Source organism: Sphingobium terrigena (genome assembly GCF_003591655.1).
In the GTDB taxonomy this organism is placed as follows: domain Bacteria; phylum Pseudomonadota; class Alphaproteobacteria; order Sphingomonadales; family Sphingomonadaceae; genus Sphingobium; species Sphingobium terrigena.
In genome coordinates, this window is record NZ_QVRA01000005.1 from 219,311 (window position 1) to 273,338 (window position 54,028).

64 protein-coding genes (2 of these 64 cut by a window edge) are annotated in these 54,028 nt (G+C 62.4%); 20 read left to right on the forward strand and 44 right to left on the reverse strand.

Going from position 1 to position 54,028, the window contains the following annotated elements; all coding sequences use genetic code 11:
* From rnd to D0Z70_RS07795, 4 genes are all read left to right on the forward strand, one after another.
* Window positions 1-772, forward strand: partial view of a ribonuclease D gene (gene rnd, locus D0Z70_RS07780; RefSeq protein WP_119745050.1) — the 3' portion only. Its footprint begins 395 nt before the window's first position; only the last 772 of its 1,167 coding nucleotides appear in the window; its start codon lies off the left edge, out of view; its stop codon occupies window positions 770-772.
* 165 nt (window positions 773-937) lie between these two features.
* Window positions 938-1,249 (forward strand): I78 family peptidase inhibitor, encoded by a 312-nt coding sequence (locus tag D0Z70_RS07785; protein ID WP_119745052.1) that lies wholly within the window; start codon window positions 938-940, stop codon window positions 1,247-1,249.
* A gap of 100 nt (window positions 1,250-1,349) precedes the next feature.
* On the forward strand, window positions 1,350-1,739 hold the full coding sequence (locus tag D0Z70_RS07790) for a nuclear transport factor 2 family protein (RefSeq protein ID WP_119745054.1): 390 nt from the start codon (window positions 1,350-1,352) through the stop codon (window positions 1,737-1,739).
* Window positions 1,740-2,063: 324 nt separating this feature from the next.
* The gene (locus D0Z70_RS07795; protein WP_119745056.1) at window positions 2,064-2,474 is read left to right on the forward strand and encodes an SMI1/KNR4 family protein; all 411 of its coding nucleotides are present in this window, start codon (window positions 2,064-2,066) and stop codon (window positions 2,472-2,474) included.
* 29 nt (window positions 2,475-2,503) lie between these two features.
* Here D0Z70_RS07795 and D0Z70_RS07800 read toward each other — a convergent pair whose 3' ends face one another.
* From D0Z70_RS07800 to D0Z70_RS07820, 5 genes are all read right to left on the reverse strand, one after another.
* The gene (locus D0Z70_RS07800; RefSeq protein ID WP_119745058.1) at window positions 2,504-2,776 is read right to left on the reverse strand and encodes a hypothetical protein; all 273 of its coding nucleotides are present in this window, start codon (window positions 2,774-2,776) and stop codon (window positions 2,504-2,506) included.
* A 64-nt stretch (window positions 2,777-2,840) separates the two neighbouring features.
* On the reverse strand, window positions 2,841-3,383 hold the full coding sequence (locus D0Z70_RS07805) for a pseudouridine synthase (RefSeq protein ID WP_119745060.1): 543 nt from the start codon (window positions 3,381-3,383) through the stop codon (window positions 2,841-2,843).
* A 3-nt stretch (window positions 3,384-3,386) separates the two neighbouring features.
* Window positions 3,387-4,523, reverse strand: coding sequence for a cupin domain-containing protein (locus D0Z70_RS07810; RefSeq protein WP_119745062.1), 1,137 nt, complete (start codon window positions 4,521-4,523; stop codon window positions 3,387-3,389).
* A 42-nt stretch (window positions 4,524-4,565) separates the two neighbouring features.
* Entirely contained in the window at window positions 4,566-5,249 is a 684-nt protein-coding gene (locus D0Z70_RS07815) for a hypothetical protein (protein WP_119745212.1), read from the reverse strand.
* Window positions 5,250-5,411: 162 nt separating this feature from the next.
* Window positions 5,412-5,798 carry a PH domain-containing protein gene (locus D0Z70_RS07820; RefSeq protein ID WP_119745064.1) on the reverse strand — a complete coding sequence of 129 codons (387 nt, stop codon included), beginning with the start codon at window positions 5,796-5,798 and terminating at the stop codon, window positions 5,412-5,414.
* Between the two features lie 145 nt (window positions 5,799-5,943).
* On the opposite strand from D0Z70_RS07820, the gene D0Z70_RS07825 reads away from it, so the two are divergent.
* The 3 genes from D0Z70_RS07825 (at window position 5,944) to D0Z70_RS07835 (ending at window position 8,112) form a co-directional block, all read left to right on the forward strand.
* Complete coding sequence (locus D0Z70_RS07825) at window positions 5,944-6,498, forward strand: nuclease (RefSeq protein WP_119745067.1); 555 nt, start codon at window positions 5,944-5,946, stop codon at window positions 6,496-6,498.
* Window positions 6,499-6,682: 184 nt separating this feature from the next.
* Window positions 6,683-7,717: a sensor histidine kinase gene (locus D0Z70_RS07830; protein ID WP_119745069.1), complete on the forward strand. Its 1,035-nt coding sequence runs from the start codon at window positions 6,683-6,685 to the stop codon at window positions 7,715-7,717.
* Window positions 7,718-7,719: 2 nt separating this feature from the next.
* Window positions 7,720-8,112 carry a response regulator gene (locus tag D0Z70_RS07835; RefSeq protein WP_119745071.1) on the forward strand — a complete coding sequence of 131 codons (393 nt, stop codon included), beginning with the start codon at window positions 7,720-7,722 and terminating at the stop codon, window positions 8,110-8,112.
* Here the strand turns inward: D0Z70_RS07835 and D0Z70_RS07840 are convergent.
* Window positions 8,103-8,633 (reverse strand): hypothetical protein, encoded by a 531-nt coding sequence (locus D0Z70_RS07840; protein WP_239018853.1) that lies wholly within the window; start codon window positions 8,631-8,633, stop codon window positions 8,103-8,105. The genes D0Z70_RS07835 and D0Z70_RS07840 overlap by 10 nt on opposite strands.
* 67 nt (window positions 8,634-8,700) lie before the next feature.
* Between D0Z70_RS07840 and D0Z70_RS07845 the strand changes: the two genes are divergently transcribed.
* Together D0Z70_RS07845 and D0Z70_RS07850 are read left to right on the forward strand one after the other, a co-directional pair.
* A complete protein-coding gene (locus tag D0Z70_RS07845) occupies window positions 8,701-11,910 on the forward strand; it encodes a type ISP restriction/modification enzyme (protein WP_119745073.1) in 3,210 nt (1,069 codons plus the stop codon).
* Entirely contained in the window at window positions 11,903-12,193 is a 291-nt protein-coding gene (locus tag D0Z70_RS07850; RefSeq protein ID WP_119745075.1) for a hypothetical protein, read from the forward strand. Before D0Z70_RS07845 ends, D0Z70_RS07850 begins: the two co-directional genes overlap by 8 nt.
* Window position 12,194: 1 nt before the next feature.
* Here D0Z70_RS07850 and lepA read toward each other — a convergent pair whose 3' ends face one another.
* Window positions 12,195-14,003, reverse strand: coding sequence for a translation elongation factor 4 (gene lepA / locus D0Z70_RS07855; RefSeq protein WP_119745077.1), 1,809 nt, complete (start codon window positions 14,001-14,003; stop codon window positions 12,195-12,197).
* Between the two features lie 183 nt (window positions 14,004-14,186).
* Between lepA and D0Z70_RS07860 the strand changes: the two genes are divergently transcribed.
* Window positions 14,187-14,957 carry a CsgG/HfaB family protein gene (locus tag D0Z70_RS07860; RefSeq protein ID WP_182913891.1) on the forward strand — a complete coding sequence of 257 codons (771 nt, stop codon included), beginning with the start codon at window positions 14,187-14,189 and terminating at the stop codon, window positions 14,955-14,957.
* 42 nt (window positions 14,958-14,999) lie between these two features.
* Here the strand turns inward: D0Z70_RS07860 and D0Z70_RS07865 are convergent, their stop codons facing one another.
* The 29 genes from D0Z70_RS07865 to rpsL all read right to left on the reverse strand — a co-directional run bounded on the left by D0Z70_RS07865 (window position 15,000) and on the right by rpsL (window position 33,665).
* Window positions 15,000-16,031, reverse strand: a complete 1,032-nt coding sequence (locus tag D0Z70_RS07865; protein ID WP_119745081.1) for an acyltransferase family protein — start codon at window positions 16,029-16,031, stop codon at window positions 15,000-15,002.
* Between the two features lie 110 nt (window positions 16,032-16,141).
* Entirely contained in the window at window positions 16,142-16,675 is a 534-nt protein-coding gene (locus tag D0Z70_RS07870; protein ID WP_119745216.1) for an ATPase, read from the reverse strand.
* 37 nt (window positions 16,676-16,712) lie between these two features.
* Entirely contained in the window at window positions 16,713-17,369 is a 657-nt protein-coding gene (locus tag D0Z70_RS07875; RefSeq protein ID WP_119745218.1) for an adenylate kinase, read from the reverse strand.
* A 46-nt stretch (window positions 17,370-17,415) separates the two neighbouring features.
* Complete coding sequence (gene secY / locus D0Z70_RS07880; RefSeq protein WP_119745083.1) at window positions 17,416-18,780, reverse strand: preprotein translocase subunit SecY; 1,365 nt, start codon at window positions 18,778-18,780, stop codon at window positions 17,416-17,418.
* Between the two features lie 193 nt (window positions 18,781-18,973).
* Entirely contained in the window at window positions 18,974-19,507 is a 534-nt protein-coding gene (gene rplO, locus D0Z70_RS07885; RefSeq protein WP_119745085.1) for a 50S ribosomal protein L15, read from the reverse strand.
* Window positions 19,508-19,643: 136 nt separating this feature from the next.
* Window positions 19,644-19,823: a 50S ribosomal protein L30 gene (gene rpmD / locus D0Z70_RS07890; protein ID WP_119745086.1), complete on the reverse strand. Its 180-nt coding sequence runs from the start codon at window positions 19,821-19,823 to the stop codon at window positions 19,644-19,646.
* Window positions 19,824-19,828: 5 nt separating this feature from the next.
* Entirely contained in the window at window positions 19,829-20,557 is a 729-nt protein-coding gene (gene rpsE, locus D0Z70_RS07895; RefSeq protein WP_119745087.1) for a 30S ribosomal protein S5, read from the reverse strand.
* Between the two features lie 2 nt (window positions 20,558-20,559).
* Window positions 20,560-20,913 carry a 50S ribosomal protein L18 gene (gene rplR, locus D0Z70_RS07900; RefSeq protein ID WP_119745088.1) on the reverse strand — a complete coding sequence of 118 codons (354 nt, stop codon included), beginning with the start codon at window positions 20,911-20,913 and terminating at the stop codon, window positions 20,560-20,562.
* A 1-nt stretch (window position 20,914) separates the two neighbouring features.
* Window positions 20,915-21,448: a 50S ribosomal protein L6 gene (rplF, locus tag D0Z70_RS07905; protein WP_119745089.1), complete on the reverse strand. Its 534-nt coding sequence runs from the start codon at window positions 21,446-21,448 to the stop codon at window positions 20,915-20,917.
* A complete protein-coding gene (gene rpsH / locus D0Z70_RS07910; RefSeq protein WP_006960330.1) occupies window positions 21,448-21,843 on the reverse strand; it encodes a 30S ribosomal protein S8 in 396 nt (131 codons plus the stop codon). The genes rplF and rpsH overlap by 1 nt, the downstream gene beginning before the upstream one ends.
* Before the next feature lie 12 nt (window positions 21,844-21,855).
* On the reverse strand, window positions 21,856-22,161 hold the full coding sequence (gene rpsN, locus D0Z70_RS07915) for a 30S ribosomal protein S14 (RefSeq protein ID WP_119745090.1): 306 nt from the start codon (window positions 22,159-22,161) through the stop codon (window positions 21,856-21,858).
* A 50-nt stretch (window positions 22,162-22,211) separates the two neighbouring features.
* Entirely contained in the window at window positions 22,212-22,787 is a 576-nt protein-coding gene (gene rplE, locus D0Z70_RS07920; RefSeq protein ID WP_119745091.1) for a 50S ribosomal protein L5, read from the reverse strand.
* Complete coding sequence (gene rplX / locus D0Z70_RS07925) at window positions 22,787-23,098, reverse strand: 50S ribosomal protein L24 (protein WP_119745092.1); 312 nt, start codon at window positions 23,096-23,098, stop codon at window positions 22,787-22,789. The genes rplE and rplX overlap by 1 nt, the downstream gene beginning before the upstream one ends.
* Window positions 23,098-23,466 (reverse strand): 50S ribosomal protein L14, encoded by a 369-nt coding sequence (gene rplN / locus D0Z70_RS07930; protein ID WP_006960322.1) that lies wholly within the window; start codon window positions 23,464-23,466, stop codon window positions 23,098-23,100. Before rplN ends, rplX begins: the two co-directional genes overlap by 1 nt.
* 164 nt (window positions 23,467-23,630) lie before the next feature.
* A complete protein-coding gene (rpsQ, locus tag D0Z70_RS07935; protein ID WP_006960320.1) occupies window positions 23,631-23,894 on the reverse strand; it encodes a 30S ribosomal protein S17 in 264 nt (87 codons plus the stop codon).
* A 12-nt stretch (window positions 23,895-23,906) separates the two neighbouring features.
* Window positions 23,907-24,110, reverse strand: coding sequence for a 50S ribosomal protein L29 (gene rpmC, locus D0Z70_RS07940; RefSeq protein ID WP_056691689.1), 204 nt, complete (start codon window positions 24,108-24,110; stop codon window positions 23,907-23,909).
* Window positions 24,111-24,114: 4 nt separating this feature from the next.
* Complete coding sequence (gene rplP, locus D0Z70_RS07945; RefSeq protein ID WP_006960313.1) at window positions 24,115-24,546, reverse strand: 50S ribosomal protein L16; 432 nt, start codon at window positions 24,544-24,546, stop codon at window positions 24,115-24,117.
* A 21-nt stretch (window positions 24,547-24,567) separates the two neighbouring features.
* A complete protein-coding gene (gene rpsC, locus D0Z70_RS07950; protein WP_006960312.1) occupies window positions 24,568-25,263 on the reverse strand; it encodes a 30S ribosomal protein S3 in 696 nt (231 codons plus the stop codon).
* 4 nt (window positions 25,264-25,267) lie between these two features.
* Window positions 25,268-25,654, reverse strand: a complete 387-nt coding sequence (gene rplV / locus D0Z70_RS07955) for a 50S ribosomal protein L22 (protein WP_006960310.1) — start codon at window positions 25,652-25,654, stop codon at window positions 25,268-25,270.
* A complete protein-coding gene (gene rpsS, locus D0Z70_RS07960; RefSeq protein ID WP_017184033.1) occupies window positions 25,654-25,929 on the reverse strand; it encodes a 30S ribosomal protein S19 in 276 nt (91 codons plus the stop codon). The genes rplV and rpsS overlap by 1 nt, the downstream gene beginning before the upstream one ends.
* A gap of 5 nt (window positions 25,930-25,934) precedes the next feature.
* A complete protein-coding gene (rplB, locus tag D0Z70_RS07965; protein WP_119745094.1) occupies window positions 25,935-26,771 on the reverse strand; it encodes a 50S ribosomal protein L2 in 837 nt (278 codons plus the stop codon).
* A 10-nt stretch (window positions 26,772-26,781) separates the two neighbouring features.
* Window positions 26,782-27,096 carry a 50S ribosomal protein L23 gene (locus D0Z70_RS07970; protein ID WP_006960305.1) on the reverse strand — a complete coding sequence of 105 codons (315 nt, stop codon included), beginning with the start codon at window positions 27,094-27,096 and terminating at the stop codon, window positions 26,782-26,784.
* Window positions 27,089-27,712 carry a 50S ribosomal protein L4 gene (gene rplD / locus D0Z70_RS07975; protein ID WP_119745096.1) on the reverse strand — a complete coding sequence of 208 codons (624 nt, stop codon included), beginning with the start codon at window positions 27,710-27,712 and terminating at the stop codon, window positions 27,089-27,091. The genes D0Z70_RS07970 and rplD overlap by 8 nt, the downstream gene beginning before the upstream one ends.
* A gap of 3 nt (window positions 27,713-27,715) precedes the next feature.
* Window positions 27,716-28,468: a 50S ribosomal protein L3 gene (gene rplC, locus D0Z70_RS07980; RefSeq protein WP_119745098.1), complete on the reverse strand. Its 753-nt coding sequence runs from the start codon at window positions 28,466-28,468 to the stop codon at window positions 27,716-27,718.
* A gap of 333 nt (window positions 28,469-28,801) precedes the next feature.
* A complete protein-coding gene (rpsJ, locus tag D0Z70_RS07985; RefSeq protein ID WP_006960299.1) occupies window positions 28,802-29,110 on the reverse strand; it encodes a 30S ribosomal protein S10 in 309 nt (102 codons plus the stop codon).
* A gap of 139 nt (window positions 29,111-29,249) precedes the next feature.
* Complete coding sequence (gene tuf / locus D0Z70_RS07990) at window positions 29,250-30,440, reverse strand: elongation factor Tu (protein WP_119745100.1); 1,191 nt, start codon at window positions 30,438-30,440, stop codon at window positions 29,250-29,252.
* 131 nt (window positions 30,441-30,571) lie between these two features.
* The gene (gene fusA / locus D0Z70_RS07995) at window positions 30,572-32,644 is read right to left on the reverse strand and encodes an elongation factor G (protein WP_119745102.1); all 2,073 of its coding nucleotides are present in this window, start codon (window positions 32,642-32,644) and stop codon (window positions 30,572-30,574) included.
* A gap of 160 nt (window positions 32,645-32,804) precedes the next feature.
* A complete protein-coding gene (rpsG, locus tag D0Z70_RS08000; protein WP_006960293.1) occupies window positions 32,805-33,275 on the reverse strand; it encodes a 30S ribosomal protein S7 in 471 nt (156 codons plus the stop codon).
* 18 nt (window positions 33,276-33,293) lie between these two features.
* The gene (gene rpsL / locus D0Z70_RS08005) at window positions 33,294-33,665 is read right to left on the reverse strand and encodes a 30S ribosomal protein S12 (RefSeq protein WP_026002556.1); all 372 of its coding nucleotides are present in this window, start codon (window positions 33,663-33,665) and stop codon (window positions 33,294-33,296) included.
* Window positions 33,666-34,032: 367 nt separating this feature from the next.
* On the opposite strand from rpsL, the gene D0Z70_RS08010 reads away from it, so the two are divergent.
* From D0Z70_RS08010 to D0Z70_RS08020, 3 genes are all read left to right on the forward strand, one after another.
* Window positions 34,033-36,321: a putative bifunctional diguanylate cyclase/phosphodiesterase gene (locus D0Z70_RS08010; RefSeq protein ID WP_119745104.1), complete on the forward strand. Its 2,289-nt coding sequence runs from the start codon at window positions 34,033-34,035 to the stop codon at window positions 36,319-36,321.
* Window positions 36,322-36,582: 261 nt separating this feature from the next.
* Window positions 36,583-37,668, forward strand: coding sequence for a M23 family metallopeptidase (locus D0Z70_RS08015; RefSeq protein WP_119745106.1), 1,086 nt, complete (start codon window positions 36,583-36,585; stop codon window positions 37,666-37,668).
* A complete protein-coding gene (locus tag D0Z70_RS08020) occupies window positions 37,649-38,029 on the forward strand; it encodes a bactofilin family protein (RefSeq protein WP_119745108.1) in 381 nt (126 codons plus the stop codon). Before D0Z70_RS08015 ends, D0Z70_RS08020 begins: the two co-directional genes overlap by 20 nt.
* A 215-nt stretch (window positions 38,030-38,244) precedes the next feature.
* Here D0Z70_RS08020 and D0Z70_RS08025 read toward each other — a convergent pair whose 3' ends face one another.
* The 4 genes from D0Z70_RS08025 to D0Z70_RS08040 all read right to left on the reverse strand — a co-directional run bounded on the left by D0Z70_RS08025 (window position 38,245) and on the right by D0Z70_RS08040 (window position 42,054).
* Window positions 38,245-38,613 (reverse strand): YkvA family protein, encoded by a 369-nt coding sequence (locus tag D0Z70_RS08025; protein ID WP_119745110.1) that lies wholly within the window; start codon window positions 38,611-38,613, stop codon window positions 38,245-38,247.
* A 7-nt stretch (window positions 38,614-38,620) separates the two neighbouring features.
* Window positions 38,621-40,129: a YifB family Mg chelatase-like AAA ATPase gene (locus D0Z70_RS08030; RefSeq protein WP_119745112.1), complete on the reverse strand. Its 1,509-nt coding sequence runs from the start codon at window positions 40,127-40,129 to the stop codon at window positions 38,621-38,623.
* A gap of 102 nt (window positions 40,130-40,231) precedes the next feature.
* On the reverse strand, window positions 40,232-40,936 hold the full coding sequence (locus D0Z70_RS08035) for an RlmE family RNA methyltransferase (protein WP_119745114.1): 705 nt from the start codon (window positions 40,934-40,936) through the stop codon (window positions 40,232-40,234).
* Window positions 40,933-42,054, reverse strand: a complete 1,122-nt coding sequence (locus tag D0Z70_RS08040; RefSeq protein WP_119745116.1) for a Ppx/GppA phosphatase family protein — start codon at window positions 42,052-42,054, stop codon at window positions 40,933-40,935. The genes D0Z70_RS08035 and D0Z70_RS08040 overlap by 4 nt, the downstream gene beginning before the upstream one ends.
* Window positions 42,055-42,392: 338 nt before the next feature.
* Between D0Z70_RS08040 and D0Z70_RS08045 the strand changes: the two genes are divergently transcribed.
* The 3 genes from D0Z70_RS08045 (at window position 42,393) to D0Z70_RS08055 (ending at window position 47,985) form a co-directional block, all read left to right on the forward strand.
* A complete protein-coding gene (locus tag D0Z70_RS08045) occupies window positions 42,393-45,887 on the forward strand; it encodes an autotransporter domain-containing protein (RefSeq protein ID WP_119745118.1) in 3,495 nt (1,164 codons plus the stop codon).
* A gap of 183 nt (window positions 45,888-46,070) precedes the next feature.
* Window positions 46,071-46,937: a prolipoprotein diacylglyceryl transferase gene (gene lgt / locus D0Z70_RS08050; RefSeq protein WP_119745120.1), complete on the forward strand. Its 867-nt coding sequence runs from the start codon at window positions 46,071-46,073 to the stop codon at window positions 46,935-46,937.
* Complete coding sequence (locus D0Z70_RS08055; protein ID WP_119745122.1) at window positions 46,927-47,985, forward strand: class I SAM-dependent methyltransferase; 1,059 nt, start codon at window positions 46,927-46,929, stop codon at window positions 47,983-47,985. The genes lgt and D0Z70_RS08055 overlap by 11 nt, the downstream gene beginning before the upstream one ends.
* A 13-nt stretch (window positions 47,986-47,998) precedes the next feature.
* On the opposite strand, the gene gmk is transcribed toward D0Z70_RS08055, so the two are convergent.
* Entirely contained in the window at window positions 47,999-48,664 is a 666-nt protein-coding gene (gene gmk, locus D0Z70_RS08060) for a guanylate kinase (RefSeq protein ID WP_119745124.1), read from the reverse strand.
* Window positions 48,665-48,730: 66 nt separating this feature from the next.
* Here gmk and D0Z70_RS08065 point away from each other — a divergent pair, with 66 nt between their 5' ends.
* Window positions 48,731-49,285, forward strand: a complete 555-nt coding sequence (locus tag D0Z70_RS08065; RefSeq protein ID WP_182913893.1) for a DUF2585 domain-containing protein — start codon at window positions 48,731-48,733, stop codon at window positions 49,283-49,285.
* Here the strand turns inward: D0Z70_RS08065 and D0Z70_RS08070 are convergent.
* Both D0Z70_RS08070 and fumC read right to left on the reverse strand, forming a co-directional pair.
* Window positions 49,282-49,626 carry a hypothetical protein gene (locus tag D0Z70_RS08070; protein ID WP_119745129.1) on the reverse strand — a complete coding sequence of 115 codons (345 nt, stop codon included), beginning with the start codon at window positions 49,624-49,626 and terminating at the stop codon, window positions 49,282-49,284. The genes D0Z70_RS08065 and D0Z70_RS08070 overlap by 4 nt on opposite strands.
* Window positions 49,627-49,675: 49 nt before the next feature.
* Window positions 49,676-51,061, reverse strand: a complete 1,386-nt coding sequence (fumC, locus tag D0Z70_RS08075; protein WP_119745131.1) for a class II fumarate hydratase — start codon at window positions 51,059-51,061, stop codon at window positions 49,676-49,678.
* A gap of 409 nt (window positions 51,062-51,470) precedes the next feature.
* On the opposite strand from fumC, the gene D0Z70_RS08080 reads away from it, so the two are divergent.
* From D0Z70_RS08080 to D0Z70_RS08090, 3 genes are all read left to right on the forward strand, one after another.
* On the forward strand, window positions 51,471-51,812 hold the full coding sequence (locus D0Z70_RS08080; RefSeq protein ID WP_119745220.1) for a type II toxin-antitoxin system TacA family antitoxin: 342 nt from the start codon (window positions 51,471-51,473) through the stop codon (window positions 51,810-51,812).
* Between the two features lie 65 nt (window positions 51,813-51,877).
* On the forward strand, window positions 51,878-52,330 hold the full coding sequence (locus D0Z70_RS08085) for a GNAT family N-acetyltransferase (RefSeq protein ID WP_239018854.1): 453 nt from the start codon (window positions 51,878-51,880) through the stop codon (window positions 52,328-52,330).
* Window positions 52,331-52,347: 17 nt separating this feature from the next.
* Entirely contained in the window at window positions 52,348-53,328 is a 981-nt protein-coding gene (locus tag D0Z70_RS08090) for a hypothetical protein (RefSeq protein WP_119745135.1), read from the forward strand.
* Between the two features lie 399 nt (window positions 53,329-53,727).
* Here the strand turns inward: D0Z70_RS08090 and D0Z70_RS08095 are convergent, their stop codons facing one another.
* Window positions 53,728-54,028 carry the 3' portion of an SspB family protein gene (locus D0Z70_RS08095; protein ID WP_119745137.1) on the reverse strand. It continues 176 nt past the right edge of the window, so only the last 301 of its 477 coding nucleotides appear in the window; the start codon falls outside the window, past its right edge; the stop codon is at window positions 53,728-53,730.

Here is a 54,028-nt window from a genome sequence, read left to right on the forward strand (position 1 = left end):
GCTGGACAAGGGCGCGCGCTTTACCGACTGGGCGCGCCGTCCGCTCGACAAGCGCCAGATCGACTATGCGATCGGCGACGTCACCTACCTTATCCAGATTTTCCCCAAGATGCTGGAAGAATTGCGCAAGACCGGGCGCGGCGACTGGCTGGACCAGGAAATGGAGCGGATCAGCGATCCGAGCCATTATGAGACGCTGCCCGAAGATGCGTGGAAGCGCGTCCGCATCGCCAGCAAGAAGGCCGATGTGCTGGGTCGCCTGAAAGCGCTGGCGGCGTGGCGCGAGATTGAGGCGCAGGAGAAAAATCTGCCGCGCGGCCGCATCGTCAAGGATGAGACGCTGGCCGACATTGCCAGCCACCCGCCGCGCACGCAGGAGGATCTGGGCAAGGTGCGCGGCCTGTCCGCAACCTGGCGCACCAATGACATCGGCGCCCGGCTGATGGCGGCGCTCGGCAAGCAGCAGCCGCTCGGCAAGGATGAAATGCCCGACCGCGAGCCGCGCCGTCCGGGGCTGGGCAAGGATGGCGCGCTGGTCGCGGACCTGCTCAAGCTGCTGCTCAAGATCCGGTCGCGCGACATCAATGTCGCATCGCGTTTGCTGGCGCGGAGCGATGACATCGAAGCGCTGGCGGCGGGGGTGCGGAGCGACCTCTCGATCCTGGAAGGCTGGCGTTACGAACAATATGGCCGTGATGCGGTCGATCTGGTTGAGGGGCGACTTGCCTTCGCGGTCAAGGGCGGGCGGCTGAAGATGACGCGGACGGAGTAAACAAAACCCGTTCGTCCTGAGTAGCCATTGAGCGAAGTCGAAATGGCGTATCGAAGGATGCGTATGCGCGCCATGCTTCGATACGGGCCTTCGGCTTCGCTCAGTCCCTACTCAGCACGAACGGTGTTTGGATAAGGCAACCTATCTATGCGACAGTTCCCAGCCATGTTTCTCGGATCAGCTTTACTTCTGTCGGCATGTCAGACCGCCGATATCGAACGTCGCGCAGAAGCACCCGCTATGCCCGGAAATTGCGACCCGAACGGCCTCGTGCATTTTGTTGGAGACGTTGCAGTCGAACGCTTCATCGGGCAAAAGGCGAGCGCGGAAAGCGGCGCGGCGCTGCTGGCCGCATCGGGTGCCAGGACGCTGCGCTGGGGCGGCCCCGGCATGGCGATGACGATGGACTTCCGCCCCGACCGGCTGACCGTCAGCTATGACGAGGCGATGCTGATCACATCCGCGCGCTGCGGATAAGCCCACCCGTGTTCCCGCGCAGGCGGGAACCCAGTCCCACGCGCCGAACTGGGCTACCGCCTGCGCGGGAGCACAAAGCGATGACATCGAAAGCCCCGCCATGACCGCGACCGCCGACCTCGCCATCCGCATGGCCCGCGCGACCTTCAACCGCGCACTGGCCGACGCGAACCTCAGCGCGATCGGTCCGCTGCTCGCCCCCGATGCCGTGCTGGTCGCCGGCACCGACAGCGCGCTCATCACCGGGCGCAAGGCCCAACTCCTCGCCTGGAAACGCGAATTCGCGGCCAAGGAGCGCCTCATCTACACCCGCACGCCCGACACGATCCTTGTGTCGCCGGTAGAACCCATCGCCATGGAACAGGGCCACTGGCAGGGCGTGGCGAGCGGCAGCGGTGCAACGCTGGCGTCCGGCACCTACAGCGCGAAATGGCGCGAGATCAGCGGCGCATGGATGATCGAGGCGGAGATTTTCCTGACGCTGGCGTGATGAAACAGGGCACACAAGTTGCCGCTTAGAGCGTGATGACTTTATCTTGATCCGTTCGTTTCGAGCGAAGTCGAGAAACGTGGCGAGCAGGTTTCTCGACTTCGCTCGAAACGAACGGATGTTGGGATTTCGACCTCAAGTCATCAGATTCTAAAGCGCCGCCACGCACTCAACCCACCCCGTCATTCCCGCGCAGGCGGGAACCCATGCCTCGCCATACGACTCGATTGCGGGATGCAAAATGGGTGGGAAGGCGACTGTCCGGTTTAGGTTGCGCATGATCGGCATGCAGACAATTATGCGAGGTCATAAAGGGGGGCTGCGATGCTTGAAGGGCGAGATTGGTATGCTGTGAGTGGAGCGACAGCAGAGGCCTTGACACAGCTACGAATGGTCGCTCCGGAAAGCCTGCCGGCACGGTATCTCAATCTGCTTGCCTTTAGCGATGGCGGAGAGGGGCCTTTGGCAGTTCAGCCTTACAACCTCTGCTTGGACTCAGCGATGACCGTAGCGGAGACAATCAACAGCGAGAATAACGGCCAAGCTGATCTGCAAGGCTTCCTCATCTTCGGTAGCAATGGCGGCGGAGAATATCTGGCGTTCGACACCCGTGAGGAAGCGCCTTGGCCTGTCGTTGTTATCGATATGGTAGCGGGCGGGAATAGCGCCTCGGTTATTGCACCTGACTTTGATGCATTTTATGACCGGATAGGGTTCGAGGCAGAGGTGGCTTAAACGTCCACTTTTGGTCGACACCTGCGGAGTTATGCTGAGCGCACAAAGTTGCTCAGGATCAGCCGGTTTTCCACCATCCCACTCCAACACCATACTCCGGAAAGGCCTGCGACAGCCGTCAGGTCATCTTTTCCTGCGGCGGCGGTGTAGGCGATCAAGAGAGCATCGTCTCCCATCGGCCTCTCGCGCGCCACAACCTCACTCCACGCAATGAGCGCTTGTTGCTCGTCGGGAGCATGAACCTGTGAAAGATATGTTCCGCCATCAAACTCGCACATGATCGTGAAAAGCTGATTGGCCATGACATCAGGTTAGCGTCCGCTTCTGGCCAAAGCAATTGGCGCGATCAATGGCAATTCTGATCGTTCACCCCACCTCGCGCCAATCCCCCTGCGCTACCCCCTCCAGCGTCCATTCGCCGATCGCCCAGCGCACCAGCCTGAGCGTGGGATGCCCCACCGCCGCCGTCATGCGGCGCACCTGCCGGTTCTTGCCCTCACGGATGGTCAGGCTGATCCAGCAGTCGGCCACGGTCTTGCGGAAGCGCACCGGCGGGTCGCGGGGCCAGAGCGCCGGGTCGTCGATCCGTTCGACCTCGGCGGGCAAGGTCCGTCCGTCCTTCAGCGTCACCCCGCGCCGCAGCGCATCGAGCGCCGCCTCGTCCGGTTCGCCCTCCACCTGCGCCAGATAGGTTTTGGGCATTTTGAAGCGGGGGTCGGCGATCCGCGCCTGCAAGCGCCCGTCGTCGGTCAGCAGCAGCAGCCCTTCGCTATCCGTGTCCAGCCGCCCGGCGGGATAGACGCCCGGCACATCGACAAAATCCTTGAGCGTCTGCCGCTCCGGGCCATTGTCTTCGGGGGTGAACTGGCACAGGACGTTGAAGGGTTTATTGAACAATATCAGCGTCATGGCCTAAAATTCTTCCTCAAATGCCAGGCTGCCCTGATGGACCAGCGCGGTGAGCAACGTCAGCCCGGCATCGGACGGGTCGACCGTCACATGATCCTGCGCGCAGATCATCTCGGCCAACGCCGCCATGTCGCCCGCACAATCGAAACATTCGCCATCGACGAACAGCAGCAGCCCCTCGCCCTGCCGCACGAAGGAAAAGCGGCTCGCGGGATTGCGGCACAGCGCCGCGCCCTGCGCCAGCATCGCCGCGACATCGCCCGCTTCCATCGGCTCTTCGGGTCGCCAGTCGGTGTCGGGATATTTGGGGCTGCTGCTATACTGGCCGAACCAGCGGGCAAAGGCGTCGCGGTCAGCCAGCGCCGCTGTCACCAGCCCGTGCAGCCGGTCGATCGCGGCGGGGGCAATTTCGCCCGGATTGGCCTGCCGCGCCAGATCGGGGTCGGCATAGCGATCCTCGTCCGGCATGGCGTCCACCAGCACCTCGGACCAATGTTCGACCAGCTCGGCGCGCGACGGCGCGCGGAAGCCGACCGAATAGGTCATGCAATCATCGCCCACCGCGACGCCATGATGCGCCACGCGCGGCGGCACATAGAGGATGTCGCCCGGCTCCAATATCCATTCCTGAACGGCCACGAAATCGGCAAGCAGGCGCAGATCGTCATGCGGCAAAAGCGGCGTGGCGGAATCGCACAGGCCACCCACCTGCCAGCGGCGGCGGCCCAGCCCCTGCACCAGAAACACGTCATATTGGTCGAAATGCGCGCCCACCCCGCCGCCATCGGTGGCGTAGCTGACCATGACATCGTCGATCCGCCAGTTGGGGACGAAACGGAACGGGTCGATCAGCGCCGCGACCTGCGGCACATGATGATCCACCGCCTGCACCAGCAAAGTCCAGGGCCGACCGCCCAGCTGGCCAAAGCGGGTTTCGGGCAGCGGCCCGCTCTCCATCGCCAGCCGATCGTCGCCCAGCGTGATCAGCCGCGATTCGACGCCCTCCTCGCACGCCAGCCCCGCCAGCTCGTCCGGCTCCAGCGGATTGCGCCACTCTCCCCACGGGTTGCGGATCAAAAGCGGCTTCTTCTGCCAATAGTCGCGCAGGAACAGGGTGGGATCGAAATGGGAAAGCTGCATCACCAGCCCTTGCCCCTATCCGCCCCCGCTGTCAAAAAAACCCTACATCTCCAGCCCGATCAGCGTCCCGCTGCTGATGCGGTCGACATAGCGTTTGCCGTCAATCTCCAGCCAGTCGGGCGTCACTTCCAGCCGCCGTCCGCGGATGGTGGTGCGCAGATGTTCCACCGCGATCCGGTTGCGCGCGACGATGCGCAGCACCGCAAGGCCATCGCCCCGCGACGCCATCATCGAATAGCGGTCGCCGCGCAGCAGGAAGTGCCAGCTGCCATCGGTGGGCAACCATTCATTGCCGTCGATCACCTGCACCGGCTCGCCATCGGGCGCGCCCAGCCGCACGCTGATCCGCGTCGCGCCATTGGTGCGGCGGGGCGGGGCGAAGATCAGGATCGGCTCGCCCTCCAGCGTGATCGGGATCGGCGTGTCGCGCAGCAGCCGCGATCCGCCGACGATCAGGTGCGGCAACTCGGCGGAAAAGGGCAGCCGGTCGCGCGCGAAATGGCGCTGGCGCACTACGGGATTGGCGTGGAAACTCTGCACCTGCGTCGCGGTCAGCCGCCCTTCCTCGACCAGTCCGTGACAGGTCGGGCACAGCAGGGTCGCGCCATTGCTGTCGGGCAAGCCCAGATAGCGATAGATGGTCACGCCGCACCGCACACAGGCAAAGCCACAGGCCTGCCTTATGTCCGCGCGCTGCTCGGCCGTCAGTTCCGTCAATGACGGCATCACTCGCAAGCCCATGCAGACGACCCCTTGTCCGCGCCGCACCACATGATGCGGCCCGGCGTTGCTGTTTCTGGCGTCCTCTGCGTCTGGGAACTCTGCCGGTCCCTCAATCTGCTATCGTTGAAATATATGCGCCAAAGTCAAGGGGTAGCGTGCAGCACCCTATCTCTGCGGCAACAGGTCCAGGTTGCGCGCGGCGGCAATGGCGCGGATGCGGCCGGGTCGCGGCATATTCTTGATCGCGATTTCGGCGACATCGCCCGCGCTGAACAGCTCGACATGGCCAACGTCAAAGATACGCTGGCCCAGGCTTTGCGTAATCCGCACGCTGCGAATGCTCGACAGCGCGACCTGCGTCCGCTGCTTGGCCAGCAGCCCTCGCTCCATCAGCACCTCGCGCTCGCTCAGCGCCAGCCGCTCCCCCTTGTGCATCACCCACCACACCGCAATGGCCAGGATGCCGACCACCGACACCAGCAGCAGCGTGAACAGTACGGGATGCGCCCGGAACATCGCGGGATGCTCATCATATAACCAGCCCTCGCTCATGCCGCCTCCTGCGTCGGGAACGCGCCGGTTTGACCATGCCCCCGCGCCATCGTCAAGCCGACGATCCCGCAATCCGCGCCGGGTTGGTTAACGAAATATTCGTGAAAGATCGGCTAAACATACACAGAATAGTGGAAAACCGATCATGGCACGTAACCTCTACGACCTGGGCGATCGCACACCCGACCCGTCGGGCGCCTGGCTGCATGACAAGCAGGAAAGCCGCACCCGCATCGTGCCGGTGGGCATCATCCTGGTCGCGCTGCTGATCGCGGGCGGTGCCATATTGCTGTTCCAGGATATATTGCCCGCCCCCGGCGGCACCAAGGTCGTTGGGCCGATGACCATTTCCGAACGGTTCGAGACCTGCGACGACCTGACCGGCGAAGCCTGCATCCTGTCGGCGGGCAGCTATGCCTATAAGGGGAAACGCTATCGCGTGGCCGACATCAGCATCCCCAGCCAGAGCGACGCGAAATGCCCGGCCGAAGCAGAACTGGCGCAGCAGGGCCGCACCGCGCTGGCCGCGATGATGAACGGCGGCGCGTTCGACGCCCGGCCCGATCCGATAGATCCCGACCCGTCGGCCAGACTGCTGGTGCGCGATGGCGTGTCGCTGGGCCAGTTGATGATCCTCAAGGGCCATGCCCAGCCCTGGTCGCCCAAGCCGATCAACTGGTGCGCGGGCGAGGACGTCTGACGGCTGTATTTCCGCCTCTGTCAGACCGCCAAAGCTAGCGCACCGAATTGATGCACCTAAAAGGCTGCGCCGTGCTAAACATCCGGGGCAAAGCCACGGATGCTGGCTTTATGCCTACAGCATGGCATTATATCCAGGATACGGCTTTCGCCCCGCGAGCCTCTGGTTTCCGAAGGCTTCGGCCATGGAATTTTTTACGGCTTCTCCGCCAGACTCAACGCACAGCCTGGGATTGGCTATCGTCCGATCCTCCAGCACGCCGCTCCTGCTGCTCGATGATCAACTGGTCGTCCTGGCGGCCAGCGATACATTCTGCATGGCGTTCGGGCTGCGGACCGACACGGTCGTGGGCATGGAGATTGCGACGCTTGGCGGGGGCGAGTGGGACATATTGCAGTTGCGATCGCTCCTGATCGCGACCCTGTCCGGCAACGCAGCGATCGACGCCTATGAACTGCTGTTGCATCGTCGCTCCGGCGACCTCAATCTCATCCTCAATGCAACGCTGCTCAACTATTCGGGCAGTGAGACGCGCCTGCTGCTGTCGGTCACGGACGTCACCGCCATCCGCCTGGCGGAGCGGCAAAAGGATGATCTTGTCCGCGAAAAAATGGTGCTGCTTCAGGAGTTGCAACATCGCGTCGCCAACAGCCTTCAGATCATCGCCAGCGTGCTGATGCAAAGCGCGCGCCGGGTCCAGTCGGACGAGGCGCGCACCCATCTCAACAATGCCCATCATCGCGTCATGTCGATCGCCACGCTGCAACGGCAATTGGCGACAACATCGGTCGGTGACGTGGCGCTGCGCCCCTATTTTACCGATTTGTGCAACAGTATCGGTGCTTCGATGATCGCCGATCCCCGTCGTCTGGCGATCACCCCGACGATTGACGAATCGACCACCACGGCAGACGTGTCGGTCAGCCTGGGCCTGATCGTGACCGAGCTGGTGATCAACGCGCTCAAACACGCCTTCCCGCGCAAGGTGCATAAGGGACTGATCACCGTGGGCTATGCGTCGAATGGGGAGGGATGGCAGCTGACTGTGGGCGACAATGGCGTTGGTATGCCCGCCAAGGACGCGGAGCCGGGCCTGGGCACGGGGATTGTCGAAGCCCTGTCCAAGCAGTTGCGGGCGACGGTGACCATCAGCGATGCCCGTCCCGGCACTTTGGTGTCGATCGTGCATCGCGCACAGCGCAGCACCGGGGACGCTTGACCATGACGACCGCGCCAACCGCGCCGCTATTACTCTATGTGGAGGATGAGATCCTCATTCAGGACATGCTCGTGTCCGCCCTTGAAGAAGCCGGCTTTGAGCTGCTGGTGGCGGATAACGGCATGCAGGCGCTGGACGTACTGGCCGCGCAAGCCGGCCGACTGGACGGCATCATCACCGACATCAATCTGGGCGACGGGCCGGAAGGCTGGCACGTTGCCCGGAAAGCGCGCGAATTGCTCAACATGCTGCCTATCGTCTATGTCAGCGCCGCCAGTGATCATGAATGGTTTTCAAAGGGCGTTCCCAACAGCATCATGATCGCCAAGCCCTTCGTCCCCGCGCAGGTCGTGGTGGCGATTTCGTCGCTGCTGACGGTTTCAGGTCAGGGCTGATAAGGGCGACTCACCCCCCTGCTCCGCACCGCCGCCAGCACATCGCCCGCCAGCCGCGCATAGTCGGCGCAGGCGGTCTGCATCGCCGCGCCGCCGTCACCGTCGCGCAAGCCGCCATAGCAATGCCGGTTTTGCGACGCGCGCATCATGCGCAGCCGCCCGCGCTCAACGCCTGCCAGCCCCAATTGCTTGCCTGCCCGACGCCAGGCTTCCGCCGCGCTGAAAATCCGCCGCCCCGGATGGACGCCGGGGTCAGCGCCAGCCCCCGCGCCCAGCCGGTCGATCCGCTGCGCCTCGACAATCATGTCGGTCAGGAACAGGTCCAGTTCGCGCAGGCCATTGCCGATCAGCCTGGCGGGCATCGCCCCCCGCCGCCGTGCCGCTGCATCGGAGCACAGGCCCCAAGACATGCCATTGGCGAGAAACGCCGCCGCCCGCTCGATCCGGTCCAGTTGGCCGGTCAGGGCGGCGTGAGGATCGGTCAGTTCTCGTCTCCGATACGCAGCGCGACTTCCCTTCATTTGGAAAGCTCATGCATATCTTGCCAATCAACGGCCAGCAAGGCACTGCTTTCCTGCTGGGGGACATATGACCGTAGAACATTTACAAAGCTATGCTCGGACCATTCGGCAACGCCTCCTGGCAAATCCGGCGACGCCCGAAACCGGCCTTGCGCCAGCGTTCCAGACGTTGCTCGACGCGCTGCTGCCGCTGTTGCCGGCCGTACCTGCCCTGACCGTATCGCCGGAATATCGTAATCCCGGCGTCGGACGGCCCGACATTGCCCTGATCCGTCCCGGCCAGCCTCCCAGAGCGTTCATTGAACTCAAGGCACAGAGTAAATCCGCCAATCCGGAACGGTGGCGCGATGCCCATGACAAACGGCAATATGAGCGGCTGAAGGAACTGACGGCCTGGGCGACGTCCAATTTCGCTGAGTTTCGCCTCTTTGCGCGGGCAGCCCTGCTGGGCGAGGCCATTATCGTGCCCAAACGCGCGCTCGATCCTGCAACGCCGGACGCAACGGCCGACCGGCTGATTGCCGATCATGACAGCGCCCCGTTCCTGGCCCTTCTGGCGCAACTCGCCCGTGCCGATGCACCCGCCGCCCGCAACGCCGAACATCTGGCCGAACTGCTTGCCCATTCGGCGCGACTGGTGCGCGCGACGGTGGAGGAGCGGCTGAGCGAACTTCATGCGCAGCCGAACCATCCGCTGATGATGGTCCGCAACACCTTTCGCAACGTGCTTTACGCCCATCCCGAAGTCGGCGGCTATTCGTCCAGCGATTTCGATACGCTCTTCTCCTCCGCCTTTGCCCAGACGCTGGCCTTTGGCCTGTTGCTGGTGCGCGAGGCAACGAATGGCGAGGTCGGACAGGACGCCTGGACCCATATGCCCGATGAGCATCCGCTGATGCGCGCCGCGCTGCGGGTGCTGAGCGAGGCGGAAGTCAGGCAGGAATTTGACATTGCGTTCGACATCATGTGCGACACGGTCAACAGTTTCGGGTTGGAGATATTGGCGCTACGGCCCGACGGGCGCGACCCGATTCTCTATTTCTATGAAGATTTCCTCCAGACCTTCGATCCTGTCGCGCGCGACCGTTATGGCGTCTATTATACGCCGATCGAGGTTGTCCGATACATGACCGGCGCGCTTGACCGGGCGCTGCGCGACAATTTGGGGACGCAAGGACTGATCGATCCCGCCGTCCATATTCTCGATCCCGCCACTGGCACCGGCACATTCCTGCTGGGCGTGGCGGAACGGGTGCGCAATCAGGCGATGGCGCGCAACGGTGGTGTAGAGGCATCGATGGTGCTGCGCGACCTGGCCGATCGCATGTACGGGTTTGAACTGCTGGTCGGTCCCTATGCCGTGGCCCATTATCGCCTGCACCATGCCCTGCGCGTCCGCCCGGCCGATGAGGGGGAGGATGCGCCGCAGCCGGTACATCTGCCGCGGCTGGGCATCTATCTGGCCGACACGCTGGCCGAACCCAATGCCGTTACGCCGATCGGCAATCTGGGTATTCAGGGCATCCCGATCGATGAGGAGCGCGCCGCCGCCAACCGGATCAAGGCGCAGCAGCCGATATTGGCGATCATCGGCAACCCGCCCTATAAAAGGCTGGAGGAAGGCGAAAATGCCACGCTGGTCGGCCGCTGGATGGATGATCTGTGGGACGATCTGAAAGCCCCCGTCCGCGATACGGGCAATGGCGGGCAACTCAATACCTTTCCCGAATTTTCCGTCGCCTTCTGGCGATGGGCGATGTGGAAATTGTTTGAAGCGGAAAATGCGCCCCGACGCGGCATCATCGCCTTCATCACCAACCGCAAATTCCTGACCGGATGGCCCTATGCCGGGTTGCGCCAGATGATGCGCCAGCGTTTCGACCGGATCGAGGTGATCGACCTGCGCGGGGATGTGCGCGCCGGGCCGCGCGGCGATGTGGCCGATGACCAGGGTGTGTTCAACATCATGGTGGGCACCTGCATAACCCTGGCGATCGCGGACGGTAGCAAGGCCGAGGGCGCGTTGGCCGATATCAGCTATACCGACAGTTGGGCACAGGGCATGTTCAACCGGCGCGCCAAGCTGGACTGGCTGACGGCGGGATCGGACCGGGGTAGTCTGGACGATGGCGTAGCGATCGACCGACCGGGGCTGGACGACTGGCGACCCGCACCGTTCGAAAATGGCGAATGGCTGTCGGTTCGGGAGGCGTTTGCATTTTCGCTTAGCGGTCTCCAGACAAAGCGGGATCATTTCGTCTATAGCCCTGATCGGGCGACACTGATCGAGCGCATAAGGCATTTCAAGACATTGGGAGAGGTCGCCGCGCGCAAATTGTTCCATGATTCGCGTGACCGGAAATGGAACAGCGCCAGCGCCATTCCGCTGGATGAGGCGCATGTTCGGCGTGTTTCCTACCGGCCTTTGGATCATCGATTTCTCTACAATCATCGCGCTTATGGGGATTTTCTCCGCCCCGCCCTGCAAGAAGCATGGGGCGACGAAAATGTCGGACTATACACTATGCCATTCGGGATCGGGGCCGGGCCTTCGGTCTGGTGTCATGGCTCATTGCCTGACTATCATGCATTTAGTGGCCGAGGCGGCTACGCCTTCCCGCTCCACGACCGGCGGGCCGGGCCGGATGCGTCCAACCTCAACCCGATATTGGTCGCTGCGCTGAGCACCGCCTATGGCGCAGCGCAACGCCCGCAGGATGTGTTCGACGCGATATTATGCCTGTTGTCGGCCAACAGCTATACGCGCCGCTTTGCCGAGGATCTGGAGGACGCCTTTCCCCACATTCCCTTTCCCGCCGACCCGGCTGTCTTTGCCAATGCCGTCGCCATTGGCCGCGAGATTCGCGCGTTGGAGGCATTCCAACGGGCTCCGGCGGACGCTTTCTGCCCGCGCGGTTTCTGCCATCTGGCCAGCGAACCCCATGGCGACGTCATCGCGCCAACATGGCGCGAGGGCGAGATCATATTGGGGAGCAACGGCACCGGTCGCCTGACGGGGATAGCCGAATCTGTGTGGCGCTTCACCGTCAGCGGCTATCCGGTTCTGCGCCGCTGGGTCGAGGGGCGAAAGGGCAGCCCCGCGACATTGGCCGTCGTGCGCGAGCTGCGCGACGTGGCGGCGCGGATCGCCGAACTTATCCACTGGTTTGACGCAGCCGACCTTGTCTTGAACGCGACACTGGAGGATATGTTGACCCGTGAGGAATTGGGGTTCGCGGTAGCGGCACCACCAGCAACGGAAGAAGAAGATGTCTGATCTGTTTGGCGATGGCCAGTTCAGCCTGTTCGGCGAGACTGGCGACCGGATGTCCAATCCGCAGCAGGCCAGCATGGTGCCCGACCCCGATCAGGTGCGCCAGCGCCTCCATGCCCTGCTGGACACAGCCCGTAACGCCCGGACCATGCCCTGGACGGAAAAAAAGGCCCGCGTCTGGCAGATCGTCTTTCCCAACATGGCCAACTGGCTGCCCGAAGCCGAAGCGGATCAACTGCGCTTTGAATTTTCGCGGGAAATCGAACGGCTCAAGAAAGCGGCCTAAGCTACCCCTCATCCCCCATCCGCAGCGCGGCAATAAACGCTTCCTGCGGAATCTGGACGGACCCATACTCCCGCATCCGCTTCTTGCCTTCCTTCTGCTTGTCGAGCAGCTTTTTCTTGCGGCTGATGTCGCCGCCATAGCATTTGGCGGTCACGTCCTTGCGCATCGCCGCGATGGTTTCGCGGGCGATCACCTTGCCGCCGATCGCGGCCTGGATCGGGATTTTGAACAAATGGCGGGGGATCAGGTCTTTCAGCCGCTCGCACATGCCGCGTCCGCGCGATTCGGCGGTGCCGCGATGGACGATCATGCTCAGCGCATCGACCGGCTCTGAATTGACCATGATGCTCATCTTGACGAGGTCGCCCTCGCGATAACCGATCTGGTGATAGTCGAAGCTGGCATAGCCCCGGCTGATGCTCTTCAAACGGTCGTAGAAATCGAACACGACTTCGTTGAGCGGCAGTTCATAGGTCACCTGCGCGCGGCCGCCGACATAGGTCAGGTTCTTCTGGATGCCGCGCCGGTCCTGGCAGAGTTTCAGGATGGAGCCGAGATATTCGTCAGGGCAATAGATGATCGCCTCGATCCACGGCTCCTCAATCTCGTCAATCTTGGTCGGATCGGGCATGTCGGCGGGGTTGTGCAGCTCGATCTCGCCCGCGCCATAGGTGAGCTGGATCTTGTACACCACCGACGGCGCGGTGGTGATGAGGTCGAGGTCATATTCGCGCGTCAGCCGCTCCTGGATGATCTCCAGATGGAGGAGACCCAGGAACCCGCAGCGGAAGCCGAAGCCCAGCGCCGCGCTGCTCTCCATCTCGAAACTGAAGCTGGCGTCGTTCAGGCGCAGCTTGCTGATGGAGTCGCGCAGCTTGTCGAAATCATTGGCGTCGACCGGGAACAGGCCGCAAAACACCACCGGCTGGACTTCCTTGAAGCCCGGCAGCGGTTTCAGCGCGCCATTCTTCACCGTGGTGATGGTGTCGCCAACGCGGGTTTCGGTGATGTCCTTGATCTGCGCGGTGATGAAGCCGATCTCGCCGGCGGCCAGTTCGGGCAGCGCCTCGATCTTGGGGCGCATACAGCCCACCCGGTCGATCAGATGTTCGGTGCCGCCGATCATGAATTTGATCGCCTGACCCTTTTTGATCACGCCATTGACGACACGGACCAGGATGACGACGCCCAGATAAGGGTCGTACCAGCTGTCCACCAGCATCGCCTCCAGCGGGGCGTTGCGGTCGCCCTTGGGCGGCGGGATTTTCTTGACGATGGCTTCGAGTATCTCGTCGATGCCGATGCCCGATTTGGCGCTGGCCAGCACCGCTTCGGATGCGTCGAGACCGATGACATCCTCGATTTCCTTGCGCACCTTTTCCGGTTCCGCGGCGGGCAGGTCGATCTTGTTGAGGACCGGCACGATCTCATGATCATGCTCGATCGACTGGTAAACATTGGCCAGCGTCTGCGCTTCCACGCCTTGCGCCGCGTCCACGACCAGCAGCGCACCTTCGCACGCGGCAAGGCTGCGGCTGACCTCATAGGCGAAGTCGACATGCCCCGGCGTGTCCATCAGGTTCAGCTCATAGGTCTGGCCATCCTTGGCGACATAGTCCAGGCGCACCGTCTGCGCCTTGATCGTGATCCCGCGCTCCTTTTCAATGTCCATATTATCAAGGACTTGGGCGCTCATCTCGCGGTCGGTCAGGCCGCCGGTCCGCTGGATCAGCCGGTCCGCCAGCGTGGACTTGCCATGGTCGATATGGGCGATGATCGAAAAGTTACGGATGTGGCTAAGCTCAGTCATTGCGCGCCGATAGCAGGTGTCATCGGCCCTGTCAGCAGGATCGCGAAAGCCCCGTCCGATAAGATGACAATGGCCGTCACGCTGGCCCGCTCCGCTTGGAAGCGTAACAGCGCTATGATATGGTCAGGCAAAATAGCGGGGCGCGCACAAATTCAGATCAAGCAACAAACGGGGTTCTTGAAAATGCGTGTATTTAAGAGGGTGACAGCAGCGGCGCTCTGTCTGGCGCTGGCCGCGCCGCAAGCCATGGCCGCCGACAAGGGATCGTCCGGTCGTCAGGCCCAGACGAAAAAGCAGATGGAAATTCCCCGCTGCACCAAGCGCCTGGGCACCGTCGCGATCGTCGAGCCGGACAATCAGTGGTGGCGTGAGCTGAATCTGGGCAGCCCCGAAGCGATCATCAAGCTGTTCGTCCAGCAATCGGGCTGTTTCGGCATCGTCAATCGCGGCCGATCTATGGCCAGTCGCAATCTGGAACGCGCGATGGCGGATTCGGGCGAATTGCAGGACGGCAGCAATCTGGGCAAGGGTCAGGTCAAGGCGGCGGACTACTTCATCCAGCCTGACATTGTGACCACCAACAAGAATAGCGGCGGCAATGCCTTTGGCGGGATGCTGGGCGGGATGCTCGGCGGCCGGATCGGCGGCGCGCTGCTCGGCGGCATCTCGATCAAGAAGAGCGAGGCCAATGTCATGCTGTCGGTGGTCAACGCCCGCACGACCGAAGAGGAAGTGATGGCGGAAGGCTATTTCCGCAAATCTGACCTGAGCTTTGGCGGCGGTGGCGGCCTTGGCTGGATGGGCGGTCTGGCGGCTGTTGGCGGCGGCGGTTACCAGAATACCGACATCGGTCAGGTGATCGTGCTTGCTTATCTGGACGCCTATACCAAGATGGTGACGCAGATGGGCGGCCTGCCTGAAAATGCGGCGGCGGCAGCGCCCGTCGCCAAGTAAAGTCAGCAAGGGCGCGGCCGATCCACTCGGCTGCGCCCTTTGTCATGCCGGGACGATGGCGATCGCTGCCCGTTCCCGCCGACGCTTCCACCAGCCCAATATCGCTTCCCCCGCTGGCCGTTCAACCACGCGGTTGATCGCTGTCCCCAAGAGCAGCGCGACGGCGAAGGCGGCAAAGAAGCCGATCCAGGGGCTATAGCCTGCCCTGGCCACCTCCAGCATGACAATGAAGCCGACATGCTGGTGGATGAGGTAGAAGGAATAGCTGATCCCGCCCAGCCAGACGAGCGGGCGCAGGCGCAGGACATGCAATCGCCCCGCAATCAGCGCCGCGAAGGCCGCGATCAGGACGCAGGCGACGATGGTGACGTCCCATGTCTCGATCGTCGCGACCGATGCCAGCGCCAGCAGCATATAGGGTAGCTGTTGCCCCCAGCTCCGCCGCCCGGCCCAGACGCGATAGGACAGCATCCCGATGACAAAGAAGGGCAGATAGCGCAGCACCAGCAGCATGATGATGCGTTCGGGCATGTCGGGCCAGGCGAAATAAAGCCAGCGCACCACCAGCCATAGCGCCAGCACTGGCTCCAGGCGCTTGAGGCCCGCGAACCGCCACAGCGCGATCATGCAGACATAGAAGCCAATCTCCACCGTCAATGTCCAATAGGCACCATCCACTTCGGGCATGAAGGCAAAGCCCTGCAACATGGTGAAGTTGGCGAGGATCGCGACCGGACCGATCAGCAATTGGGTCGCGTGGGCGAGATACTCGATCCCCAGCGTCGTCAACATCGCTACCAGATAGGCGGGATAGAGGCGGGCGAAGCGGTTGACGATGAAGTCCGCGACTGATCGTATCCGATCCAGCGTGAAGAAGATCGCAAAGCCCGAAATGGTGAAGAACAGCAGCACCCGGTAATTGCCGCCGGGGAAGCTGAAAGGGACATGGCTCGCCTGCGGAAACAGCTCGTGGAAGCGGGTCGAATAATGGAAGATCAGCACGCACAGTGCCCCGATGCCGCGCAAGGCGTCCAGCTCGGTCAGGCGAGTGGGGCGAGAAGGCGATCTGGTCATGCGGCGGCATAGCAACAAGGCAGCAATAAATCTGTTAACATCGTGGTTAACTATCGCGTCTTAACCCTCTTTTGTTGCTGATTGCTTGCCGGATCGCATCAGCCGGAGAGTCAGTGCGCCTCCGCGGCGCGTTTCAGGCCTTGCAACTGTTCGTTCAGCACCTGATCGACGATGGGCGCCATCGCGGCCGGGCCAGCGCGCAGATAGCCCCCCACCACATAGGTCATGATGACCTGAACCCCCTTGCCCGATGGCTGGATCGTAAAATCGAGCGTGCCAACGACGCCTTCGCTCTGAAGCGGTCCCAGTGCCGCCGACAGGCGCAACTGTTTGCCCGGCACGGCATAGATGACCCGGCCATGTTCAATACTGCCAGGCTTGCCGGACGGATCGGGGAGCGTTTCGCAAAAACAGCCGCCAGCGCGTGGGTCCAGCGTCATATTGGCCGAATCGCCGCTATAGGTGTGACTGTCATTCCACCAGCGACCGGGAACGCCAAGCAACGCATAGACTGCGCCAGCGTCCGCCGCGATCTCGACGCTGCTTTGCGTCGCAAAGCCAATCTCGCTGGTCGCCGTCACAGCAGAATGGGCTGGTGCAGCCATCGCCGCACCAGCCCATGCCAAAAGTCCAATCCTGCGCATCATGCCCTCCCCCTTTGCGTGCGGAGGGCAGTCTAGCTCAGGCGGCGTCGCCGTCCAAGATAGCGGCGATCGCGACGCTCACATCGTCCATGTCCGCCATGCCATCGACGCGCGACACGATGCCGCGCGCTTCGTAAATCGGCAGGATTGGCGCGGTCTTGGCGCGATATTCGGCCATGCGGGTGCGCACCGTTTCCTCATTATCGTCGGGACGACGCTTGAATTCGGTGCCGCCGCACTTGTCGCAGACGCCTTCGGCCTTGGGCGTCTTGAACGTGTCGTGATAGCCTTCGCCGCAGCTGGCGCAGGTGAAGCGGCCAGTGATGCGTTCGACCAGTGCGTCTTCATTGACTTCCAGTTCGACGACATGGTCGAGCGAACGGCTGCGCTGCTCCAATATGGCGTCGAGCGAATGAGCCTGCGCCTGCGTCCGCGGATAGCCGTCGAAAATGACCCCGGTGTCGGGGCTGAGCGCATCGAGCGCCTCGCCGATGATGCCGGATACGACTTCGTCCGGCACCAGCGCGCCGGCTTCCATCAAGGCCTTGGCCTGTAGTCCAACGGGCGTGCCCGCCTTCACCGCAGCGCGCAGCATGTCGCCAGTCGACAGCTGGACCATGCCCCGGCTTTCGACCAGACGGCTGGCCTGCGTCCCCTTGCCAGCGCCCGGAGGGCCAAGCAATATGATGTTCATCGCGCGCATTCTCCCCTGTTGTGCGCCCTTGGCCATTATGCGCCGATCAGCGCATACGGCCTTTCAGCTTCGCCTTCTTGATCAGATCCCCATATTGATGGGCGAGCAGATGGCTTTGAATCTGGGTCACCGTATCGACCGTAACATTGACAACGATCAACAAGCTAGTCCCACCAAGGTAGAATGGAATTCCCGCCCGTGCGATGGCGAATTCCGGCACCAGACAGATGAACGCCAGATAGGCCGCGCCAATCACCGTGATGCGCGTCAGCACATAATCCAGGTAATTTTCGGTATTCTTGCCCGGACGGATGCCGGGGATGAAGCCGCCATTGCGCTTGAGATTGTCAGCCGTCTCTTCCGGGTTGAACACCACGGCGGTGTAGAAGAAGCAGAAGAATATGATGCCCAGGCCATAAAGACCCATATAGACCGGGCTGCCGTGCGACAGATACTGGTTCAGCGTCAGCACGAAATCGCCCAGCCTGCTCTCACCGGCCACGGTCTGACCCGCAAATTGCGAGATGGTGAGCGGCATCAGCAGCAGCGAACTGGCGAAGATCGGCGGGATCACGCCTGCGGTGTTGACCTTGAGCGGCAAATGGCTGCGGTCCGCCTGCATCAGGCCCTGGCGCGTCTGGCGCTTGGGATATTGGATCAGGACGCGGCGCTGGGCGCGCTCCATGAAGCAGATCAGAAGGACCAGGCCGACCGCCATCACCATGATCAGGAAGATCAGCAGGCCCGAAATCGTGCCTTCGCTGCCCGACTTGAACAGGTTGCTGAGCGTTACCGGCAACTGGGCAACGATGCCCGCCATGATGATGAGCGACACGCCATTGCCGATGCCCCGCGAGGTGATCTGTTCACCCAGCCACATCAGGAACATGGTGCCGCCGATCAGCGAGACCACGGCGGTCAGGCGGAACAACATGCCCGGTTCGATGACGGCGGCCACGCCCGATTGCGCGCCAAAGCCTTCAAGCCCGACGGCAATGAAATAGCCCTGAACCGCGGTCAGGCCGACCGTGCCATAGCGCGTATATTGGTTGAGCTTCTTGCGCCCGCTTTCGCCTTCCTTCTTGATCGCCGCCAGCTTGGGCGACAGCGACGCGCCCAGCTGCACCACGATCGAGGCGGTGATATAGGGCATGACGCCGAGCGCGATCAGGCTCATGCGCGACAGGCTGCCACCGGAGAAGGTGTTGAAGATGTCGAGGATGCCGCCCTGCGTCTGGCTGTAAAGCTGCGACAGGGCCGTCGGATCGACGCCGGGCAGCGGCACGAAGCTGAGGAAACGGAACACGATCAGCGCGCCCAGCGTAAACCACAGGCGCTTCTTGAGGTCGGTCGCCTGGCTGAATTTCGCGAGGCTGAGATTGGATGCGAGCTGGTCGGCTCTCGATGCCATGGTGGCTGCCCTTCAAATCATGCGTGCCGGAGCGCCATGGCCCCGGAGCGGAATCGCTCATCCCTTAGCGGGACGGGTTAGCCGTGTCGAATGGGGAGTTGCCGCGCAAGCGACAAATAGCCCCCCAGATACGCACAGCCCCGCCGACCCATATCGGGCAGCGGGGCCATACATGCAAGTCTGGGACGGCGGTTTAGGCCTTCCGGGCAGCCTTGGCAGCGGCGAGCGCGGTGCCCTTCTTGGCCTTCGCCTTGTCGGCTGCGGCGACCACTTCGATCACCTCGACCTTGCCACCGGCCTTTTCGACCGCTTCCAGCGCGCCCTTCGACGCACCGGAGACCAGGAAGCTGACCTTGGCGGTCAGCTCACCCTTGGCGAGCAGACGGACGCCGTCCTTGCCACCACGGGCAAGCGAAGCAGCCTTGAGCGCGGCATGGTCGATGGTCGCGTTGGCGTCCAGCTTGCCGGCGTCGATCGCCTTCTGCACCGCGCCCAGGTTCACAATCGCAAAATCGCTGGCGAAAATGTTGTTGAAGCCGCGCTTCGGGATGCGCATGTGGAGCGGCATCTGGCCACCCTCGAACCCGTTGATGGCGACGCCCGAACGCGCCTTGGCGCCCTTCTGGCCGCGACCGGCGGTCTTGCCCTTGCCCGAACCGATGCCGCGTCCAACGCGCATACGGCCCTTGCGGGCGCCATCATTGTCACGGATGTCATTGAGTTTCATATCGTGCACTCGCTTTCGCTATGTTCGCGCTATCCCCAGGTGGGGAACCAAAGAGGCCGGGCCGATAGCCCAGCTGTAGAAAAAACGAAAGAGGGGTTTCCCCCTCTCCCGCTTCATTTCGTCGGATCGAAGGACTTTAGCCTTCGACCACTTGCACCATGTGGGGCAGCTTACGGATGGCACCGCGGACTTCCGCCGTGTCTTCCAGTTCCACCACGCGGTTCATCTTGCCCAGGCCCAGGCCGATCAGAATCTTCTTCTGGTCGGCAGGACGGCGGATCGGTGAACCGATCTGCTTGATCTTGATCTTGGCCATATCGCTTACTCCGCAATCGCTTCGGCGTCGGCAGCGGCCAACTCGACCGAGGCACCACCGCGACGAAGCAGGTCAGCAACCTTCTTGCCACGACGCTGCGCCACCGACTTGGGGCTGGTCTGCTCGCCCAGCGCCGCAAAGGTCGCCCGGATCATGTTATAGGGGTTCGACGTGCCGTTGGACTTGGTCACGACGTCCGCAACGCCCAGGCTTTCGAACACGGCGCGCATCGGACCACCGGCGATGATACCCGTACCGGCAGGCGCCGAACGGACCGTCACCTTGCCCGCACCGAAATGGCCAAGGCCATCATGATGCAGCGTGCGGCCTTCCTTAAGCGGAACGCGAACCATTGCCTTCTTGGCAGCGGCGGTCGCCTTGCTGATCGCTTCAGGCACTTCGCGCGCCTTGCCATGGCCGAAGCCCGCACGACCCTTGCCGTCGCCAACGACGACCAGAGCGGCGAAACCGAAGCGCTTGCCGCCTTTGACGGTCTTGCTGACGCGGTTGATGTGAACCAGCTTCTCGATCAGTTCTTCGCCCTGATCTTCGTCGCGGTTGCCGCCACGACGATCGTCACGACGGCCACGGCCGCCACGATCGCCGCCGCCACGGTTACGATCGCCGCCGCCACGGTTGCCACGGGCACCGCGGCCAGGACCGCGACCTTCGGCCGGTGCAGCGTCTGCACCGTCGACGGGCGCAGCGACTTCAATGGTGTTTTCGTCAGCCATGCTCAGAACTCCAGCCCGGCTTCACGGGCCGCATCGGCCAGCGCCTTGACGCGGCCATGGAAAAGGAAACCGCCGCGGTCGAACACGACGCGGGTGACGCCGGCCTTGGTCGCGGCTTCCGCCACGCGCTTGCCAACGTCGGCAGCCGCATCAGCGGTTGCGCCGGTCTTGCCGCGCACGTCCTTGTCCAGGGTCGAGGCGGCGGCGACGGTCGTGCCGGCCGCGTCATCAATGACCTGGGCGTAGATGTGACGGCCCGAACGGTGAACGCTCAGACGCGGGCGATTGCCCGACACGGCCTTGAGGGCGGTGCGAACGCGGCGACGACGCCGCTCGAAGAGGGAAAGCTTTGCCATCTTACTTCTTCTTCCCTTCCTTGCGGAAGATGAATTCGCCGTCGTACTTGATGCCCTTGCCCTTATAGGGTTCGGGCTTACGCCAGCGACGGATCTCGGCCGCAACCTGTCCGACCTTCTGCTTGTCGATACCGATGATCTCGACCGTGGTGTTATCCGGGGTCTTGATCTCGATCCCTTCGGGGATCGCGTAATCGACGTCGTGGCTGTAGCCCAGCTGCAACTTCAGGTTCTTGCCCTGCGAGTTGGCGCGGTAGCCGACGCCGGTGATCAGCAGCTTCTTGGTGAAGCCTTCGGTCACGCCGGTGATCAGGTTCTGGACGAGCGTACGCTGCATACCCCAAAAGGCGCGCGCCGCTTTGGTCTTGTTGGCTGGCTGCACCGAAATGCCGTCATTTTCCAACGTGTAGCTGATCTCGTCGCGCAGCGGCATGGCGAGGGTGCCCTTGGGGCCCTTCACCGAGAGCTGCCCGCCCTCGATGGTCGCGGTCACCCCATTGGGGATCGCGACCGGTTTTTTACCGATGCGGCTCATTAGAACACCTCCGCCAGCACTTCGCCGCCGACATTCTGTTCGCGCGCTTCCGCGTCGGACAGAACACCCTTGGGCGTCGAGACAATGGTGATGCCCAGGCCATTGCGGACTACCGGCAGTTCCTTGGAACCCGAATAGACGCGGCGGCCAGGCTTGGACACGCGAGCGACATGCTTGATGGCCGGCTGGCCTTCAAAATATTTCAGCTCGATGCGCAGGCCGGGGTGGGCGCCAAGCGCTTCCTCGGAATAACCGCGGATATAGCCTTCGCGCTGAAGCACGTCGAGAACGCGGGCGCGCAGCTTGGACGCGGGGGACATAACGCTGTCCTTCTTCGCCTGCTGCCCGTTGCGGATGCGGGTGAGCATATCACCCAGGGGATCGGTCAATGCCATGAGATGATATCCTTACCAGCTCGACTTGGTGACGCCGGGGATCAGGCCCTTGTTGGCCAGATCACGCAGCTGAATACGGCAGAGCCGGAATTTGCGGTAATAAGCGCGCGGGCGACCGGTCAGCTCGCAGCGATTGCGCACGCGAGTGGGGTTACCATTGCGGGGAATTTCCGCCATCTTCAGACGGGCGATCAAACGATCACCGTCGTCAGCATTGGTATCATTTGCGATCGTCTTGAGCTTCGCATAACGGCCGGCATATTTCTTCACCAGCTTCTTGCGACGTTCATTCTTGTTGATCGAACTCAGTTTCGCCATGACTTAAGTTCTCTTCCTTAGCTAATGCGTTGGGAGAGAAGCGGGGCCGATTAAGCCGCCTGCTTCTCTTCTTCCTGCGGGAAGGGGAAACCGAACAGGCGCAGCAGCTCGCGCGCCTCGTCGTCCGTCTTCGCGGTGGTGGTCACGATGATGTCCATGCCGCGCACCTTGTCGACGCGGTCATAGCTGATCTCCGGGAAGATGATCTGTTCCTTGATGCCGAAGGCATAGTTGCCACGGCCGTCAAAGCTCTTGGGGTTCAGACCACGGAAGTCGCGCACGCGGGGGAGCGCGATGTTGATCAGGCGATCCAGAAATTCATACATGCGCTCGCGGCGCAGCGTGACCTTGGCACCGATCGGCATCCCCTCACGCAGCTTGAACTGCGCGATCGACTTCTTCGCCTTGGTGATGACCGGCTTCTGACCAGCGATCAGTTCCATTTCCTCGGCGGCCTGGGTGACCTTCTTCTTGTCCTGGGTCGCTTCGCCCACGCCCATGTTGAGCGTGATCTTTTCGATCCGGGGGATTTCCATGACGTTCTTGTAACCGAACTTGTCGGTCATCGCCTTGATGATCTCGGCGTCATAGAGCGCCTTGGAGCGCGGGATATACATGTCGGCCATTACAGCACCTCACCGGACTTGACGGCGACGCGAACCTTCTTGCCGTCGCGCTCCTCGAAACGAACGCGGGTCGGCTTGCCGTCCTTGTCGGCGACCGCCACGTTCGAGATGTGGAGCGGCGCAGGCTTGCGCTCGATGCCGCCCTGCGGGTTCGACTGGTCGGGCTTGCGATGCTTCACATGCACGTTGATGCCTTCGACAAGAACCTTGTCGTCCTTGGGCATCACCTGCAGGACAGCGCCGGTGCGGCCCTTGTCCTTGCCAGCCAGGACGACAATCTTGTCGCCCTTCTTGATCTTAGCAGCGCTCATTACAGCACCTCAGGGGCTAGGCTGATGATCTTCATGTGCTTCTTGGCACGCAGTTCACGAACCACGGGGCCAAAGATACGGGTGCCGATCGGCTCCTCGTTCTTGTTGATCAGCACAGCGGCGTTACCGTCGAAACGGATCACCGAACCATCGGCCCGACGAATGTCCTTGGCGGTACGCACGATGACGGCGCGGTGAACGTCGCCCTTCTTGACCTTGCCGCGCGGAGCCGCTTCCTTGACGGAGACGACGATGATGTCGCCAACGCCGGCGAAGCGCCGCTTCGACCCGCCCAGCACCTTGATGCACTGGACGCGCTTGGCGCCGCTGTTGTCCGCGACGTCAAGATTGGATTGCATCTGGATCATGGATCCGGTTCCTTCTTATTTGGCCTACCGGAAAAATTCCGGCGGTTCCGAATTTCGTGCCTGGACCCTTGGAGTCATACGCGAAGCGCGGGCCTGTAACCCCTTCTGAACGAAAAGGCCAGCCCCGCGTCGCAATTAGACTCAAAGAGTCGGTGACCTATCCCTCAGGCCGCCGTTTCCGGCGACTTGTGGGTGTCCACGCGCTCGATGACCTTCCAGGTCTTGAGCTTGGAAATCGGGGCGGTTTCCTCGATGCGGACCGTCTCGCCTTCCTTGTAGACATTGCCCTCGTCATGGGCATGATATTTCTTCGAACGACGAATGATCTTGCCGTAGAGCGCGTGCTTTACCTTGCGCTCCACGCGAACGACCACCGTCTTGTCGGTCTTGTCGGAAACCACAGTTCCCGTCAGCACGCGCTTGGGCATCGTGTGGTTCCTTTACTTGGCAGCGGAGCTGTTACGCTCCGTCTGCAGGGTCTTGATCTGCGCGATCGACCGGCGGACTTCCTTGACCCGGCTGGGCTTTTCCAGCTGGTTGGTGGCCGCCTGGAAACGCAGGTTGAACTGCTCGCGCTTCAGGTTGTTCAGCTCGGTCGACAGCTCGTCGTCCGTCTTGGTCTTGAGGTCAGCAACATTCGCCATGACCTTAGCCCTCCAGATGCGAGGTGTCGCCGAGGCGGGCGACAACCTTCGTCTTGATCGGCAGCTTCATCGCGGCACGCGAGAAAGCCTCAGCTGCGAGCGGACCGGGCACGCCGTCCAGCTCGAACAGGATGCGGCCGGGGGCGACGCGGGCCGCCCAATATTCGACCGAACCCTTGCCCTTGCCCTGACGGACTTCGGCCGGCTTCTTCGTCACCGGAACGTCGGGGAACACGCGGATCCACAGACGGCCCTGGCGGCGGATGTGGCGCGTGATCGCGCGGCGGGCCGCTTCGATCTGGCGCGCGGTGATCCGTTCCGGCTCCATGGCCTTCAGGCCGTAGGCGCCGAAGTTCAGCGCAGTGCCGCCCTTCGCATCGCCCTTGATCCGGCCCTTGAAGGTCTTGCGGAACTTCATTTTCTTCGGTTGCAGCATGACGCTATACCCTATTCAAAATCAGCGCGCCGGACGCACGCCGGAGGTCTGAGCCTCCAGCATGAGCCGGTCGGTCGCGAACGGATCATGGCCGAGAATCTCGCCCTTGAAGATCCACACCTTGATCCCGCACACGCCATAGGCGGTATGCGCGGTGGCTTCGGCATAGTCGACGTTCGCACGCAGCGTGTGCAGCGGAACGCGGCCTTCGCGATACCATTCGACGCGCGCGATTTCCGCGCCGCCCAGACGGCCGCCACAGGTGATCTTGATGCCTTCGGCACCCAGACGCAGCGCGGACTGAACCGCACGCTTCATCGCCCGGCGGAATGCCACGCGGCGTTCCAGCTGGTCGGCAATGCCCTGCGCGACGAGACGGCTGTCGACTTCCGGCTTGCGGATTTCGACGATGTTCAGCGACACATCAGACGAGGTCAGCGCACCCAGCTTCTTGCGAAGCTTTTCAATGTCTGCACCCTTCTTGCCGATGATGACACCCGGACGGGCGGCATAGATCGACACGCGGCACAGTTTGGCGGGACGCTCGATCACGACCTTGGAGATCGCGGCCTGCGGCATGTTCTTGAAGATGAACTGGCGGATCTTGAGATCTTCCAGCAGGAGACGACCATAGTCGGCACCTTCGGCGAACCAGCGGCTGTCCCAGGTACGGTTGATCTGGAGACGCAGACCGATCGGATTGCTCTTGTGACCCATGTGCTTACGCCTCCGCTTCTTCGCCAGCTTCACGCACGACGATACGCACGCGGCTGTAAGGCTTGAGGATCCGGGTCGACTTGCCGCGGCCACGGGCATGGAAGCGCTTGAGCGTGAACGCCTTGCCTACCGATGCTTCCGCGACGACCAGCGCGTCGACGTCCAGATTGTGATTGTTTTCGGCGTTGGCGATGGCCGAAGCCAGCACCTTGCGCACGTCGACCGCCATCGCCTTCTTGGAGAAGGCGAGGATGTTCAGCGCGTCCTCGACCTTGCGGCCGCGGATGAGCGTGGCGACCAGGTTCAGCTTCTGGGCCGAACCACGGATCTGCGTGCCAACGGCCAGCGCTTCATTGTCGGCGACGCGACGCGGAGCTTTTTCCTTGCTCATTAGCGCTTGCCCTTCTTGTCGGCAGCGTGGCCGGGGAAGAAGCGGGTCGGAGCGAATTCGCCCAGCTTGTGACCCACCATTTCCTCGTTCACGGAGACCGGAACATGCTTGCGGCCGTTATAGACGTTGAACGTCAGACCAACGAACTGCGGCAGGATGGTGGAACGACGCGACCAGGTCTTGATCGGCGCACGGCCACCCGCGTCCTGCGCGGCTTCCGCCTTCTTCAGAAGGCTGAGGTCCACGAACGGACCTTTCCAGACGGAACGAGCCATCTCGCTTACCTCTTCTTCTTCGCGTGGCGGCTACGGATAATCATCTTATCCGTCGCCTTGTTGTGGCGGGTGCGGGCACCCTTGGTCGGCTTGCCCCAGGGCGTGACCGGATGACGGCCGCCAGAGGTCCGGCCTTCACCACCACCATGCGGGTGATCGACCGGGTTCTTGGCAACACCGCGGGTCAGAGGACGAATGCCCTTCCAACGGTTGCGGCCTGCCTTGGCGAGGTTGGTATTGCCATTGTCCGGGTTGCTGACGGCACCGATGGTGCCCATGCAATCGGAACGAATGTAGCGCTGTTCACCCGACGACAGGCGAACCATGACCATGCCGCGGTCACGACCGACCAGCTGGGCATAGGTGCCTGCCGAACGGCAGAGCTGACCGCCCTTGCCTGGCTTCATTTCGATGTTGTGGATGATCGTGCCGACCGGCATCTGACCCAGTTCCATCGCGTTGCCCGGCTTCACGTCGGTCTTTTTCGCCGCGATGACCTTGTCACCAGGCGCCAGACGCTGCGGCGCCAGGATATAGGCCTGGGTGCCGTCGGGATAGTTGACCAGCGCGATGAAGGCGGTGCGGTTGGGGTCATATTCCAGACGCTCGACCGTACCTTCGACATCCCACAAGCGACGCTTGAAATCGATGATACGATAGCGCTGCTTGTGACCGCCGCCGATACCGCGCGAGGTCACATGACCCTTGTTGTTGCGGCCACCGGTCTTGCGCTTGCCTTCGGTCAGCGCCTTGACGGGCTTCCCTTTGTGCAGGCTCGACTTGTCGACCAGGATCAGGCCGCGCTGGGCGGGGCTGGTCGGGTTATAGTGCTTGAGTGCCATGGTCCGCGCCTCAGATACCGGTGGTGACGTCGATGGACTGGCCTTCGGCCAGCGTCACGATCGCCTTCTTGACGTCCGAACGCTTGTAGGGCTTGCCCTTCCAGCGCTTGGTCTTGCCCTTCTGCACCAGCGTGTTGACCGCTTTGACGGTCACGCCGAACAGTGCTTCGACAGCGGCCTTGATTTCCGGCTTGGTCGCGGTGTTGGCAACCTTGAAAACCACGGCGTTGTTTTCGCTCAGGAGCGTCGACTTCTCGGTGATGTGCGGCGCGACGACGACGTCATAATGACGGTTGTCGACGGTTCCGGCTTGCTTTTTAGCCATTGAAACGGGCCTCCAGCTTTTCGACCGCAGCGCGTGTGAGCACCAGCGAGTCGGCTTTCAATATGTCGTAGACATTGGCGCCGACGGCAGGGAGCAGGTCCACGCCGATGATGTTGGCCGATGCCTTGGCAAAGCTGATGTTCACAGCGTCACCGTCGATGAACAGCACTTTGGTGAGGTTCAGCTTGGCGAGGCTGGCGACCAGCGCCTTGGTCTTGCCTTCGGCAACATCCAGGCTGTCGATGATCGTCAGCGTTCCGGCCTTGACCTTCGACGACAGCGCCATCTTCAGACCCAGCGCGCGAACCTTCTTGTTCAGCGAGGGGTTGAAGTCACGGACACGGGCACCGTGGGCCTTACCACCGCCGATGAACACCGGCGCGCGGCGATCGCCGTGACGGGCGGTGCCGCCACCTTTTTGGCGGCCGAACTTCTTGCCGGTGCGGGCAACATCGCTACGCTCACGGGTGCCGCGGGCAGTGCCGCGACGCTTTTCGAGCTGCCAGGTGACGACGCGATGCAGGATGTCGGCGCGGGGCTCGATACCGAACACGGCATCGTTCAGCTCCAGATCGCCAGCTTCTGCTGCGTCGAGGGTCTGTACCTTGACCTTCATGGTTTAGCCCTCCTGGCCTTCGGTGACGTCGGTCGCCACGGCGTCTTCAGCCGGGGTGTTCGCAGCGTCATTGCTGTTGTCAGCCTTTTTAAGGCTGGCGGGATAGGGTGCATCCGCCGGACGAGCGACCTTGACCGCGTCCTTGACGGTGAGCCAGGTGCCCTTGGCGCCCGGAACGCTGCCCTTGACGAAAATCAGGCCACGCTCGACGTCGGTGCGCACGATTTCCAGATTCTGCTGGGTGCGTTCACGATCGCCCATGTGACCGGCCATCTTCTTGTTCTTGAAGACGCGACCCGGATCCTGGCGGTTACCTGTCGAACCATGGGCACGATGGCTGATCGACACACCGTGGGTGGCGCGCATACCGCCGAAGCCCCAACGCTTCATAGCGCCGGCAAAGCCCTTACCCTGGGTGTGACCCGCCACGTCGACCAGCTGGCCGGCGATGAAATGGTCAGCGGCGATTTCTGCGCCGACGTCGAGAAGTGCATCCTCGGCGACACGGAATTCGACCAGACGTGCCTTAGGCTCCACTTCCGCCTTGGCGAAGTGACCGCGCTGCGGCTTGGCGACATTCTTAACTTTCGCGGTGCCGGCACCCAGCTGCACGGCTACATAGCCGTCGCTGTCCACATCCTTCCGAGCCACGACCTGGTTGCCTTCAAGGGCCAGAACCGTAACCGGAACGTGACGCCCGTCCTCTTGGAACAGGCGGGTCATCCCGACTTTCTTCGCGATCACGCCAGTGCGCATGATCCATACTCCCAATAGAGGCCCGCCATAGTCTCAAAAACGACTCCAGCGGGCGTATCCAACGAAAAAACCGCTCAGGATTTCTCCTTCGCGGCCAACCCTTTGCTTGTAGATCACCCCGTCTGGGTTGGGTGCCACCCCCTATTCGGGAACAGCGACGGGGGACCAGGGCCACGGCCTAAGCCGCGCGGTATCCCTTGTGTCGTTTGAGCTTCCGCCCTTCCCTGAAAGAAGGAGGGGGGCGGAATACCCGATACCCTGCTCACCTTTCGGTCAGCAGGGACTTGCTGGCTTGCCCACCCCGGCCTTCGCCGGGGCTAAAGGCAAACCCGCTTAAGCGAGTTTGATCTCGACGTTCACGCCGGCAGCCAGGTCCAGCTTCATCAGCGCGTCGACCGTCTGCGGCGTCGGCTGCACAATGTCAAGCATACGCTTGTAGGTGCGGACTTCGAACTGTTCGCGCGACTTCTTGTCGACGTGCGGGCCACGGTTGACCGTGAACTTTTCGATGCGCGTCGGCAAAGGAATGGGGCCGCGAATGAGGGCGCCGGTGCGGCGGGCGGTGTCGGCGATGTCGCCGGTCGCCTGATCGAGCACGCGATGATCGAACGCCTTGAGGCGAATGCGGATGTTGCTGTCCATGTCCTACTACCGATGCGAAAGAGCCAAAAAACAAACCGCCCCGTTTAGACCCTCTAGCGCAAAGCCGGCGAGGATCGGTCCGAGGCGGTTAAAATCCGAGCCGCGCGAATCAGGTGATCCGCGCGGCTCGCTGCCTATATTACTTGGTGACTGCCGAAACAACCCCCGAACCGACGGTCCGGCCGCCTTCGCGGATCGAGAAGCGCAGACCCTGCTCCATCGCGATCGGTGCGATGAGCTTGACGCCGAGCTTCACGTTGTCGCCAGGCATGACCATCTCGGTGCCTTCAGGCAGCACGACTTCGCCGGTCACGTCGGTGGTGCGGAAGTAGAACTGCGGACGGTAGTTGGCGAAGAACGGCGTGTGACGGCCACCCTCTTCCTTCGACAGAACATAGACTTCCGATTCGAACTCGGTGTGCGGCTTGATCGAGCCGGGCTTGCAGAGAACCTGGCCACGCTCAACGTCTTCACGGCCAACGCCACGAACCAGCGCGCCGATATTGTCGCCTGCACGACCTTCGTCGAGCAGCTTGCGGAACATTTCAACGCCGGTGACGACGGTCTTGCGGGTGTCCTTGATGCCGACGATCTCGACTTCTTCACCAACCTTGACGATGCCGGTTTCGACGCGGCCGGTCACGACCGTACCACGACCCGAAATCGAGAACACGTCCTCGATCGGCATCAGGAAGGGCTTGTCGATCGGACGGTCGGGCTGCGGGATCCAGCTGTCGACAGCCTGCATCAGCTTGAGCACGGCGTCATGGCCGATTTCGTTGTTGGTGCCGTTGAGGGCGCAAACCGCCGAACCCGGAATGATAGGGATGTTGTCGCCGTCGAAGTCGTAGGACGACAGCAGTTCGCGGATTTCCAGCTCAACCAGCTCAAGGATTTCAGCGTCGTCGACCAGGTCGACCTTGTTCATGAACACGACCATCTGCGGCACGCCAACCTGACGGGCGAGCAGGATGTGCTCGCGGGTCTGGGGCATCGGACCGTCGGTGGCGGACACGACCAGGATCGCGCCGTCCATCTGGGCGGCACCGGTGATCATGTTCTTCACATAGTCAGCGTGACCGGGGCAGTCGACGTGCGCATAGTGGCGCGCTTCGGTTTCATACTCGACGTGGGCGGTCGAAATGGTGATGCCGCGCTCGCGCTCTTCAGGCGCCTTGTCGATATTGTCATACGACGTGAAGGTCGCGCCGCCGGTTTCGGCCAGCACCTTCGTGATCGCTGCGGTCAGCGAGGTCTTGCCATGGTCGACGTGACCGATGGTGCCGATGTTGCAATGCGGCTTCGTCCGCTCAAACTTAGCTTTCGCCATTTTATCCTACCTTCTAATCAAATCCGATGGGTTTGACCGCTCGGCCGCGCCTTGCGAAGGCGCGTCCATAGCAGCAAATTCGCATAATGAAAGCCCTAACCGCCCCGTTTGCACGGGGCGGATCAGGATTTTCAGGCCATCTTGGCCTTCACCTCGTCAGCGACATTCTGCGGCACTTCATCATAGTGCGAGAACGACATGGAATAGCTGGCCCGACCCTGGGTGAAGGAACGCAGCGTATTCACATAACCGAACATGTTGGCCAGCGGGACCATGGCATCGACGGTCTGTGCGTTGCCGCGGCTGTCGGTGCCCTGGATCTGGCCACGACGGCTGTTCATGTCGCCGATGACGTCGCCCAGATAGTCTTCCGGGGTCACGACTTCGACCTTCATGATCGGTTCGAGCAGCTTGATGCCCGACTTCTGCGCCGCTTCGCGCATCGCGCCGCGGGCACAGATTTCGAACGCCAGAGCCGACGAGTCGACGTCATGATAGGCGCCGTCATAGAGATGGACTTCAAAGTCGATGATCGGGAAGCCAATCAGCTGACCGGTCAGCGCGGTTTCACGGAAGCCCTTTTCGACCGAGGGGATATATTCCTTGGGAATATTGCCGCCCTTGATCTCGTCAAAGAACTGATAGCCCGAACCACGCTCGCCAGGAATGACGGTCGCCTTGATGCGGCCGAACTGACCCGAACCACCCGACTGCTTCTTGTGGGTATAGTCGATGTCGACCTTCTTCGCGAGATATTCGCGATAGGCCACCTGTGGCGCACCGACATTCGCCTCGACCTTGAACTCGCGACGCATACGGTCGACCAGAATTTCCAGGTGAAGCTCGCCCATGCCCTTGATGATCGTCTGGCCCGATTCGTGATCGGTCGACACGCGGAAGCTGGGATCTTCGGCCGACAGGCGATTGAGCGCGATGCCCATCTTTTCCTGGTCCGCCTTGGTCTTGGGTTCCACCGACAGTTCAATCACCGGCTCAGGGAATTCCATCCGCTCCAGCACGATCGGCTGACGCTCGGCGCACAGCGTGTCGCCGGTGGTGGTTTCCTTCATGCCGGCCAGCGCGATGATGTCGCCGGCAAATGCCTCGTCAACATCCTTACGTTCGTTGGCGTGCATTTCGAGCATACGCCCGACCTTTTCCTTCTTGTCCTTCACCGAGTTCAGATAGGTGCCCTTGACGAGCGTACCTGAATAGATGCGGATGAAGGTGAGCGAGCCCACGAACGGATCGTTCATCACCTTGAACGCCAGCGCGCTGAACGGCGCGTCGTCGGTCGCGGGACGGCTGTCCGGCTCGTTGCTGTCCATCTTGACGCCCTGCACGTCCTCAATGTCGAGCGGGCTGGGCATATAGTCGACAACAGCGTCGAGCAGCGGCTGAACGCCCTTGTTCTTGAACGCCGAACCGCAAACGACTGGCACAAACGACTGGTTGAGCGCACCCTTGCGGATCAGCGCCTTGAGCGTCGCCGTGTCAGGCTCGGTGCCGTCAAGATAGGCTTCCATCGCGGCATCGTCCTGCTCGACGGCCAGCTCAATGAGGTCGCTGCGATATTTCGCGGCTTTTTCAGCCAGGTCGGCAGGGATTTCTTCGAAGAAGAACTCGGCACCCAGCGACTCATCCTTCCAGATGATCGCGCGGTTTTCGACCAGATCGACCAGACCCTTGAAATCGCTTTCCGTGCCGATCGGCAGATACAGAACGGCGGGACGCGCACCCAGACGATCGATGATCGACTGCACGCAATAATAGAAGTCGGCCCCGGTGCGATCGAGCTTGTTGATGAAGCACATGCGCGGGACTTTATACTTGTCCGCCTGACGCCACACGGTTTCGGACTGCGGTTCAACACCGGCAACACCGTCGAAGCAGGCAACCGCGCCGTCGAGCACGCGCAGCGAACGTTCGACTTCAATCGTGAAGTCGACGTGGCCGGGGGTGTCGATGATGTTGATGCGGTGGCCGTTCCAGAAACAGGTCGTAGCCGCCGAGGTGATCGTGATCCCGCGCTCCTGCTCCTGCTCCATCCAGTCCATCGTGGCGGCGCCGTCATGGACTTCGCCGATCTTGTAGGACTTGCCGGTATAATAAAGGATGCGCTCGGTCGTCGTCGTCTTACCGGCGTCGATATGGGCCATGATGCCGATATTGCGATACAGTTTGAGCGGATGGCTGCGGGCCATGATGCTTCTCCGTTGCCGGCGCACCGGCGGTTTGGGATTCGTGTTCTTGCGTGGCCCCTAAACCAATCCGTCCGCCATGGGTAGGCCCACGACGAACGGATGGATTTTTAAGAGCGATAAACGGGGCAACTGTCGATCGACCGCCGCCCCGCCAATCTTTTTACCAGCGATAGTGCGAGAAGGCGCGGTTCGCTTCCGCCATGCGGTGCGTGTCTTCGCGCTTCTTGACCGCGTTACCACGGTTGTTGGCAGCATCCATCAGCTCACCCGACAGGCGGGCGGCCATGGTGGTCTCACTGCGGTTGCGCGCAGCGGTGATCAGCCAGCGGATGGCCAGGGCCTGCGAACGCTCAGGACGCACTTCGACGGGAACCTGATAGGTCGCCCCGCCAACGCGGCGGCTGCGGACTTCGATGCCAGGCTTGATGTTGTTCAGCGCGTCATGGAACATGCCGATCGGATCCTTCTTGGCGCGAGCCTCGACGGTTTCCAGAGCGCCATAAACGATCGCTTCAGCAACGGCTTTCTTGCCGTCCTGCATGATCGAATTCATGAACTTCGACAGAACCTGATCACCATATTTGGGATCGGGCAGGATGATGCGCTTTTCGGGGCGACGACGACGTGACATATCTGTATCTCCCCTCTCTTACTTAGGACGCTTCGCGCCGTACTTGGAACGGCTCTGCTTGCGATCCTTGACGCCCTGGGTATCCAGAACGCCGCGAAGAACGTGGTAACGCACGCCCGGAAGATCTCGCACACGACCGCCACGGATCAGCACGACGCTATGTTCCTGCAGGTTGTGGCCTTCACCAGGAATATAGGTGATGACTTCGCGCTGGTTGACCAGGCGAACCTTGGCCACCTTGCGGAGCGCCGAGTTCGGCTTTTTCGGGGTCGTGGTATAGACGCGGGTGCAAACGCCACGCTTTTGCGGGTTTGCATCCATGGCAGGGACCTTCGACTTGGCCTTCTGCGGTTCGCGGCCCTTGCGGACCAGCTGGTTGATTGTTGGCATGAAGCCCTTCACCTTTTTTCAGTTACTTTACCGCAACGCCCCTGCGTTCAATGCCGCCGGGAAACATATCGCTTCCAAACAGCAAAGGCCCCGGCGGGTGCAATACCCCCCTGGAGCCGCAAGAGCATCCGGTAATGTTCAGCTCTGTGTTGCCCGCGTGGGATGATGCGAGGAGACGAGTCTCTACGCGGCAGACCGCTGGGCAGGCGGGCCTATAGCGATGCCGGGGCAAAGGGTCAAGCCAATCGCCGACAGGCTGGCCATGCCGCTGACCGGGAGGGGTCGAGGAGGGCTGGTTAGGGAATTACTAACCGTGCGTGCCCTATTTTGCGCCTGGCACCAGCAGGGTGCGTCAACTGGACAGGGCGTGAACGGGCTTTCGACCATCAGCGGCGAATTTCGCCTAGCCGAACGGGAAGCGGCGTTCCAGGCCGAACGCCTGCCCGAATCGCGGCGTCATGCCCGCAACCTGTTCATCCTCTCTGCCATCCTCAACGCATTGTTCCTGCTGAGCGACTGGCGCTTTGCCGGAACGACTCATTTCTGGGTCGCGGTGCCGGCACGGCTGACCGTGATCGTCTGGTCCCTCATATGCCTGTCGCTATGTCGCCGGATGACCAGCTTTCCGGCAGTCGAACGTATCTGTTTCGCCTGGCAGGTCGTGACCGCGATCAGCGTCGCCCTTCTCGTCAGTTCCCGCAGCGACATCGCCATCTTCGTCCTCGTCATGCTGCCGCTGGTATTCTACCTGGTCGTTCCCACCAGCTTTCGCGGCAATGTCGGCGGCGGGCTGGGCTGCGGCATCGCCCTGCTGATCGGCTATCTTGCCCCTGCTCCGCTTTCCTCCACCATGCCCGGCATGATCCTGGCCATGCTGATGCTCCATTGCGGGATGTGGATCGCGATCGCGCGCAGCAACCGACTCCAGCGACAGGAATGGACCGCCGGACAAGTCGCGCAGGCAGCGCAGGCGGCTTTGGCGAACAGCCGCGACACGCTGGAACGGATGTTCATGGCCGTGCCGCTGCCGTTGCTGGTCACCCGCTATGACGGCAAAGTCCTGCGGCTCAACCGCGCGGCCAGCGATGCCTATGCGGTGGGGCATGACGTCCGGCTCGACAATGTCGAGCAAACCTATGTCGACCTGCCGGTACGCGACGAACTGTTCGCGATGCTCCAGCGCGGCGAGGCAGTCGACAATTTCGAATGTCGCCTGCGCCGTGCCGACGGGGCGCTTCGCCACGCGCTGCTGTCCGCCCGCCCGATCGTGATCGACGGCGAGCCGTGCTTCATGACCAGCGTCGTCGACATTACCGAACGCAAGCAGACCGAACGACATCTGGAACGCCTGGCCATGACGGACGCGCTGACCGGCCTTGCCAATCGCGCGCATTTCATGGCGGCGGTGACACAGGCCACGGCAGCGTCGAACGACCGGGCGCAACTCGCCGTGCTGCTCATTGATCTGGACGAATTCAAGCGGGTCAACGACACCGCCGGGCATGATGCGGGCGATGCTCTTCTGTGCGCGGTTGCCGGACGGTTGCGTCACGCCCTGCGACCGGGTGATCTGGTTGCGCGCATGGGCGGCGATGAATTTGCCGTGCTGCTGACCCGCCTGCCCGATGCCGACGCGCTCCAACTGATCCTCGCGCGCATCGCCGATCATCTGCACGCGCCGCTCGACTATCGCGGTCGACCGATCGAATGCCGGGTCAGCATTGGTGTCGCGCTGTTTCCCGACCAAGGACAGGATGTAACGGCCCTGATCAAACATGCCGACATCGCCCTCTATCATGCCAAGAATAATGGCCGGGGCCGCGCCATGATATTCGGGCCTGACCTGCTCGACAGCTGGGAGCGGGAAGCGACCATGCTCGATCGCGCCCGCCATATTCTGGCGCAGGAACGCCCCTGCCCCTGGTATCAGCCCAAGATCGCGCTCGACACCGGCGCGATCGTCGGGTTTGAGGCTTTGTTCCGCTGCCCGACCGATAATGGCAAAGTCATCATGCCGGCCGATATTGCGGCCGCCTTCGAGCATCCCGAACTGGGGCCAGCGATCACCGGCCAGATGTTAGAGGGGGTCATTGCCGACTGCGTCCGCTGGCGCGACGCCGGGCTGTTGATCGGCCATGTCGCCCTCAACGTGTCCGGCGCGGACCTGAATGACGACAATTTCGTCGATCATTTGCTGGAACGACTGGCGCAGGCAGGCCTGCCCCCGGCGGTGATCGAGCTGGAAGTCACCGAATCGGTCTTTCTGGGCCGCAATGCCGACCGGGTCGGGCAAGTGCTGAACCGGCTGAGCGACGCTGGGGTTTCCATTGCCCTCGATGATTTCGGGACAGGCTACGCTTCCCTCTCCCATCTCAAGCAGTTTCCGATCGACATCATCAAGATCGACCAGCGCTTCGTGCGTGATCTGGAAACCGACCCGGACGACGCCGCGATTGTGCGGACGGTGCTGAACCTGGCCTATAGCCTTGGCATTCGCACGGTGGCGGAAGGGGTCGAGAACAGCCGCCAGGTCGATTATCTGCGTGCCGGCGGATGCCATTATGGCCAAGGCTATCATTTCGGCGCGGCCATGCCCGCCAATGCTGTAACGACGTTGATGCTCCAACAAGAGCCTGTCCGCCCGGCCATGAAGTAGATTGAAACAAGACAGTAAAAATTTTTCACTGGGCGGGAACAAATGGCCCCTTTGATCATTTCGCCGCGCTGAGGCTTCGACTCGTCACGACTCCGCAACGACAGATTCGCCTCTCCGGCAATGCTTTGCTATCGGCCCGACTCGAATAAGAGTGTGGGGTCGCAATTGTCGCAAAAAGCCAAGACGGGGGCAGCCGCTCTCCGCGCGCGGTTGAGCGCGCTTTGCCCCGAGCGGGAGATTTTTCTCCGCTCCGGGGGCCAGGTGAAGTTTCTGCGCGTCTCCCGCCGGGCGCAACTGACCGCTATCGCCATCGTCTCCACCGCGCTGATTGGCTGGGGCGGCGCAACCATCTCGATGCTTGCCGACAATGCCGCCGTTGCGCAGGAGCGCGCGTTGCTCGCGCAGCAGGGCAAGGCAGTCGCCAGCACAGCGAACAAGGTTGCCGACTATCGCAAGTCGGTCGAGGATCTGGCGCAGGATCTGGAAGCGCGCCAGGATTTCATGGACGACCTCTACAAGACGCATTTCGGTGCAGAGGATGGCAACGCCGCGGGCGCTGACCTGGTCGGTCCGGCCAAAGGTGGCGAGAAGGGCAAGCTGACCACCAAGATCAGCATGGCTCCCGAAGCCGCGCCGCTCGTCCGCCTCGCCCAACGTCAGCGCCAGTTCGCGATGATGCTGACCGGCGCGGTCGAACGGCGCGCTGACAAGGCCGCCGCCGCAATCCGCAGCTTTGGCCTGAACCCCGACAGCCTGACCCGCAGCGCCGCCCGCGCCCAGGGTGGCCCCTTCGTTCCGTGGAAGGGTGACAAGGGCGCGATGACCGGCGAGCTGGAAGAGCTGGCAAGCGCGCTCAACCGGATGGAATTGCTGGAACGCAGCCTGCTTGCGATTCCCTCAGGCCAGCCGACGACGGCGCCGATGCAGACCAGTTCCTATGGCTATCGCCGCGACCCGTTCAACGGCCATGCCGCTTTCCATGCGGGGATCGACTTTCCCGGCCGCTTTGGCCAGCCGATCAATGCTGCCGCCGGTGGCAAGATCGGCTTTGTCGGCCAGCGTCAGGGCTATGGCAATGTCGTCGAGGTCGAGCATGGCAATGGCCTGATGACCCGCTATGCGCACCTTTCCGGTTTTGCCGGCCGCGTCGGCCAGACGGTCGCGCGTGGCGACACGATCGGTCGCATGGGATCGACCGGCCGTTCGACCGGCACCCATCTGCATTTCGAGGTCCGGCTGAACGGCCAGGCCATCAACCCGCGCCGCTTTCTGGAGGCCCGCCAAGATGTTCTCCAAGTCCAGCAAATCGCAAAAGCGCGTTTCGCCGATGTCGGCAACCGGGGCTAAAAACACCCCCTTCTCGCTGATCGGCAGCGACGTGACGATCAGCGGCAACCTGACCGCCTCGGTCGATCTGCATGTCGATGGCGCGGTCGAGGGCGACATCAGCTGCGCCGCGCTGGTGCAGGGACCAGACAGCCGCATCGTCGGCCATGTCACCGCGCAAAGCGCGCGTCTGGCGGGACTGGTCGACGGGTCGATCACCGCGCAGGAACTGGTGGTCGAAAGCACCGCCCGGATCACCGGCGACGTGCGCTATGAACGGATCACGATCGAACCGGGCAGCCGGATCGAAGGGCATTTTGCGCATAAGGATCATAGCGCGGTGCCGGAACTCAAGCTGATCGCAGGCGACGGCGCGGCCTGACCGATACCCGCGACCCGACGCTCCTAACCATATTTGTCACTGGATGCGGTCGCATGGCCGCGATACCCGTCCCCCGTCACCGACATGAGGAGACGATAGCATGGACACGCCCGATTATTGGCCAGACATACGCCGCTTCCTGATCGGCTTCGCGATCGGCGGCATCGCCATCGGCCTGTTCACGCTGATCAGTGTTCAGCCGATCCCCTGACCCGTCAGCCTGCCAGCCAGTACAGGCAGGCACCCATTCCGACCGCCCATAGCATCAGCACCATGATGACCCCGGCACGGCTGGATGGCCGCTCGGCGCCATCCGCCGCCTCCGCCCGATAACGCGCCATCAGCCCAGGCGGGATAGACCGCACCGCCAGCATAATGCCCAGAGGCACGATCAGCAGATCATCGAGCAGACCCAGCACCGGGATGAAATCGGGAATCAGATCGATCGGACTGAGAGCATAAGCGGCCACCAGCAGCGCGATCAGACGCGCAAACCATGGCGTGTCGGCACTCCTCGCCGCGATCCACAGCGCCACGACCTCGCGCTTAAGCCGCCCTGCCCAGGCTTTGAGCGCGGCCAGCATCGCCGCCTCAGTTCACCGGCGCGCGACGGCGATAGCTCAGCGCTTCGGCGATATGGACGCGCCCGACCTTCTCCGCTCCGGCCAGATCGGCAATCGTCCGGGCGACGCGCAGCACGCGGGTATAGCCACGCGCCGACAGTTTCATCGCGGCGGCGGCCTGCGCCAATAATTGTCGGCCCGCCTCGTCCGGTCCGGCGACATCCTCCAGCGCTTCGCCATCAACTTCGGCATTGGTGCGTACCTTGCTGTCAGCATAGCGCGCCGTCTGGACCGCACGCGCCGCCGCGACCCGCGCGGCCACCTCGGATGATCCTTCGGCGGGCGGGGGCAGCACCAGATCGGCGGCAGTCACCGCCTGAACCTCGACATGCAGGTCGATCCGGTCGAGCAGCGGCCCGGACACCTTGGCCTGATAGTCCGCCGCACAACGCGGCGCGCGGGAGCAAGCCAGTGCCGGATCGCCCAGATGGCCACAGCGACAAGGATTCATCGCAGCAATCAACTGCACACGCGCCGGGAAGGTCACATGGGCGTTGGCGCGGGCCACCGTCACCTCGCCCGTTTCCAGCGGCTGACGCAGCGAATCCAGCACCGCGCGCTGAAATTCCGGCAGTTCGTCCAGAAAAAGCACGCCAAGATGCGCCATGCTGACCTCGCCCGGCCGCACCCGCAGCCCGCCGCCTACGAGCGCGGCCATCGACGCGCTGTGATGGGGGGTGCGGAAGGGTCGGGCGCGGCTGATCCGTCCGCCCTCCAGCGTCCCGGCCACACTGGCCACCATCGACGTTTCGAGCGCCTCGCCCGGCGTCAGTTCGGGCAATATGCCCGGCACGCAACTCGCCATCAGCGACTTGCCCGCGCCCGGCGGCCCGACCATCAGCAGATTATGCCCGCCCGCCGCCGCAATCTCGATCGCGCGCTTGGCGGTCTCCTGCCCCTTGACCTGTTTGAGGTCGGCGGTGCGCACGGGCGCTTCGACCGCGCCCGGTTGCGGCGGCGAGAGGGCCGACGTCCCCTTGAAATGGTTGAGCAGGCTGAGCAAATCGGGGGCAGCGACCACCTCCACCTGCCCCGCCCAGGCGGCTTCGGCCCCCTGCGCGACCGGACAGACCAGCCCCATATCCTGCTCGCCCGCGTGGAGCGCGGCCAGCAACACGCCGGGCGAAGGCGCGGTACGACCGTCCAGCCCCAGTTCGCCGACCACGACATAGCCAGACAGCGTCTCGGCATCGATCACGCCCATCGCGCCCAGGAGCGCAAGCGCGATCGGCAAGTCATAATGCGACCCTTCCTTGGGCAGGTCGGCAGGCGAGAGATTGACGGTGATCCGCTTGGGCGGCAGCGACAGGCCGATGGCGGCGATGGCGTTGCGCACCCGTTCACGGCTTTCGGCTACCGCCTTGTCCGGCAGGCCGACGACGATGAAATTGGGCAGGCCGGGGACCAGTTGGCACTGCACCTCGACGCCACGCGCCTCCAGACCCAGATAAGCGACCGTCGATACCGTTGCGACCAAATGCCCCCCGATCTTTCGTACACCGTGTTCCCGCGCAGGCGGGAACCCAGTTCCGACGTTTCAACTGGGTTCCCGCCTGCGCGGGAACACGCCATTCTTCACTTAATCTTCTATCGGCGCGCCCGTCCGGTCCCGCGCCGGTTCGTCGGGTCGCCCCTTGAACCCTTGCGCGACGACATACCATTCCACGCTGCCCTTGCGGCTGGCGGGGGGCTTTGCGTGCTTGATCGTCGTAAAATTCTTTTTGAGCAGCACCAGCAATTCGCCGTCGGTCCCGCCTGCAAACACCTTGGCAACGAACGTGCCGCCCTTGCGCAGATTTTCGACCGCGAACCAGGCCGCCGCCTCGACCAGGCCCATGGTACGCAGATGGTCGGTCTGGGCATGGCCGACCGTATTGGCCGCCATATCGGAAATCACCAGATCGGGCGCGTCGCCCAGCGCATCGCGCAGAAGCTGCGGCGCTTTGTCATCCATGAAGTCCATTTCGAACAGGGTGACGCCGCCGATCGGATCGACCGGCAACAGATCGATGCCGACCACCGCCGCTTTGGGTGCCAGCTTGCGCACCACCTGCGACCAGCCACCCGGCGCGACACCGAGGTCGACAACCGCACGCGATCCCTTCACGAAATGAAATTTCTCATCCAGTTCGATCAGCTTGAACGCCGCGCGGCTGCGCCAGCCCTCCGCCTTCGCCTTATGGACATAGGGGTCGTTCAGATGGCGTTCGAGCCAGCGCACCGACTGCGCCGTGCGGCCCTTCGCGCTCTTGACCCGCACCCTGCCTGCGCCAGCGCCTCTCACATCATTCTCCCGTCGCGGTCCATCAGCCCGCGCAATATGCCCTCGCGAATGCCGCGGTCAGCGACCCCCAGTCGCTCCGCAGGCCAGATGTCGAGGATCGATTCCAGTATCGCGCAGCCCGCCACCACCAGATCAGCGCGCTCGGTGCCAATGCAGGGCAGTTTCTGCCGCTCGCCCAGCGCCATGGCGGACAGCCGCTCCGAAATGGACCGCATGGAGGCGCAGGGCACGATCAGCCCGTCAATCGCCTGCCGATCATAGCGCGGGAGATTGAGATGCAGGCTCGCCAGCGTGGTCACCGTCCCCGACGTGCCGAGCAATCGTATATCCTGCGCGCCCTGCGGCAGGCGGCGGGCGAGAGGCGAGAAAGCCTCGCTCACTCGCGCGCGCATCCGGTCATAGGCGGCCAGTCGCGCGTCGGCATCGTCATGCTCGAACGCTTCGCTTTCGGTGAGCGACACGACACCCCAAGGCGCGCTGACCCAATCGACGATGCGCGGCGCGCCCGATGATCCCTGTGAATCGACCAGCACCAGTTCGGTCGATCCACCACCAATGTCGAAGATCAGGGCCGGGCCGTTGCCCGGTTCCAGCAAAGCGTGACAACCCAGCACCGCCAGTCGCGCTTCTTCCTCCGCGCTGATGATATCGAGCGCAATACCGGTTTCGCGATAGACGCGCTGGATGAATTCCGCGCCGTTGCTGGCGCGGCGACAGGCTTCGGTCGCAACCGACCGCGCCAGCGTCACATGGCGGCGGCGCAGCTTGTCGGCGCAGACGGAGAGAGCCGCAATTGCCCGGTCGATCGCGGCATCGCTGATCCGGCCGGTCGATGCCAGCCCCTCGCCCAACCGCACGATCCGCGAAAAGGCGTCGACGACGATGAATCCGTCAGCCGACGGCTTGGCGATCAACAGGCGGCAATTATTGGTGCCAAGGTCGATCGCGGCATAGGATCGCCGGTCTCGCGCGCCATAAGGCGCAAAGCCCCGCTGCGTCGACGGGGGAGGAATGGCCGCAGCCTTGCTCCCATCGCCCGGACCGGAAGCGGCGCGCTTGCCCGCATAACGGCCGGCCGGGCCGGAACTCTGCGGCGATGGGCGGCTCTGCTGCACCATGCCGTAACTCACTTCACATATCGCCAGCCCCAAAGTGGGACCGGAACTTGGGGACCATGCTTAAGCAGATCGGGGCAAATGCGCAAGGTGCGCGCTCTGATCGCAGGAAAGCAACATGGATCAATGATCAGATTTGCTGCACCGCAAGATGATGCATAGCAAGACTTGCTTAAGCTGAGGTCAAAATGGCGGATTTGTGAGGCGATCCTATCACAAATCGGACATGGATGGCCGACCTGTGTCCTTTATGGAACAAGGCGCAACTTTCTCTAAACAGCCGATTGTTTTGCACTATTGTCTCGATTAGCTTCCCACCTGGTCTTTGGGGAGTTCACATCATGCTCATTCGCAAGAATGGCGCGCGTCTGTTGGCGCGCGCCCGTCGCAATACCCTGTTGGCGTCGGCTGCCGTAGCGGCAATTGGCCTCGCACCTGCCGCCCACGCAGTTGTGCCGAGCGATGGCAAGTCGCCCAGCGACATTGTCGATGGCAGCGACGTTAATGGCGTCGGTATCATGTATCGCGCCGACGGCTTCGTCTGCACCGGTACATTGGTCAATCCACGCACCGTCATCTTTGCGGCGCATTGCGTCAACGATCTGACCTCCGCCGATTATGGCACGACCAATGATGGCGTGCCGGTCGCTTTCGCTTTCCAGAACAATGCCCGTCCCGGCCTCATCAACTGGCTGAGCAACGGATTTCAGACCAACACGGCGCTCAGCGTCTATAATGTCAACAATATCGCCTATCATCCCGACTCGCTTGATCCGCCCGCGCTCAGCTTCCTCTATGGCGACGTGGCGATGGCGACGCTGGACACGCCCGCGTCGGATGTGCCGACCTGGACGATGCTCTTTTCCGCCCTGCCCGCCCCTGCCGCCATCAGCGACACGACCGGCACCGGCTATCATGTCACCGTGACCGGCTATGGTCGCAGCGGCAGCGGTACGACAGGCCAGAGCAGCGGCATCGACTTCCGTCGCAAGACCGCCGAAAACTTCCTTGGAATGCTGGGATCGCTCGACGATATCGACGCCTTCCTGTTCGGCGCGCCCGGTGGCTATACGCAGAATCTCTACCAGACCGATTTCGACGATCCGACACGCGAAAACCCGTTCGACTTCAATGTTTTCAAGGACGACGCCCTGCCCAATGAAGGGAGCACAGCGCCGGGCGATTCCGGCGGCCCCCTGATCCTGGATCAGGCCTTTTCGGAAAAAACGATCCTGGGCGTCCTGTCGGGTGGCAGCCGCTATTTCCTGGAACAGCCGCGAAGTGCCTATGGCGGTTCGTCCTTCTACCAGCCGCTCTACCTGTTCTGGGACTGGATCGCGGCGAATAACCCCTATCGCTACGCCACCGCCAAGGCAGGCGACGGCAAGTGGAGCGACGCCAGCCACTGGCTGACCGCACTCGACCCCAATTACCGCATCATCGACAGCAATGGCGCGCTGGTAAACGGCATTCCAACGACTCCGGGGGCCGGTGCCTTTGGCGCTGACAGCGCGAGCAAATTCGGCCAGATTTGCTACCAGCCCAATTATGAGGCGGTCGACGCTTGCTATGATGTCGGCACCGACACGCTGATCATTGATGGCGAACCTGTTGCTGCCAGTACGGAAACGACGGGCAGCACGGGCGTATCGACCACCGTCGCCAATAATAAGGGCAAGGTGGAGATTGCCGAACGCAGCGCACAGGATGCATCTGTAACGCTCCTCGATTCTGCCCAGCATGATGCGCAGGCCGAAGGCGACAGCGACGCTGTCCTCCCTGCCCCGACTTTGGCCAATGGGCTGCCCGGCGCGACCAGCTTCGTTCCCAACAATATCGACCCGGTCGCATCGCAAGGTGTCATCGGTCGCTATTATGACGTGACGCTGAGCGCCAACGGCAAGACCACATTGGACACGACAGCAACGGTCGATCGCTTCACCATCTCCGGTACTGGCGCGGCACTGGACGTCACGTCGGCGGGATCGCTGACCAGCCTGATGGATATTTCGCATCTGGCCGGCGTGGTGAACGTCAATGGCAGCATCGAAACCCCCGGCGATTATTTCCTGCTGACCGGCCTGCTGTCGGGCAGCGGCACCCTGCGCACGCCCTTCTTCACCAACATTTTGGGCACGGTCGCGCCCGGCGGTGTGGGAACGATCGGTACACTCAGCATCGAGGGCAATGCACTGCTGACGTCAGGCAGCACGCTCCAGATCGATCTGGGTGCCAATGGCGTGTCAGACGTGCTGGCAGTCAAGGCGACCGAATTTGTCCCCGATGACAGCGACGAGGGCGGTGAATACCCGGACACTGGCGGTGGAGAAAGCAGTGGCGGCGATAATCAGGAAACATCAGCTGCCGCTGCGATCACCGCGGCGCAGGCCGATGGCGACGTGTCGCTGCTGGCGGCTGGCGATCCGATAAACGGCATCGCTGCGCTGGGCGGCAGGGTCGTGTTCGGCGCGGCAAGCGGCGGCCGGTTGCGCTTTGGCAACAGCTATACCTTCCTGACGGCAGAAGGCGGCATTGACGGCACCTTCACGACGCCGGGCAACATTTCGGCGGTGCTGAAGCCAGTACTGATCTATGGCACCAACTCGGTCAGCGTCCGGATTGATGCAGGTCTCTATGCCGATGTCGTCAATCGCGGATCGCAGGTGCAGACCGCCTATGCCCAGTTGCTCGACCAGAATCGCGGGCTCTACAGTCAGTTCTCCAACCTTTATGGCGAAGCAGACCTGCTGAGCATCGCCGGGGTTCAGGCCACGTTCGAAGCGATGGCCCCGCGCACCGAAACGCTCAAGACGTCGATGGGTGAAGTGCTCAACGACAATATGGCGCGCTTCTATCGCGATCGTCTGACCAAGCTGGACGGCGGCGCGATGGGCGGCACGTTGACCATGACCGGCCAGCCGCTGCAACTGGCCGCCGCCAGCCTCGACAATATCGATCTGGGCATGGACCAGAGCGGCGATGGCACGACGACGCGCGAAGGCGTGTTGCCCGAAGATATCAGCGCCTTCCTGGCGGGTGGCTATCTGGACGGCAAGAGCGCGCCGATGCGGTCCGCCCTGCCAATGGGCAAGGACAAGTTCGATGGCTGGTATATGGCGGCGGGCGTCGAAAAGGCCTTTGGCGACAATGGCGTCATCGGCCTGGCTGCGTCCTTCAGCGAATTGAAAGGCCAGACCGGCGTTGGCGACACCGGCCGCGCCCGCCTCTATCAGGGCACTGTCTATGGTGCCTTCGATCTGGGTGGCCTGAAGCTGGATGCGGTGGGCAGTGCTGGCACGCTCACCACCCGTTCGCGCCGTGCTTTCACCGTTGGCGTCACGCCCTACACTTTGTTCGGCAGCGATCAGGAACTGGCACTGTCGGGTGAAATCGGCCTCAGCAAGGCGCTAGGTGGCGATGCGTTCAGCATCGTGCCCCGCGCGGCGCTGCGCGGTGCCTATATCAGTTCGGGCAATCTGGCTGAAAATGGCGGCGACGCGGCACTGGTGATCCAGCGCCACGCGATCCGCAGCGCGCAGGGTCGTCTGGGTGCCACTGTCAAGGCGAATACAGGCGGGATCAAACCCTATGTCACCGCCAATTTCGTCCATGAATTCAACGACCAGCCGGCCTTCTTCCTCGCCAATCTGGTGGGCGGCACAGGCAGCGCCGTTCCCTTTGCCCTGGGCGGTTCGGACAAGAATTGGGGCGAAGTCGGCGGCGGCCTGACCGTCACCACCGGCAACATCGACTTGAGCCTGTCGGCCGACACCACCGCCTGGCGCAAGGACGTGCAATATCAGAGCTATCGCGCGGCAATCAAATTCCGCTTCTGATCTTTTACCCCCTGACATGATTGAGGGCCGTCCTGCGGGGCGGCCCTTTTTCGTGGCCGCTCCCTCTTCATCTTCCGGCCCGCCTGCGATTTTTTGATTTACGCGATTTCCGAGCCATCAGATGATTCCATCTGACTGGAAATCGCTCTATGGCCTCTCCCATATTGCCAAGAGGAAGCCGATTTGATCCTGGACCTTGCCGCTGCCGCTTCGGGTGCGATCCGTTTTGACGATCTGGGCGTCGGCCCGGTCGCTCTGGACCTGGGCTTCTTCACGCTGAAATGGTACAGCCTTGCCTATCTGGCGGGCATATTGATCGGCTACTGGTATCTGCTCAAGCTGATCGCCCAACCCGGATCACCCATGGGCCGCCGCCATGCCGACGACATGATCTTCTATGCGACGCTCGGCATCATCATCGGCGGGCGACTGGCCTATGTCATCTTCTACCAGCCCGAAATACTGAACAACCCGCTCGATGTCTTCAAGCTATGGAATGGTGGCATGTCCTTCCATGGCGGCGCAGCGGGCGTGTCGCTCGGCATCCTCTATATGGCGCGCAAGGAGAAACTCAGCTGGCTGCGCATCCATGATTATGTCGCCTGCACCGTCCCCTTCGGCCTGTTCTTTGGCCGCCTCGCCAATTTCGTGAATGGCGAATTGTGGGGCAAGGAAACCGATCTGCCATGGGGCATCATCTTTCCCACCGGCGGACCGTTCGCACGCCACCCCAGTCAGCTCTACGAAGCCGCGCTCGAAGGGCTTGTCCTTTTCGCCATCCTTGCTTTCGCCTTCTGGCGCACCCGCGCCCGTTATCAGCCGGGGATGCTCGTCGGGCTGTTCCTGCTGGGTTATGGCGTGTTTCGCTTTGGCGTCGAATATGTGCGGGAAGCGGACGCGCAACTGATGGAGTTCGCCGCCCGCACCGGCCTGCATATGGGCCAGTGGCTGTGTGTGCCGATGATCCTGGGTGGCCTCTATCTGATCGCCACGTCGAAGGGGCGTCGCGTGCGGGTGGAGCCAATCGCCGGAAGCGCGAGTGTCAGCTGAACCGCTGAGCCTCTCCGAACGGCTCGCGCGCCAGATCGCGGCGGGCGGGCCGATCTCGGTCGCCCATTATATGGCTGAGGCAAACCAGCATTATTATGCCACCCGCGACCCGCTGGGCGCGGATGGCGACTTCACGACTGCGCCGGAAATCAGCCAGATGTTCGGCGAACTGGTGGGGCTGTGCCTGGCGGACATCTGGATGCGATCGGGCCGGAAGCCGGGGCCGCTCTATGCAGAACTCGGGCCGGGGCGCGGCACGCTGGCGGCAGACGCCTTGCGGGCGATGGAGAGTGCCGCACTCGCGCCGCGGGTCCATTTTGTCGAAACCAGCCCCACCCTGCGCGAACGGCAGCGTGCGCTGCTGCCTCACGTCACCCATCATGACAATATCGACAGCCTGCCCACCGAAGGGCCGTTGCTGATCGTCGCAAATGAATTTTTCGACGCACTGCCGGTGCGCCAGTGCGTCCGGGTCGGCGAGGAATGGCGCGAGCGTGTCGTCATCCGGCGCGAACAGGAGGGGCGCTTCATCGCCGTCCCCGGCTATCGCCGCATCGAATCGGGCCTCCCGCCCATCGCCACGCAAGCGCAGGACGGGGCGATCATCGAGACGCCGATCGTGGGTGCGGGCATCGCCTATGCGCTGGCACAGCGGATCGCCAAACAGGGCGGCGCAGCGATCATCATCGATTATGGCTATGCCGGGCCGCTGCTGGGCGACACGCTGCAAGCGGTCAAGGCTCACGCCTTTGCCGATCCCTTTGCCGATCCGGGCGAGGTGGACCTCACCACCCATGTCGATTTCACCATGATCGGCAATATGGCGCGGCAGGCGGGGCTGCGTGTGTCAGGTCCGGTCGATCAGGGGGCATTTCTGCGCGAATTGGGCATTGATGCCCGCACCGATCAACTGGCCCGCACCAGCCCGGCCCGCGCCGCCGAAGTGGAGGCCGCCCGCGCCAGACTGACCGATGTTGACGCCATGGGCAGTCTGTTCAAGGCGATGGCCTGGGTCCATCCTGACTGGGCCGATCCAGCAGGCTTTTGAAGGCGGATCGCCCTCAATCTTCCTGGTGATAACGGCCCAGTTTGCGGATGAAACCAATGAGGCCGGTCTGGCGGCTGCGCTTCATCCGTTCTGCGTGAAGGATGGTCTGCACCCGGCTGAAACAATCGTCGGCATCGACATTGCACAGCACATAATCATACCCGTCCCAATGCGCGATCTCGCCCGCGGCGCGCGCCATGCGGCCGTCGATGACTTCGTCGCTGTCCGTCGCGCGGCCGCGCAGGCGGCGTTCCAGTTCCTCCATCGACGGCGGCAGGATGAACACCCGCACCACGTCGCCCCCGGCGATCTGGTGCAATTGCTGCGCGCCCTGCCAGTCAATGTCGAACAGCACATCCTGCCCGCTCTTGAGCATCGCTTCCACCGGTGCGCGGGGTGTGCCGTAGCGCTGGCCGAATACATGCGCCCATTCGAGGAATTCCTGGTCCGCGGTCATGCGGCGAAATTCCGGCAAGTCGACGAAATGATAGTCCTTGCCGTCGACTTCGCCTGGCCGCATCGGCCGGGTGGTCGCCGACACTGACATGGACATATCCGGCTCGGCCGCGAGCAGCTTGCGCGCGATGGTGGACTTTCCTGCGCCAGACGGCGAGGAAAGGACGAAGAGGACGCCGCGCCGTTTGAAGTCGGGCGTCTCGATCAGGGTGCTGTCGGCCATGGCCGCTAGTGCCGCTTGAAGCGGGCTTTTGCAAGAGGGGGATATGTGGGGATGCGGCACAGGCAGATGGTCCATCGCCGGGGTCTGATCGCCGCGGGGCTGATCGCGCTGTTGACCTGCGCCATCCTGCTGCTGATGGACCGGCCACCGATCTGCACCTGTGGCCGGGTCGATCTGTGGCACGGGGCGCTCGACAGCGGCAACAGCCAGCATGTCGCGGACTGGTATAGTCTGAGCCATGTCATCCATGGCCTGCTCTTTTACCCCGCCACCCTGTGGCTGCTGCGACGCCGGCCGGTCGGGGTGCGGCTGGCGCTGGCTGTGGCGGTGGAATCGGCTTGGGAGATATTGGAAAATTCACCGATCATCATCGACCGATACCGGACCGCGACGATCGCGCTGGGCTATAGTGGCGACTCTGTCCTCAATTCGATGAGCGACATCGGGATGATGACGCTGGGCTTCCTGTTCGCGTCGCGCGCGCCAGTCTGGCTGTCAGTGGCGGTCGCGGTCGGGTTCGAGTTGCTGGCGCTGGTGGTCATACGCGACAATCTGACGCTCAATGTCCTGATGCTGACCTTTCCGGTGGACGCCGTCCGCGACTGGCAGGCCGCGCTCTAAGCGTTGCGGGCCTTGCGCGTGGCGTCGATCGGGACTGGTTCCTTGCTCAGGTCCGGCAGCGCCTTGATCGCGCGCTTGCGATCGACCTCGCGCTTGGCCTCATACATTTTGCCCGCCATATAGGCACCCGTTACGAACAGCGCGCCAGCGGGGAAGCGCATGATGAGGCGCTTGACGCCCATGCCTGCGATCAGGCCGACGACGCCCTTCTTGCCGGTGTCCGCCGCGACGCGGGCGGCCACCACGGTCGCGCCGATACGGGCTGCCTTGCGCAGGAGGCTGGCCTTTTTGGGGGCCGTGACGGTGACGAGCGGGGCTTTGGGGGCGAAGGGCTTTTTCATATTGGGTTAATGTATCGAACGGCGCGCGGTTCCGCCATGCTGATGTGGATCATGTCATATTTTCCGGCCGCACCAGCGCGTCGAAGGTCGCCGCATCCACCAGCCCCAGTTCAAGGCCCGCAGCTTTGAGCGTCTGGCCGGTCTTGTGTGCGTGCTTGGCGATGGCGGCGGCGTTATCGTAACCGATTGCGGGGGCGAGCGCAGTGACGAGCATCAGCGAGCGATCGACCAGTTCGGCGATGCGCGGCGCGTTCGCCTCCAACCCCTCGACACAGCGTTCCGCGAAACTCTCCATGCCGACGCTGAGCAGATGGATCGAGCGCAGTAGCGCCGCGCCGATCATCGGCTTGAACACATTGAGTTCCAGATGGCCCTGCATCCCGCCGACCGTCACAGCCTGATGATTGCCGATGACCTGGGCGGCCACCATGGTCAGCATTTCGCACTGGGTCGGGTTGACCTTGCCCGGCATGATCGAGCTGCCCGGTTCGTTGGCGGGCAGGTCCAGTTCGCCAAGGCCAGAGCGCGGGCCGGAGCCAAGCAGGCGGATGTCGTTGGCGATCTTGGTGAGCGCGACGGCCAGCGTGGCCAGGGTCGAGGAGAGGTGGACCAGCGGATCGTTGGACGCCAGCGCCTCGAACTTATTGTCGGCAGTGCGGAAGGGCAGGCCGGTGATGGCAGCGATTTCCGCCGCGATCGCGACATCGAAGCCGGGCGGTGCGTTGAGACCGGTGCCGACCGCGGTGCCGCCCTGCGCCAGCGCCATCATGCCGTGCATGACGGCAGGCTCGATCCGCTTGCGGCTGCGGTAGACCTGATGCGCGTAACCGGAAAACTCCTGCCCCAGCGTCAGCGGGGTCGCGTCCTGCAAATGGGTGCGACCGATCTTGACGATATGGTCCCACGCTTTCGCCTTCGCGTCGAGCGCGGCATGGAGCCGGTCGAGCGCGGGAAACAGCGCGTTGGTAACCGCCAAGGCGGCGGCGACATGGAGCGCGGTGGGAAAGCTGTCGTTGGACGATTGGCCGAAGTTCACACCGTCATTGGGATGCACCGGATGCTTGCCGCCGCGCGTGCCGGTGAGCGCTTCATTGGCGATGCCGGCGATCACTTCATTGACGTTCATATTGGTCTGGGTGCCGCTGCCCGTTTGCCAGATGACGAGGGGGAACTGGTGGTCGTGCTGCCCTGCGGCCACGGCAGCGGCAGCGGTTTCGATCGCGTCGGCTTGGGTGGCATCCAGACCGTGATGCCGGTTCACCCGCGCGGCGGCCTGCTTCACGATGGCCAGCGCATGGACGATGCCGATCGGCATCCGCTCGTTCGAGTCGAACGGGAAATTCTCGATGCTCCGCTGCGTCTGCGCACCCCAATAGGCGTCTGCTGGCACCTCTATGGCGCCGATACTGTCGGTTTCGGTGCGGGTTGCGGGCATTGGGAGACGCCTTTCAGTTAAGAGTCATTCGCAAATCTGAGGCTGATTTAAGGTGAGGGGAGGGAAATCCAAGGGGTTACAGGCAAAGCGGTGACCGGGGCGGGTTGGTTGGAGGGGATGGCGTGTGAAACTTCGTTAAGTTCGCCCATGTCGCATATGGAGAGTTAGCGCCGGGGGGCGATGTAGGACAGCGGGAATTTGGGGTGACGGGGTTGCGCCATTTTTGGACGTTCGACTGCGATTACCTAGTGCTTGGGAGCAGACATCCCAAGACATGCTAGACCGGCTTCCATGAAAGAGGGGGTTTGGGCCAAAGCAGCCGGTCGATCCTGCAACCGGGATCAACCGTTTACGCCGAGATCAGTCATTTGTATTGACATTGTGGATACAAATGGGCATATTGCCAGGCATGCCGAAGGCTCACACATCTTCTTCTGAAAGCTCTGATCGGGCGGCTGTTATTGTCGTGGAGCGGTCTTCGGCTGCCGATACGAAGGGGAGTATCAACCTGCGGATCGAAACCAACACTCGCCAGCTCATAGACGATGCGGCAGCGGTATTGGGAAAGACGCGAACAGAGTTCATGGTCGAAAGTGCCCGGAGGCAAGCGATCGACGTCCTTCTCGACCAGCGACTGTTCGTGCTGGATTCCGAACGTTACGACGCCTTCATGCATGCGCTCGACAATCCTCCCGCACCGGGACCGAAGTTGCGTTCTCTGCTACGCCGAGTGCCGGCATGGCAGAAATAGGGGGCGCATCGGAACGCCCCGACACTGGTCTTTCGGCTCCCGTTCCACTAACCGCTGCACACGATTTGTCGGGTTTCGACTGCGGCGAACCAGCGTTGAATGACTGGCTACGTAACAGGGCTTGGAAAAACGAAAGCCGGTTCTCGCGTACCTATGTCGTTTGCGATCGAAATCGGGTAGTCGCTTACTTCTGCATTTCCGCTGGCGCGGTCGAGCGTGGATCTGCTCCCGGCAAGGTTCGGCGCAATGCGCCGGACACGATTCCGGTCTCAGTGATCGGGCGTTTGGCCGTCGATCACGATTATGCGGGGAAAGGTCTCGGAGCTGATATTCTGTCGGACGCATTGCGCCGGATCGCTATCGCCTCCCAGAGCATCGGCATTGGCGCCGTGCTGGTCCATGCAAAGGACGATGCCGCCAAGCGCTTTTACCTCCGCTCTGCTGAGTTCATCGAATATCCTGATGACAGCCGCACGCTGTTCCTCCCCATCGAGACAGTGATCGCGGCATTCAGCTAGATTTGGAGAGTTACAGGGTGGGCGAAGCAAAACGAAAGAGGCAGGAACGGGAGGCTTGGCCCCATACCGATAGCTACGGGGGCACGATCGATCTTCATGTGCTTCCCTCTGTCGCTGCGATCAATGGTGCGCGTATCCGCGAACTGACCGGCGATGAGAACATTCCAGATTCGACCCGGATCATTTTGCGGACATTCAAAGCCATCGTTGGGCCGCGAACTTTTCATGTTGGCTTCTGTCTTGGTGACGGAGACTCGTTCAGCGCGATTGGTATTGCTGTCATTGAGCGACTGGCGATGGAAGCACCGGGAGCGGCGCTCCATATTGTTCCGATCGTTTACGAAGATATCGCTTGGGACATCGTGATGCGGCATTTGCGCAGCTTCATAGGCCAGGTGCTGCTGTTCGCGTTTCCAAATTCAGACGTGTATGACGCCGGTACCGCACAGATCTCATATTCCAAACATATCCGGCAATTCGATCCAGAAGGTAAGCAGTTCGATCGACTGACCGACGTGCAACATCGTCGAATTCTTGAGCAGAAGGCGGCAATTCTCGATCGCCCGCCACCCCCTAAATTCTACGCCACGCAAGGGGTCGCGCAAGAGGATTCCCCTTGGATATTTCGGATCACGACGCCGATCGGTAAGACTATTCGGACGGCAGTTTGGGATGGGAGGCGCAACTATGCACATGAGATGCCTGCCGATGTCGTGCGATGGGTTGGTGGTGACAAGATCGCCATCGTGCAGGTCGAAAGTCCGGTCGGCGTAAACCGTCGCTCGTCGCTTAATCTCACGCATTTGCTGGCCAAAGATTTTGACGGAGTGATCCATTGGGCACGTGACTCCGAGACGTTCCAGTCGATCCTTAAATCGTTCATCCGTCTCGATCTGGATTCCGTTAGCCCGCCTGATCTTCCCGATGACTGGGAGCCTGAAATTATCATACTTGGGGCAAACAGTTCAGCCGAGGGGCACGATGATAAAAGCGGCTGACGTCGAACAGGCTATCTGCATAACCATCAGGGCGCACTGCCCCGGATTTGCAGGAGATTCCATCCATTGAGCCATTGATGAACAAGAGCCCGCTTTCAACGGTTCCAAATGAGGCTGTGAACGTCTACTTTGGCGGCGGCTCCGATGGTAAGGTTTGAGCGGTCCAGAACGGAAGATGTCGGCATGGGCTGACATTCCCGGCACCGCATCGGAACGGCTCACTTTGGTCGGGGGGGCGACGGCAAGGGAATGGCAGCTATCCAAGCATCCGAATCCCAAAAAAGTCAGTCGCCCATCGGCCATTATCAACCAAACCACACAGAAGCGGGATCCCGGATCAAGTCCGGGATGACGAAGGGGGGACGATCGTGATAGGCGCGCGCTAATCGCCGCCCGCGCTTACTTCTTCTTCCCAAAGTCCACCGTCACCACATTCGACCCATCTTCCGCCACGACCTGCGGGCCGTCATTCTCGGCTTCGTCATGGGGTTCGGGTAGGGCGTCGCCCGCGACCTGAAACTGGAGCGCGAAGTTGACGGCGGGGTCCACAAACGCGGTGATCGCGGCAAAGGGGATGTTGAGGTGGGCGGCGACCTGGTTGAAGGTCAGGCTGACTTCGAAATGATGGTCGCTGACTTTCAGGTCCCAATATTTATTCTGGAGGACGATGGTCATTTCGTCCGGGAAGCGCTCGATCAGC

Coding starts and splice junctions, on each gene's coding strand:
- secY (WP_119745083.1), bottom strand. CDS start 18,780: ATGGCATCGAGAGCCGACCAGCTCGCATCCAATCTCAGCCTCGCGAAA.
- D0Z70_RS07840 (WP_239018853.1), bottom strand. CDS start 8,633: ATGAAGGGAAGTCGCGCTGCGTATCGGAGACGAGAACTGACCGATCCT.
- rpsQ (WP_006960320.1), bottom strand. CDS start 23,894: ATGCCCAAGCGCGTGCTGACGGGAACTGTGGTTTCCGACAAGACCGAC.
- rplC (WP_119745098.1), bottom strand. CDS start 28,468: ATGCGCACTGGCGTGATCGCGAAGAAAGTCGGGATGACCCGCCTGTTC.
- D0Z70_RS07815 (WP_119745212.1), bottom strand. CDS start 5,249: ATGCCGTCATTGACGGAACTGACGGCCGAGCAGCGCGCGGACATAAGG.
- D0Z70_RS07795 (WP_119745056.1), top strand. CDS start 2,064: ATGCTTGAAGGGCGAGATTGGTATGCTGTGAGTGGAGCGACAGCAGAG.
- D0Z70_RS07830 (WP_119745069.1), top strand. CDS start 6,683: ATGGAATTTTTTACGGCTTCTCCGCCAGACTCAACGCACAGCCTGGGA.
- D0Z70_RS07970 (WP_006960305.1), bottom strand. CDS start 27,096: ATGGCTAAAAAGCAAGCCGGAACCGTCGACAACCGTCATTATGACGTC.
- tuf (WP_119745100.1), bottom strand. CDS start 30,440: ATGGCGAAAGCTAAGTTTGAGCGGACGAAGCCGCATTGCAACATCGGC.
- rplN (WP_006960322.1), bottom strand. CDS start 23,466: ATGATCCAGATGCAATCCAATCTTGACGTCGCGGACAACAGCGGCGCC.
- D0Z70_RS07790 (WP_119745054.1), top strand. CDS start 1,350: ATGACCGCGACCGCCGACCTCGCCATCCGCATGGCCCGCGCGACCTTC.
- rplD (WP_119745096.1), bottom strand. CDS start 27,712: ATGAAGGTCAAGGTACAGACCCTCGACGCAGCAGAAGCTGGCGATCTG.
- rpmC (WP_056691689.1), bottom strand. CDS start 24,110: ATGGCGAATGTTGCTGACCTCAAGACCAAGACGGACGACGAGCTGTCG.
- rplO (WP_119745085.1), bottom strand. CDS start 19,507: ATGAAACTCAATGACATCCGTGACAATGATGGCGCCCGCAAGGGCCGT.
- rpsC (WP_006960312.1), bottom strand. CDS start 25,263: ATGGGTCACAAGAGCAATCCGATCGGTCTGCGTCTCCAGATCAACCGT.
- D0Z70_RS08025 (WP_119745110.1), bottom strand. CDS start 38,613: ATGCTGGCCGCGCTCAAAGCCTGGGCAGGGCGGCTTAAGCGCGAGGTC.
- D0Z70_RS07860 (WP_182913891.1), top strand. CDS start 14,187: ATGCGTGTATTTAAGAGGGTGACAGCAGCGGCGCTCTGTCTGGCGCTG.
- rplV (WP_006960310.1), bottom strand. CDS start 25,654: ATGAGCAAGGAAAAAGCTCCGCGTCGCGTCGCCGACAATGAAGCGCTG.
- D0Z70_RS08080 (WP_119745220.1), top strand. CDS start 51,471: ATGCCGAAGGCTCACACATCTTCTTCTGAAAGCTCTGATCGGGCGGCT.
- rpsL (WP_026002556.1), bottom strand. CDS start 33,665: ATGCCAACAATCAACCAGCTGGTCCGCAAGGGCCGCGAACCGCAGAAG.
- rplR (WP_119745088.1), bottom strand. CDS start 20,913: ATGGCAAAGCTTTCCCTCTTCGAGCGGCGTCGTCGCCGCGTTCGCACC.
- D0Z70_RS07870 (WP_119745216.1), bottom strand. CDS start 16,675: ATGCGCAGGATTGGACTTTTGGCATGGGCTGGTGCGGCGATGGCTGCA.
- rplB (WP_119745094.1), bottom strand. CDS start 26,771: ATGGCACTCAAGCACTATAACCCGACCAGCCCCGCCCAGCGCGGCCTG.
- D0Z70_RS07810 (WP_119745062.1), bottom strand. CDS start 4,523: ATGCAGCTTTCCCATTTCGATCCCACCCTGTTCCTGCGCGACTATTGG.
- lepA (WP_119745077.1), bottom strand. CDS start 14,003: ATGACTGAGCTTAGCCACATCCGTAACTTTTCGATCATCGCCCATATC.
- rpsG (WP_006960293.1), bottom strand. CDS start 33,275: ATGTCACGTCGTCGTCGCCCCGAAAAGCGCATCATCCTGCCCGATCCC.
- rpmD (WP_119745086.1), bottom strand. CDS start 19,823: ATGGCCAAGATCAAGATCAAGCAGATCGGTTCACCGATCCGCCGTCCT.
- D0Z70_RS07805 (WP_119745060.1), bottom strand. CDS start 3,383: ATGACGCTGATATTGTTCAATAAACCCTTCAACGTCCTGTGCCAGTTC.
- D0Z70_RS07850 (WP_119745075.1), top strand. CDS start 11,903: ATGTCTGATCTGTTTGGCGATGGCCAGTTCAGCCTGTTCGGCGAGACT.
- rpsJ (WP_006960299.1), bottom strand. CDS start 29,110: ATGGACAGCAACATCCGCATTCGCCTCAAGGCGTTCGATCATCGCGTG.
- D0Z70_RS08045 (WP_119745118.1), top strand. CDS start 42,393: ATGCTCATTCGCAAGAATGGCGCGCGTCTGTTGGCGCGCGCCCGTCGC.
- rpsN (WP_119745090.1), bottom strand. CDS start 22,161: ATGGCGAAACTGAGTTCGATCAACAAGAATGAACGTCGCAAGAAGCTG.
- D0Z70_RS07800 (WP_119745058.1), bottom strand. CDS start 2,776: ATGGCCAATCAGCTTTTCACGATCATGTGCGAGTTTGATGGCGGAACA.
- rplP (WP_006960313.1), bottom strand. CDS start 24,546: ATGCTGCAACCGAAGAAAATGAAGTTCCGCAAGACCTTCAAGGGCCGG.
- D0Z70_RS08040 (WP_119745116.1), bottom strand. CDS start 42,054: ATGGTGCAGCAGAGCCGCCCATCGCCGCAGAGTTCCGGCCCGGCCGGC.
- fusA (WP_119745102.1), bottom strand. CDS start 32,644: ATGGCCCGCAGCCATCCGCTCAAACTGTATCGCAATATCGGCATCATG.
- rpsS (WP_017184033.1), bottom strand. CDS start 25,929: ATGGCTCGTTCCGTCTGGAAAGGTCCGTTCGTGGACCTCAGCCTTCTG.
- gmk (WP_119745124.1), bottom strand. CDS start 48,664: ATGGCCGACAGCACCCTGATCGAGACGCCCGACTTCAAACGGCGCGGC.
- D0Z70_RS07845 (WP_119745073.1), top strand. CDS start 8,701: ATGACCGTAGAACATTTACAAAGCTATGCTCGGACCATTCGGCAACGC.
- D0Z70_RS07835 (WP_119745071.1), top strand. CDS start 7,720: ATGACGACCGCGCCAACCGCGCCGCTATTACTCTATGTGGAGGATGAG.
- rpsE (WP_119745087.1), bottom strand. CDS start 20,557: ATGGCTGACGAAAACACCATTGAAGTCGCTGCGCCCGTCGACGGTGCA.
- D0Z70_RS07875 (WP_119745218.1), bottom strand. CDS start 17,369: ATGAACATCATATTGCTTGGCCCTCCGGGCGCTGGCAAGGGGACGCAG.
- fumC (WP_119745131.1), bottom strand. CDS start 51,061: ATGCCCGCAACCCGCACCGAAACCGACAGTATCGGCGCCATAGAGGTG.
- rpsH (WP_006960330.1), bottom strand. CDS start 21,843: ATGGCATTGACCGATCCCCTGGGTGATATGCTCACCCGCATCCGCAAC.
- D0Z70_RS07820 (WP_119745064.1), bottom strand. CDS start 5,798: ATGAGCGAGGGCTGGTTATATGATGAGCATCCCGCGATGTTCCGGGCG.
- rplX (WP_119745092.1), bottom strand. CDS start 23,098: ATGAGCGCTGCTAAGATCAAGAAGGGCGACAAGATTGTCGTCCTGGCT.
- rplF (WP_119745089.1), bottom strand. CDS start 21,448: ATGAGCCGCATCGGTAAAAAACCGGTCGCGATCCCCAATGGGGTGACC.
- D0Z70_RS07825 (WP_119745067.1), top strand. CDS start 5,944: ATGGCACGTAACCTCTACGACCTGGGCGATCGCACACCCGACCCGTCG.
- D0Z70_RS08070 (WP_119745129.1), bottom strand. CDS start 49,626: ATGAAAAAGCCCTTCGCCCCCAAAGCCCCGCTCGTCACCGTCACGGCC.
- rplE (WP_119745091.1), bottom strand. CDS start 22,787: ATGGCCGACATGTATATCCCGCGCTCCAAGGCGCTCTATGACGCCGAG.
- D0Z70_RS08020 (WP_119745108.1), top strand. CDS start 37,649: ATGTCGGCAACCGGGGCTAAAAACACCCCCTTCTCGCTGATCGGCAGC.
- D0Z70_RS07785 (WP_119745052.1), top strand. CDS start 938: ATGTTTCTCGGATCAGCTTTACTTCTGTCGGCATGTCAGACCGCCGAT.
- D0Z70_RS07865 (WP_119745081.1), bottom strand. CDS start 16,031: ATGACCAGATCGCCTTCTCGCCCCACTCGCCTGACCGAGCTGGACGCC.
- D0Z70_RS08065 (WP_182913893.1), top strand. CDS start 48,731: ATGGTCCATCGCCGGGGTCTGATCGCCGCGGGGCTGATCGCGCTGTTG.